The 56,643-nt window shown below is 68.4% G+C and carries 60 protein-coding genes and 1 pseudogene (1 of these 61 only partly in view); 35 read left to right on the forward strand and 26 right to left on the reverse strand.

The window, feature by feature from the left end:
* Positions 1-202: 202 nt before the first annotated feature.
* On the forward strand, positions 203-1,585 hold the full coding sequence (locus OG883_RS45305; protein WP_266554619.1) for a Tat pathway signal protein: 1,383 nt from the start codon (positions 203-205) through the stop codon (positions 1,583-1,585).
* Between the two features lie 66 nt (positions 1,586-1,651).
* Positions 1,652-2,140 (forward strand): TrmO family methyltransferase, encoded by a 489-nt coding sequence (locus OG883_RS45310; protein ID WP_266554620.1) that lies wholly within the window; start codon positions 1,652-1,654, stop codon positions 2,138-2,140.
* 176 nt (positions 2,141-2,316) lie between these two features.
* On the opposite strand, the gene OG883_RS45315 is transcribed toward OG883_RS45310, so the two are convergent.
* Complete coding sequence (locus OG883_RS45315) at positions 2,317-2,820, reverse strand: hypothetical protein (protein WP_266554622.1); 504 nt, start codon at positions 2,818-2,820, stop codon at positions 2,317-2,319.
* A gap of 321 nt (positions 2,821-3,141) precedes the next feature.
* On the opposite strand from OG883_RS45315, the gene OG883_RS45320 reads away from it, so the two are divergent.
* Positions 3,142-4,059: a helix-turn-helix transcriptional regulator gene (locus OG883_RS45320; protein ID WP_266554624.1), complete on the forward strand. Its 918-nt coding sequence runs from the start codon at positions 3,142-3,144 to the stop codon at positions 4,057-4,059.
* Positions 4,056-4,286, forward strand: coding sequence for a DUF397 domain-containing protein (locus OG883_RS45325; protein ID WP_323181091.1), 231 nt, complete (start codon positions 4,056-4,058; stop codon positions 4,284-4,286). Before OG883_RS45320 ends, OG883_RS45325 begins: the two co-directional genes overlap by 4 nt.
* Positions 4,287-4,642: 356 nt before the next feature.
* On the opposite strand, the gene OG883_RS45330 is transcribed toward OG883_RS45325, so the two are convergent.
* Positions 4,643-5,050, reverse strand: a complete 408-nt coding sequence (locus tag OG883_RS45330; RefSeq protein ID WP_266554626.1) for a hypothetical protein — start codon at positions 5,048-5,050, stop codon at positions 4,643-4,645.
* A gap of 780 nt (positions 5,051-5,830) precedes the next feature.
* Between OG883_RS45330 and OG883_RS45335 the strand changes: the two genes are divergently transcribed.
* From OG883_RS45335 to OG883_RS45370, 8 genes and pseudogenes are all read left to right on the forward strand, one after another.
* Positions 5,831-5,983 carry a hypothetical protein gene (locus tag OG883_RS45335; protein WP_266554628.1) on the forward strand — a complete coding sequence of 51 codons (153 nt, stop codon included), beginning with the start codon at positions 5,831-5,833 and terminating at the stop codon, positions 5,981-5,983.
* A 166-nt stretch (positions 5,984-6,149) separates the two neighbouring features.
* Positions 6,150-6,554, forward strand: coding sequence for a hypothetical protein (locus OG883_RS45340; RefSeq protein WP_266554630.1), 405 nt, complete (start codon positions 6,150-6,152; stop codon positions 6,552-6,554).
* A complete protein-coding gene (locus OG883_RS45345) occupies positions 6,541-8,355 on the forward strand; it encodes a caspase family protein (protein ID WP_266554632.1) in 1,815 nt (604 codons plus the stop codon). The genes OG883_RS45340 and OG883_RS45345 overlap by 14 nt, the downstream gene beginning before the upstream one ends.
* A 540-nt stretch (positions 8,356-8,895) precedes the next feature.
* On the forward strand, positions 8,896-9,432 hold the full coding sequence (locus OG883_RS45350; protein WP_266554634.1) for a hypothetical protein: 537 nt from the start codon (positions 8,896-8,898) through the stop codon (positions 9,430-9,432).
* Positions 9,433-9,836: 404 nt separating this feature from the next.
* The gene (locus tag OG883_RS45355) at positions 9,837-10,967 is read left to right on the forward strand and encodes a helix-turn-helix transcriptional regulator (protein WP_266554636.1); all 1,131 of its coding nucleotides are present in this window, start codon (positions 9,837-9,839) and stop codon (positions 10,965-10,967) included.
* A gap of 452 nt (positions 10,968-11,419) precedes the next feature.
* On the forward strand, positions 11,420-11,986 hold the full coding sequence (locus tag OG883_RS45360; protein WP_266554638.1) for a hypothetical protein: 567 nt from the start codon (positions 11,420-11,422) through the stop codon (positions 11,984-11,986).
* Between the two features lie 155 nt (positions 11,987-12,141).
* A pseudogene (locus OG883_RS45365) lies at positions 12,142-12,234 on the forward strand (repressor LexA); the annotation flags it as partial.
* A 26-nt stretch (positions 12,235-12,260) separates the two neighbouring features.
* The gene (locus OG883_RS45370) at positions 12,261-12,431 is read left to right on the forward strand and encodes an STAS domain-containing protein (protein WP_266554640.1); all 171 of its coding nucleotides are present in this window, start codon (positions 12,261-12,263) and stop codon (positions 12,429-12,431) included.
* A 451-nt stretch (positions 12,432-12,882) separates the two neighbouring features.
* Here OG883_RS45370 and OG883_RS45375 read toward each other — a convergent pair whose 3' ends face one another.
* From OG883_RS45375 to OG883_RS45450, 16 genes are all read right to left on the reverse strand, one after another.
* Positions 12,883-13,332, reverse strand: coding sequence for a hypothetical protein (locus OG883_RS45375; protein WP_266554642.1), 450 nt, complete (start codon positions 13,330-13,332; stop codon positions 12,883-12,885).
* A 29-nt stretch (positions 13,333-13,361) separates the two neighbouring features.
* A complete protein-coding gene (locus tag OG883_RS45380; protein ID WP_266554644.1) occupies positions 13,362-13,574 on the reverse strand; it encodes a helix-turn-helix domain-containing protein in 213 nt (70 codons plus the stop codon).
* 531 nt (positions 13,575-14,105) lie between these two features.
* Positions 14,106-14,675: a GNAT family N-acetyltransferase gene (locus tag OG883_RS45385; RefSeq protein ID WP_266554646.1), complete on the reverse strand. Its 570-nt coding sequence runs from the start codon at positions 14,673-14,675 to the stop codon at positions 14,106-14,108.
* On the reverse strand, positions 14,656-15,255 hold the full coding sequence (locus OG883_RS45390; protein ID WP_323181092.1) for a transposase: 600 nt from the start codon (positions 15,253-15,255) through the stop codon (positions 14,656-14,658). The genes OG883_RS45385 and OG883_RS45390 overlap by 20 nt, the downstream gene beginning before the upstream one ends.
* Positions 15,210-15,755 carry a winged helix-turn-helix domain-containing protein gene (locus tag OG883_RS45395; protein WP_266554648.1) on the reverse strand — a complete coding sequence of 182 codons (546 nt, stop codon included), beginning with the start codon at positions 15,753-15,755 and terminating at the stop codon, positions 15,210-15,212. Before OG883_RS45395 ends, OG883_RS45390 begins: the two co-directional genes overlap by 46 nt.
* A gap of 150 nt (positions 15,756-15,905) precedes the next feature.
* A complete protein-coding gene (gene mihF / locus OG883_RS45400) occupies positions 15,906-16,223 on the reverse strand; it encodes an integration host factor, actinobacterial type (protein WP_266554650.1) in 318 nt (105 codons plus the stop codon).
* 583 nt (positions 16,224-16,806) lie between these two features.
* Positions 16,807-17,100, reverse strand: a complete 294-nt coding sequence (locus tag OG883_RS45405) for a hypothetical protein (RefSeq protein ID WP_266554652.1) — start codon at positions 17,098-17,100, stop codon at positions 16,807-16,809.
* Positions 17,101-17,189: 89 nt separating this feature from the next.
* Entirely contained in the window at positions 17,190-17,780 is a 591-nt protein-coding gene (locus OG883_RS45410) for a hypothetical protein (protein WP_266554654.1), read from the reverse strand.
* A complete protein-coding gene (locus OG883_RS45415; RefSeq protein ID WP_266554656.1) occupies positions 17,773-18,180 on the reverse strand; it encodes a hypothetical protein in 408 nt (135 codons plus the stop codon). The genes OG883_RS45410 and OG883_RS45415 overlap by 8 nt, the downstream gene beginning before the upstream one ends.
* Positions 18,164-20,035: a type IV secretory system conjugative DNA transfer family protein gene (locus OG883_RS45420; protein ID WP_266554658.1), complete on the reverse strand. Its 1,872-nt coding sequence runs from the start codon at positions 20,033-20,035 to the stop codon at positions 18,164-18,166. The genes OG883_RS45415 and OG883_RS45420 overlap by 17 nt, the downstream gene beginning before the upstream one ends.
* A gap of 157 nt (positions 20,036-20,192) precedes the next feature.
* Entirely contained in the window at positions 20,193-21,551 is a 1,359-nt protein-coding gene (locus tag OG883_RS45425) for an ATP/GTP-binding protein (protein WP_266554660.1), read from the reverse strand.
* Positions 21,552-21,557: 6 nt separating this feature from the next.
* A complete protein-coding gene (locus OG883_RS45430) occupies positions 21,558-23,048 on the reverse strand; it encodes an SCO6880 family protein (RefSeq protein ID WP_266554662.1) in 1,491 nt (496 codons plus the stop codon).
* Positions 23,049-23,093: 45 nt separating this feature from the next.
* Entirely contained in the window at positions 23,094-24,359 is a 1,266-nt protein-coding gene (locus OG883_RS45435) for a hypothetical protein (RefSeq protein ID WP_266554664.1), read from the reverse strand.
* A gap of 2 nt (positions 24,360-24,361) precedes the next feature.
* Positions 24,362-24,766, reverse strand: a complete 405-nt coding sequence (locus tag OG883_RS45440) for a hypothetical protein (RefSeq protein ID WP_266554666.1) — start codon at positions 24,764-24,766, stop codon at positions 24,362-24,364.
* Positions 24,756-25,553 (reverse strand): hypothetical protein, encoded by a 798-nt coding sequence (locus tag OG883_RS45445; RefSeq protein WP_266554668.1) that lies wholly within the window; start codon positions 25,551-25,553, stop codon positions 24,756-24,758. Before OG883_RS45445 ends, OG883_RS45440 begins: the two co-directional genes overlap by 11 nt.
* Positions 25,553-25,876 (reverse strand): hypothetical protein, encoded by a 324-nt coding sequence (locus OG883_RS45450; RefSeq protein ID WP_266554670.1) that lies wholly within the window; start codon positions 25,874-25,876, stop codon positions 25,553-25,555. Before OG883_RS45450 ends, OG883_RS45445 begins: the two co-directional genes overlap by 1 nt.
* A gap of 363 nt (positions 25,877-26,239) precedes the next feature.
* Here OG883_RS45450 and OG883_RS45455 point away from each other — a divergent pair, with 363 nt between their 5' ends.
* The 3 genes from OG883_RS45455 (at position 26,240) to OG883_RS45465 (ending at position 28,420) form a co-directional block, all read left to right on the forward strand.
* Positions 26,240-27,331, forward strand: a complete 1,092-nt coding sequence (locus OG883_RS45455) for a M23 family metallopeptidase (protein WP_266554672.1) — start codon at positions 26,240-26,242, stop codon at positions 27,329-27,331.
* A gap of 48 nt (positions 27,332-27,379) precedes the next feature.
* Complete coding sequence (locus OG883_RS45460; RefSeq protein ID WP_266554674.1) at positions 27,380-28,090, forward strand: hypothetical protein; 711 nt, start codon at positions 27,380-27,382, stop codon at positions 28,088-28,090.
* 123 nt (positions 28,091-28,213) lie between these two features.
* On the forward strand, positions 28,214-28,420 hold the full coding sequence (locus OG883_RS45465; protein WP_266554676.1) for a hypothetical protein: 207 nt from the start codon (positions 28,214-28,216) through the stop codon (positions 28,418-28,420).
* A gap of 260 nt (positions 28,421-28,680) precedes the next feature.
* Here the strand turns inward: OG883_RS45465 and OG883_RS45470 are convergent, their stop codons facing one another.
* Positions 28,681-29,130 (reverse strand): RNase adapter RapZ, encoded by a 450-nt coding sequence (locus OG883_RS45470; RefSeq protein ID WP_266554678.1) that lies wholly within the window; start codon positions 29,128-29,130, stop codon positions 28,681-28,683.
* Positions 29,131-29,641: 511 nt separating this feature from the next.
* Between OG883_RS45470 and OG883_RS45475 the strand changes: the two genes are divergently transcribed.
* The 3 genes from OG883_RS45475 to OG883_RS45485 are packed head-to-tail and all read left to right on the forward strand — an operon-like array spanning position 29,642 to position 32,877.
* The gene (locus OG883_RS45475; RefSeq protein WP_266554680.1) at positions 29,642-30,007 is read left to right on the forward strand and encodes a hypothetical protein; all 366 of its coding nucleotides are present in this window, start codon (positions 29,642-29,644) and stop codon (positions 30,005-30,007) included.
* Positions 30,004-31,674, forward strand: coding sequence for a hypothetical protein (locus OG883_RS45480; RefSeq protein WP_266554682.1), 1,671 nt, complete (start codon positions 30,004-30,006; stop codon positions 31,672-31,674). The genes OG883_RS45475 and OG883_RS45480 overlap by 4 nt, the downstream gene beginning before the upstream one ends.
* Positions 31,675-31,704: 30 nt before the next feature.
* Positions 31,705-32,877, forward strand: coding sequence for a hypothetical protein (locus OG883_RS45485; protein WP_266554684.1), 1,173 nt, complete (start codon positions 31,705-31,707; stop codon positions 32,875-32,877).
* A gap of 53 nt (positions 32,878-32,930) precedes the next feature.
* On the opposite strand, the gene OG883_RS45490 is transcribed toward OG883_RS45485, so the two are convergent.
* On the reverse strand, positions 32,931-34,970 hold the full coding sequence (locus OG883_RS45490; protein WP_266554686.1) for a hypothetical protein: 2,040 nt from the start codon (positions 34,968-34,970) through the stop codon (positions 32,931-32,933).
* A 609-nt stretch (positions 34,971-35,579) separates the two neighbouring features.
* On the opposite strand from OG883_RS45490, the gene OG883_RS45495 reads away from it, so the two are divergent.
* Both OG883_RS45495 and OG883_RS45500 read left to right on the forward strand, forming a co-directional pair.
* Positions 35,580-37,229, forward strand: a complete 1,650-nt coding sequence (locus tag OG883_RS45495; protein ID WP_266554688.1) for a hypothetical protein — start codon at positions 35,580-35,582, stop codon at positions 37,227-37,229.
* A gap of 2 nt (positions 37,230-37,231) precedes the next feature.
* Positions 37,232-37,858, forward strand: coding sequence for a transcriptional regulator (locus tag OG883_RS45500; protein WP_266554690.1), 627 nt, complete (start codon positions 37,232-37,234; stop codon positions 37,856-37,858).
* A gap of 10 nt (positions 37,859-37,868) precedes the next feature.
* Here the strand turns inward: OG883_RS45500 and OG883_RS45505 are convergent, their stop codons facing one another.
* Entirely contained in the window at positions 37,869-38,243 is a 375-nt protein-coding gene (locus OG883_RS45505) for a hypothetical protein (protein WP_266554692.1), read from the reverse strand.
* 480 nt (positions 38,244-38,723) lie between these two features.
* Positions 38,724-39,008 (reverse strand): helix-turn-helix domain-containing protein, encoded by a 285-nt coding sequence (locus OG883_RS45510; RefSeq protein ID WP_266554693.1) that lies wholly within the window; start codon positions 39,006-39,008, stop codon positions 38,724-38,726.
* A 129-nt stretch (positions 39,009-39,137) separates the two neighbouring features.
* On the opposite strand from OG883_RS45510, the gene OG883_RS45515 reads away from it, so the two are divergent.
* The 14 genes from OG883_RS45515 to OG883_RS45580 all read left to right on the forward strand — a co-directional run bounded on the left by OG883_RS45515 (position 39,138) and on the right by OG883_RS45580 (position 51,206).
* A complete protein-coding gene (locus OG883_RS45515) occupies positions 39,138-39,551 on the forward strand; it encodes a hypothetical protein (protein ID WP_266554695.1) in 414 nt (137 codons plus the stop codon).
* 136 nt (positions 39,552-39,687) lie between these two features.
* A complete protein-coding gene (locus tag OG883_RS45520; protein WP_266554699.1) occupies positions 39,688-40,395 on the forward strand; it encodes a hypothetical protein in 708 nt (235 codons plus the stop codon).
* A gap of 57 nt (positions 40,396-40,452) precedes the next feature.
* Positions 40,453-41,667, forward strand: coding sequence for a recombinase family protein (locus OG883_RS45525; protein WP_266554701.1), 1,215 nt, complete (start codon positions 40,453-40,455; stop codon positions 41,665-41,667).
* Positions 41,664-42,071, forward strand: a complete 408-nt coding sequence (locus tag OG883_RS45530) for a hypothetical protein (RefSeq protein WP_266554703.1) — start codon at positions 41,664-41,666, stop codon at positions 42,069-42,071. The genes OG883_RS45525 and OG883_RS45530 overlap by 4 nt, the downstream gene beginning before the upstream one ends.
* Before the next feature lie 669 nt (positions 42,072-42,740).
* The gene (locus OG883_RS45535; protein ID WP_266554705.1) at positions 42,741-43,448 is read left to right on the forward strand and encodes a hypothetical protein; all 708 of its coding nucleotides are present in this window, start codon (positions 42,741-42,743) and stop codon (positions 43,446-43,448) included.
* A gap of 409 nt (positions 43,449-43,857) precedes the next feature.
* Positions 43,858-44,505, forward strand: coding sequence for a hypothetical protein (locus OG883_RS45540; protein ID WP_266554707.1), 648 nt, complete (start codon positions 43,858-43,860; stop codon positions 44,503-44,505).
* 153 nt (positions 44,506-44,658) lie between these two features.
* Positions 44,659-45,048, forward strand: coding sequence for a hypothetical protein (locus tag OG883_RS45545; protein WP_266554709.1), 390 nt, complete (start codon positions 44,659-44,661; stop codon positions 45,046-45,048).
* A gap of 262 nt (positions 45,049-45,310) precedes the next feature.
* Positions 45,311-46,120 (forward strand): hypothetical protein, encoded by an 810-nt coding sequence (locus OG883_RS45550; RefSeq protein ID WP_266554711.1) that lies wholly within the window; start codon positions 45,311-45,313, stop codon positions 46,118-46,120.
* Positions 46,121-46,383: 263 nt separating this feature from the next.
* Entirely contained in the window at positions 46,384-47,604 is a 1,221-nt protein-coding gene (locus OG883_RS45555) for a hypothetical protein (protein ID WP_266554713.1), read from the forward strand.
* A 243-nt stretch (positions 47,605-47,847) separates the two neighbouring features.
* Positions 47,848-48,990: a hypothetical protein gene (locus tag OG883_RS45560; RefSeq protein ID WP_266554715.1), complete on the forward strand. Its 1,143-nt coding sequence runs from the start codon at positions 47,848-47,850 to the stop codon at positions 48,988-48,990.
* A 231-nt stretch (positions 48,991-49,221) separates the two neighbouring features.
* Positions 49,222-49,548 (forward strand): hypothetical protein, encoded by a 327-nt coding sequence (locus tag OG883_RS45565; protein ID WP_266554717.1) that lies wholly within the window; start codon positions 49,222-49,224, stop codon positions 49,546-49,548.
* 83 nt (positions 49,549-49,631) lie between these two features.
* Positions 49,632-49,958: a hypothetical protein gene (locus OG883_RS45570; RefSeq protein WP_266554719.1), complete on the forward strand. Its 327-nt coding sequence runs from the start codon at positions 49,632-49,634 to the stop codon at positions 49,956-49,958.
* 204 nt (positions 49,959-50,162) lie between these two features.
* Positions 50,163-50,435 carry a hypothetical protein gene (locus tag OG883_RS45575; protein ID WP_266554721.1) on the forward strand — a complete coding sequence of 91 codons (273 nt, stop codon included), beginning with the start codon at positions 50,163-50,165 and terminating at the stop codon, positions 50,433-50,435.
* Between the two features lie 351 nt (positions 50,436-50,786).
* Positions 50,787-51,206 (forward strand): hypothetical protein, encoded by a 420-nt coding sequence (locus OG883_RS45580; RefSeq protein WP_266554723.1) that lies wholly within the window; start codon positions 50,787-50,789, stop codon positions 51,204-51,206.
* Positions 51,207-51,426: 220 nt separating this feature from the next.
* Here OG883_RS45580 and OG883_RS45585 read toward each other — a convergent pair whose 3' ends face one another.
* From OG883_RS45585 to ltrA, 4 genes are all read right to left on the reverse strand, one after another.
* Entirely contained in the window at positions 51,427-52,032 is a 606-nt protein-coding gene (locus OG883_RS45585; RefSeq protein ID WP_266554725.1) for a hypothetical protein, read from the reverse strand.
* Positions 52,029-52,673 (reverse strand): DUF6233 domain-containing protein, encoded by a 645-nt coding sequence (locus tag OG883_RS45590; protein WP_266554727.1) that lies wholly within the window; start codon positions 52,671-52,673, stop codon positions 52,029-52,031. Before OG883_RS45590 ends, OG883_RS45585 begins: the two co-directional genes overlap by 4 nt.
* Before the next feature lie 3 nt (positions 52,674-52,676).
* Positions 52,677-53,051: a hypothetical protein gene (locus OG883_RS45595; protein WP_266554729.1), complete on the reverse strand. Its 375-nt coding sequence runs from the start codon at positions 53,049-53,051 to the stop codon at positions 52,677-52,679.
* Between the two features lie 176 nt (positions 53,052-53,227).
* A complete protein-coding gene (ltrA, locus tag OG883_RS45600; RefSeq protein WP_266554731.1) occupies positions 53,228-54,988 on the reverse strand; it encodes a group II intron reverse transcriptase/maturase in 1,761 nt (586 codons plus the stop codon).
* A 786-nt stretch (positions 54,989-55,774) separates the two neighbouring features.
* Here ltrA and OG883_RS45605 point away from each other — a divergent pair.
* On the forward strand, positions 55,775-56,643 hold the 5' portion of the coding sequence (locus tag OG883_RS45605) for a Fic family protein (RefSeq protein WP_266554733.1). It continues 508 nt past the right edge of the window; only the first 869 of its 1,377 coding nucleotides appear in the window; it begins with the start codon at positions 55,775-55,777; the stop codon falls past the right edge of the window.

Here is a 56,643-nt window from a genome sequence, read left to right on the forward strand (position 1 = left end):
CCTTCTCTCGACTGACCGATGAACTGTTTTCGGACATAGACCGAGCTCGTACGCGTGAGGTGACCAGAAGCCCTGCACTGGCAGGGGGTTGCGGGAATATCGTCTTCACGAGAGAACCGCGTCCGAGGCCTGGGCGGTATGCCGATCGGCCCGCGGATCCAATGCACGTGATGCAAGATCGTTTCGGGGACAGGGGCCCTCCGTGGGGCGCACACGCAACCGTCGGCTGGAAGCCGTCATCCAGGAACTGAGGCTGCCTCAAGCACGCCTGGTGGCCCGATTTCGAGCCGTCGCGGCGGAGAACGGTGCTCACGAGCTGGACACGACGAACCAGTCGTCCATCGCCCGCTGGATCGCCGGCACGCGCCCGAGCGGCCGAGCGCCGTCTATCTTGGCCGAGACGCTCTCGCGAGGCCTTGGCCGCACCGTCACTCTCGCTGACATCGGGCTTGCCGCAGACGAGGGTGCCGAGCCGCAGCCGCCGGAGTGGAGCGTCGACACGCTGACGACGCTGGTGAACCTCGGGGGCACTGACATGGACATGGACCGTCGACGAGCACTGGTGAGCTCGGCCTACTCCGTCGCGGGCCTGGCCCTGCCATCCGAGACGTGGTGGAAGGAAGCAGCCGAGCGCGCACGCGCCCGCAAAGCGGTGTCGACGCACACCGTCACCACCCAAGACGTCGAGAGCGTCCGCGGAATGGCCGTCTTCTTCTCTCGCCGCGACCAGCAGCGCGGCGGCCGCGGCGCCGGCCGTACAGCGCTCGTTGCCTACCTGCGCACCGAGATCGCCGACTACCTCAACAGCCGATTCCCCTCCGAGGAACTTCGGCGCGCCATGACCTCCGCGGCAGGCGAACTCGCGTACCTCGCCGGATGGACGGCATTCGACGCCGGGGAGCACCCCATCGCGCTCCGCTGGTTCACCGTCGCCACGCAGCTGGCTGAGGAAGCCAAGGACGCCCCCCTGGCCGGCCACGTCCTGCGGGCGATGGCCCACCAGGCCGTGGACCTCAAGCAGCCCGGGCAAGCCGTTCGCCTGGCTACCGATTCCATCGCGGGAAAGCGGTACTCCAACGCGAGCTGGCGCGAGAAGGCGCTGATCGGCGTGGTCCACGCCCGCAGCCTTGCCGCCGACAACCGCCGGACAGAGGCCGTGGCTGCTCTCGCCCAGGCCGAGAGGGATCTCAGCAAGGCGGGAGAGGGGGACGGGCCCGGCCGCGTCTGGTTCTTCGGCGAAGCCAGCCTCGCCCACGAGACCGCGGCCACTCTGCGGGACCTCGGAGATTTGAAGGGGGCGCAGCAGCAGTTCCGTCACAGTGTCCGAACCCGACGGGCTCAGTTCGCCCGGACCCACTCGGTAACCCTGGGCTACTTGGGCGACGTTCAGGTGCAACAGGGCCAGCTCGAGGCCGCGTGCGACACCTGGGGCCAGGCGCTCGACGCCATGACCGGAGTGCAGTCGGGCCGGGCCCGGGAGACGGTCGTCCAGATGCGTCGGGCGCTCAGCCCGTTCCGTGGCCGAGGAGGCAGTCCGGCCGCCGAGCTCGACGCCAAAGCGCGCGCAGTGCTCGGCGTAGGCTGACGCGGCTAGGACGACGACCGTGGTAGCCGGCCAGGCTGCCATCCAGATCGGAACGAAGGGGCCATCTTGTTCGACGAGTCCATCGAAGTACCGGTCATCGGTCGGGTCGTTGGAGGCCACGCCGGACGCATCGACGACTACAAGGGGGGCGTCGTGTCGATCATCCGATTGAACCCGGACTTCCCCCACGAGACCCTTCAAGGCCTCGAAGAATTCTCCCACCTCCAGGTCGTCTGGCACTTCCACGAGGGATCGCCCAACGACGTGGCTCTGCATGCTCGAAGCCCTCGGGACAATCCGGCGTGGCCGGCCACCGGCACCTTCGTGCACCACAACCACCGGCGCCCCGCCCGCATCGCGATCTCCTACCCGAGGCTGCTCCGGGTGAACGGGCTTGACCTGCACGTCGAGGACCTCGACGCCGATGACGGGACCCCCATCATCGACCTGGTCGCCTGTTTTAGGGAGTTCCTGCCCCGCGGACCGGTCACGCAGCCGACATGGCCCGGCGAAATGCTCACGAACTACTGGACGGACTCCAAAGAGCGGCCCTAGCGGGACAGCCACCAGCGCACGCGAGCCCGACACTGGCTGAACACGAGCACCGCCTCCGCACCGCCTACCAGCGAGGCGCTCTGCCTGCGCCCCGGCGAGCGCGTCCAGGACGCCGATCTCAGATTGGGTGAGGTGCGTACTACCCGTTGGCGGGTGCGCAACACCGCGAGGCGTGCTCATGGATCTTCCCAAATCGTAGGCATGGCATGGGACTTGCGGGAGTCGCGGCCCTCTGGGCGGACGAGTATCAGCAGGGCGGGCCTCCCGCCGATCCACTGGACGACGGCCTCGTACTGGTCGTCCGAGGGGCTGATCACGTCTCGGTTCATGACCGCGATGCCGTCGACGAAGCCGAGCTGCAGCAGGCGGCACGCCTCGAGCCAGTCGGGCCGGTCGTTCGGGTCGCTGGTTCCGTAAGAGTCGGTTACGTAGTAGCCGACCGCGCCCTCTGCGTCCTCGACGCACTGGCGCAGGATGCTCAGGTCCTCGTCGGCGTTGCCGTCCTTGCCGTTCAACGCGTAGGTGACGTAACGCGTCTGACGCCGGTTCTCTGGGTCCGGCAGGGTGTCCCGCCATTCTCGGTTGTTGGAGACCCGCAACCGCTGCAGGTACAGGCTGCGGTTCGCCGCCGGCCTGAGCGTTGGCTGCCATTGGCGCTGACGCTGGTTGTCGAGGTCCATCCACGTCGTGTCCTGACGGAGCTGGGGTGATAACGCTCGCACTCGCATCGCAGGGTCTCCGTCGTTGGGGGGCGTGGCTCCGCCCTGACGGGACACGGACGAGCCATTCCGGCCGGGCCTGGGGCCCCCGACCGCGTTCACGCAGCAAGGTGTGACGCAGCGTGATGCCTTGGGTGTGACTTGATGTGCAGTCACACCCTCTGCCGCACTTAGCTTGCTCCTTTTGGCGGTCAACTCGCAACAGCGATGGCAGAATTGCCTGAAAGAGCGAACATGCATCCGGCGTCGTCGGATGAGTCGGCGTCGTGCAACACTGCGTCTATGACTCAGAATCGTGCGTCGACGACTCGTGAACGCGCGTCGTCGAAGACCGCCAAGCGCGCCACACCGACCGTCATGCGCCGTCGAGTTGGCGCCCAGATCCGTCGGTGGCGCGAGCCCATGCGGTCGGGGGAAGCCGCGAAGCTCATGCCAGGCTGGGACACCACGAAGCTGAGTCGCATTGAGCGCGGCCTGTATCGGATCTCGGGTGACGAGGTACGAGACTTCTGCGCCAAGCTCGGCGTCGACGACGCGGAGGGGATCAATGAGGTGGCGAAAGTTGCCGAGGAGCCAGCCGGAGGTGATCACGGCTGGTGGAAGGCTTACGAGAGCCGCGTGAGTCAGCCGCTCGTCGACTTCGTCCAGCTCGAAGCACGGGCCAGCAAGATCAGCACGCACCATCCCGTCGTCGTGCCCGGTCTGCTCCAAACGCCTGGCTACGTACGCGAGATCATTGGCGGTATGCCGGTCTCCGTCAGCCCCGAGCGGGCTGAGCTGCTGGTCTCGATCAGGCTCTCGCGTCAGGAAGTGCTGACGCGGAAGGACAACCCGGTCAAGCTGCACGCGCTCGTTCCTGAGTCGGCATTTCACGCGCACTTCGAGGCAGGCCCCGGCATCATGCGCGACCAGTTGCGCAAGCTGATTGATGCCTCGAACCAGCCGAACGTGGACCTTCAGGTGATCCCGCTCAACGCGCACCCGGCCTACGGCTCCAATGGGGCCACCACGACTCTGAACTTCGGGCACCCGTGGGTGCCTGTCGTCAGCGTCGACAACCCGATGGGCGGCACTCACAGCGAAGATCCTGAAGAAATCGCCTACATGGAGAGCGTCTTCGCGCTCGCTGCCGAAATCGCACTTCCCGTGGACGAATCACGGGATCTCATCACCACGTATCTGGAAGGACAGTCCAAGTGACACCCAAGACCCTCATGGCCACCGACCTGCCTGGCGCCGCCTGGCGCAAGTCGTCGTACAGCGGCGCTCAGGAAGGCCAGTGCGTCGAGGTCGCCAACGTCGTTGAGTCGCACCAGGGCATCGCCGTCCGTGACTCGAAGGACCCCAACGGCCCGGCGCTGCTGATCAACCCGGCCTCGTTCACCGAGTTCATCGGCGACGTCGCCAATGGACGCTTCAACGTCTGATCTCACCTACGACGAACGGCCCGGTTCCCCCCACGGCAGATGCGGGGGGCGCCGGGCCGTTCTCGTACAGCCGTACCCATGGGTCGTCGAAGCTTACCTGCGACGACCTCGCAGCGTCGGGTCCGCCCCACTCGAAAGGCGGTCTGCCTTCCGGCTGAATGTCGTTGTCACTAGCGCGTCAATGGGTTCCGTCGTCGCGCGGCTCAACACGAAATTGTCCGCAATCGCCATTTCCCCGAGCCGATCCCACTCTCCCAAGTCGGGGGCTACCAGATCGACACGATCCTCGGCAGCACCCAGGTGCTTGTCCCGAGCGAGGGCGGAGGGGGAGCTCGATGTCATGGCAGGGCACTCGCTCAGTATCCGAGTTCGTCCTGAATGCGCAGGACATCCAGGATGTGGAGCAACTGCCCATCGGCGGAGCGTGCCATCAACATCACTTCACGCGGCGCCGAGTCCCCATAGTCGGCCGTGGTGGTCTCTTCACGGAGCTCGGCCTCGAAGATGGCGCACTGAGCACAGCCTTTCAAGTGGATCAGGTACCGGGCCGGTGCTCTCACGGTGGTCCCGCGATCGTGGAGGAGGAGCGCGGGCTCTCCGCTGGCGTGGGCCCCTCTGCCATCGCGGACTCGGTAGACGAGATGCGGCTGTCCGAAGTGGCGGGCGTCCATGAGGGAGCCGATGACGTGGACGACGTCGTCGGGTTGGAAGTGGGACGTCTCGATGATCCGCTCGTGGACGGCACCGATGAGTGGCTCAGTCATGAGGGTGGAAGGTAGAGCCGGGGCAACGTGCGAGGGAGAGGGGTAGACCGTCCTATGGGACGAGTAGCTGCGCGGCGCAGGAAGGTGGTTCGCATACCGGCGGTTGCGTGCCGTCCTCTGCCCTGGCAGCGACACCCCGGGCGTTGCGCAGCGTCACGAGTCAGCCAACTCGTGGACTCTCTGAGTGGTCGTGCGGCGGGGCAGTCCGGGCACTAGGACGTCGAGGTCGGCGCCGCCGGTCGGTCCGGTCGGCGGACCCGCCCCGTGCACAGTCGCCAACGTCCGGACGTCCGCCCTGCGCTGGTTGCGAGCGTGAGTGTAATGGTTGAGGGGCCGTCCGGCGGGACCGAAGAGACGGGACGTGTTCCGGGGCCTGATGCATTCCCGGCGGGAGCTCCCGTCAACGGAGACGGCGCATTGCGGGCATGCGTGGACTCGTTCAGCGTGGGCCTCCCGATGCCCACCACGCTCGCGGCCCCGTGCTGCTTCGGAGGTATTTGTGCCTGCCGTCCTCGCTGACGTCCCACTCCTGTCCTGCCCGTCTCGGAGGAGCTCCGCAGGGCAGGCCGGCGCGCGATGACCGTGGCATCACCGGAGGCGAGCGCGGATGACGGGAAGGGGCGACGGCCGAGGGGCCGCTGGCGCAGATCCCCGCGCTCTAGGCGTGAGGCGGGATTTCTGCGCAGGCTCGGGGAAGGGCTCGCCCTGCCTGTCGGGAGGGCAGCCGGTCTAGTCGTTGCCGACGTCGTCTATTTCTACAGGGACCACGCGAACGGACAGATGACCAAGGGCGAGACCTACGACGTCCTGGAGGAACACGTCCGGCACTTCGTGATGCGTCAGAACGCCGCCATCGTGCGCCGAGCCACCCGCAACGACCATGTAGGTTCCACGTTTCGATGCGCAATGTTGGTGGCGGATGCGCAACAGTGAATACGCAAATCCGGGGTTTGGTGCGCAACGGCTTAGGTTCGTAACTGTCAGTTGTCGATCTTTCCCGGGAGGCCAACTCGGGCTGCAGGGCCCTCTGTACGGTTAGTTGCGATGAACCCCGCCCCTCTTGCTGTCTCCCTTCGCTAAGCTTCCAACAGGGGGTGCCATGGCGTGCGTACAGATCCGCGTCATTGTCGACACGGGACCGGAAACGGATGAGCGGGAGCGCGTGGAGGGCACAGCTCAGCTGCGCAAACTGCTACTCCAACAGGGCGTCGAGGAGGTGCGGCTGCAGCGGGACGGGGACCAACCGCCGGGCGCCAAAGCCGGGGACGGCATTGTTCTGGGTGCCATGTTGGTGACTCTCGCGCCGCACGCCTTCAGCGCGGTGGTGTCCGTCATCCAGGCATGGTCGGCGCGGGCATCTGGCCGGAGCGTGGAGATCGTCGAGGGCGAGCGCTCGCTGACCGCTTCCGGCCTGTCCGAACAGGAACAGCGGGAGTTGATCGACGACTTCCGTCGCAGGACGGCCGCGCCGCGGAATGGGGAAACGACCCATGGGAGTCCGTGAGGGGCTGATCGTCGCTACCTCGACCTACGCCGACCCACAGCTCAACCGGCTCAGCGCCCCCGGCCATGACGCCCAGGCCCTCAGTGACGTCCTTTCGGCGCCGGGCATCGGTAACTACACGGTCCACACGGCTCTGGACCAGCCCACGCACGTCATCCGCCGCAAGGTGCAGGAGTTCCTCGTCCGCCGCAGGACCGACGATCAGCTGCTCATCTACTTCTCCTGCCACGGCATCAAGGACGACGACGGCCACCTGTACTTCGCCGGCACCGACACCGGCCACGACCCGGACCTGCTGGAATCCAGCGCGGTTTCCGCAGCCTTCCTCAGCGGCCAGCTCAACGGCTGCGTAGCCCGCAGCATCGTGGTCCTACTGGACTGCTGCTACAGCGGGGCATTCGACCCAGGGGCCAAGAGCGACGCCTCGGTCAACCTCCGCGAGCGATTCCACGGCACTGGGACCGCCGTCATCACCGCGACCAACGCCCTCCAGTACGCCTGGGAAGGGGACCATTTCGCCGAGACCGGGCAGGGACAGCTGTCTGCCTTTACCTCTGCGATCGTCAGCGGCCTGCGCACGGGCGACGCCGACCTCGATGGCGACGGCTGGGTGTCCGTCGAAGACCTGTACTTGCACGTGAATGACCGCCTCCTGACGGACGGCGCCAGGCAGACGCCTCATCGCTGGCTGTTGGGCGGGGAAGGCAGTTTGACGATCGCCCGGAGCCCCGGCATCGGCACGGCCGCGCCGGGTGGGCACGGGCAGCAGAGCGCCCTCGTAACAAAGGCCGGGGAATCCGCGATGCAGGCAGGGTCGCCGCAGATCGCGGCCCGAATGCCCGAGCCGCTGCCCTCTGCACCCACACTCAGCGGGCGAGGAAGCACACGGCCGGTGGCCGCATCACCTCCACCGGCCCTGAACTCCGTCGCCCCACGCAGGTTCAAGGTCGGACAGTGGGCACAGTGCGTGGCGTTCAGTCCGGACGGTACTCACCTGGCCACCGGATCCCGCCACTCGATCCGGATCTGGGCTCTACGAGACCCCAACACCACGAACCTTCTGTGGCGGCGGGACTTTGGTGGCCGGCTGGACACGGTGTTCTCAGTGGCGTTCAGTCCTGACGGCGCTCGCGTGGCCGGCGCCGGCGTCTATGGCACCCCAGTGGTCTGGGATGCCGCCACCGGCGAACGACTGCTCATGCTCCACGGCACTGATCAAGTGGTCAGGGTGGCGTTCAGTCCGGACGGCGCCCGCGTGGCTGGCGCCTGCAGGGACGGCGTCGGAGCGATCTGGGATGCCGCCACCGGCCAACGATTACTCACTCTCTCTTCGCGTGCTGGCGACCCGCTGTACTGCGTGTCGTTCAGCCCGGACGGCACCCGCCTGGCCACCGCCCAACGCAAGACTGTGGCGGTCTGGGATGCCACCACCGGGAAACCGCTGTTGTTTCTCGACCACGACTCCAATGTGGTGGCGTTCAGCCCGGACGGCAGCCGGCTGGTCACCACTCATTGCGAGACCGTGACGGTCTGGGGTACCGCCACCGGCGACCAGTTGTTTCAGATCCATCTCCAGGAGAAGGTGCCGATCGTGGCGTTCAGCCCGGACGGCACCCGTCTGGCTACTGCCCACCGCAAGACTGCGGCGGTCTGGGATGCCACCACCGGCAATAAACTGTTCGAAGTCCATCACGACGACACCGTGCTAACCGTGGCGTTCAGCCCGGACGGCAGCCGCCTGGCGACAGGCAGTGAGGACAAGACCGCAGCGGTTTGGGACATCAGCTCCAGCGGCCGGTAGGAAAAGGGGAGCTGACCTTGGCCGCGCCTGCGGCAAGCTGTGCTCGCGATAGCAGTAGCGTACGCGTCCCAGGTAGCGGTGTTCCGCGACCCAATATTGAGCTGCCGCACCCATGGCTCAGTTCGCACCGCCCCCAGGCCCGCTCCCAGCAGCCGCGGATCACGCAGCCCGGGGCGCAGTGTGGCAAAGACATCGCTGGAAGCCAGGTCCCGCAGTGTGCCAGCCGACCGCCTCTAGTCAGCAGTCGGGGCACGCTTCGCCCGGCCGGCCGGTCCGCCGACGGCGAGCCACAAAGCCGACCTGTCACTATTTGTGACCGGCACAGCGCATGCAGAACACCGATTGCGCACGATGGACCGACGCGTGCTGTGCTCATCACTCGTGGATTTCAATCTCTGCAGGAGCCAGTGCGCATCGAGTCGCGAATCCTACAGACCACCAGATCCCCCAGGCCGCGAGCACCGCCGCATGAGACCGCTTGTCGTGAACTGCCCTTGGGGCGGACGCTCGTGGAGCCGGGGCCACTTATAGGTTGTCGGCATGGCCGGCGCTCCCTCACGCAGATCCTCCTTCCGAACCGCCGAGTACTGGGCGGCGATCGAGGTCATCGCGGACGACCTGATCAACCACACCGCGCCTCACACTCCGCGCCCCTCCGGGGACGCGCGTGGCACCCTCCAGAGGTTGTCGAGCCGCGGTTTCGGCCCCGTGAGCCTCTTCGACCTGTGCGCCCTGCTGGTCCTGGCGGCGCCCCGCTCACCAGCGGTGCTCTCCGGCCCTGGTGACCGAACTCCGGCGATTCCGCCGCCCGAGCCGACGCCGACCGCACCGGCTGCCGCACCGATCGCGGAACTCAAGAGAGGCCCTGTGACAGTGGCGGCGCACCCGACCGAGCGCCACATCCAGCACCTGCGGGAACTCGAAGAAGCCGTGGCCGAGGCCCTGTTGGTCAGCCCGGAACACCCCAGAGCACGCGGCGCTGTACGCCGCGCGCTCATGGCCGGAGGCCGTACCGTCCAGGACGCGACCGCGGTCTATGGGATCGTCTGCGAGCTGTTCGAGCGCCCGGCCTCCTGAGACCCGCGCGCGGGAGCACCCGGCCGCGGTTCGCATTGCCCGAACGTCTTCAGTCGGCCGTGGGGCGCGACGAAATCCGTTGGAGTACCCCGCTTTCCGCGCCGGAGTTGCCATGGCCGGAGTGCTCTCTTGTGTGAAAGTCCTACACTCCCGTGCTGTGGCCGACAGGACGACGGAGAAGCCGGAGGAGCCGCCTGACCTGCGAAGGAGCCATGCGCGGACTGTTCACGGGCGGTGCGGCAGCAGCAAGCCGTGGGTCGGCCAAGGATGTGACAAAGCATGGTTAGGCTTCGCTATGCAAGCGTTCTTTACGCTGAGACCGTACGGGGCAGCAGAACTGTCAGTAACAGCGCCGGTGGAACACCCGTTCCGGGTGAGCAGCTAGTCGAAGTCAGGAGCCGAGCATGGTGATCGCCACCCTCGGGGAGGTAGTCGCGGTCTACCGGGCCCGGGCCGCTCTCGATCCCTCGCACGTGGCCGAGCGGGCCGGCATCTCCATAGCTCAATACCTCGCACTCGAGCAGGGCACCGCCTGGCCGGGCACCGAAGCGGTCGAGGCCGTCATCGACGCCCTGCAGATCCCAGACAGTCACCGCGCATGCCTGGCCGCGACCGGCGCTCCTCTCGACAAGTACCTGCAGCGCATGCTGCACGGCTACGACATCCCGGCCCTCATTGTGGACAGCACCTGGCGGACCGTGGAGGCGAACGCCTTCGCCCGCACGCTGCTGCCCGACTCGGCCCTGCCGGGCTGGAACCTGATGCGCTGGGTCCTGCTGGACGATGATGCGCGAAGACGACTAGCCAACTGGGACGACGTCGCCCGGTGCTTTTCCGGCGCCCTCCGCGACGCCATCACCGCAGCGCCGCACAACGCCGAACTGCTCGCCATCCGCGAGGACGCTACACAGCTAGGACAGACTGCAGGTCCCTCCTCACGGAACTGCCCCGACGCGCAGGTATTCGTCTGGCGCACGGACAGCGGCGCATACCCGATCTCCGCCTGCCTGGTCACCTCACCCAGCGGCCGCCCAGACCTGCAACAGGTCACATTCGTGCCGCGAAGCACCCAGCCGGTACCCGTGCTCATGGCCGCCCAGGCAAGCCCCGCCCCCTGGTACGGACCCCTGCTCACCGATCTGCTCTCCTGCGGGCTGTGCGGACTGCTCCTGACCGGCGGCGGCCGGCCGACCACCTACGGCTGCGCCACGGGGTGTCTGCCCGAACTCTCCGCTGACGACCTGGAGCTCCGCATCGCGAAAGAGGTACTCACACGCGCCTTCCCCGCCCAAGCCTGTCGCGAGCTCGGCATCGCACAGGAGATCCTCATGGCCGACGGGATCGAGCTGGAGCTGAACGTCCCCGTCTCGCCCCAACACGCGCTGGATCAGTGGCAGCGCTCGATGACCAACACCCAGCGCCGGGGCATCCTCACCTCGACGCTGAGGTCAGCCACGGTCAACCCCGCACCGGGAACCGACGGATCACCCGGTATCGACCTCGCCTACAACTGGCGCGAGCTGACCCATCCCTGACCGCAGGAGCGGATCGCCCGCCACCGACCTTCGGTTGCCGGGGCAACCGTCCGTCACGGCGGGGTCATCCAAACCCCTGTCGGCCGCCCCGGCACGAGACATCGTCTCAGCTCGGCTCCGGGCGCCGGAGCCGAAGCCCGCAACCGACCTCCGGCAGAGCGTCGCCGCTGCCGTGCCGGTGATCACGTGCACCCCCCGTCCCGCGCGACGGGACAGGCAGCCAGATACTCGGGGCTCGAAGACCCCCTGGCGGGACGCGGCCGTTCCAGGTCCGTCTGCCCGGTCCGACGGCACCTAGCGTCCACTCCTGAGGAACTCGCCGTCACCGTCAGGAGAAACAGATGGGCCGCAGGAAGCCGACTCGCACTCGCCGCCCCCGCCAGGACAGGACCTCCACGCGGGCCCGCGAACATACGCCAGGCGACCTGTTCCCGCCCGGGACCATCGTTCAGATGCTCACCGACTCGACCGCGCGGGCCCACACCGCGGCCCTGTCCGAGGGCATGGCCCACCAGCCCTCCCTCACGGCCCTACGGGCCGGCCGCATCGTCGCCATGGCCCACACCCGCCCGCTGTACAGGGGCGAAGACGCTGAGAAGGGCATAGCGGACCTGTCCCTGCTGGCCGCGGCAGCGGCCGCCGACTGCATCGTGCTCAGCTGGGAGACCTGCGACGTCAAGGTCGCCTGCGGCATCCCTCTCGACGCTCCCGAGGAGGCCCTGAACATCCTCATCGCAGGCGAAGACGGTCAGTACATGCACGTCGAGTTCCCCTACACCCCGCACCCCATCGCCACCCGCAACCGCACCGGCCTCCAGGGCTTCCGCCCGCAGTGGCTCACCCCCATACAGAGCACGAACAATCCGCTCCTCAGTCCCATCCAACGGGCCGTAGAGCAGTCCTTTGCCCAACGGGCAGCCATCGCCCCCTCCGGGCTGGACACGACCATGGTGTGGATGGAGGGACTCGGCTACACCGTCAACCTGATCGACTCCCGGCCTCCCGCCGAAGCCAAGTAGGGACGAGCTCCGTGCACCAGCGGAGCCGTCCCGGCCCTTCAGTACTGAACTGGGCAGCGGACCAGGCCTTTCAGCCACCCGATCCGCATCGAATGCCTGTGCGCATTGTCTGTGCTCCGGATACGGTTCCGGTAGAGATCTTGAAGGGGGCCCGCATGGACGAGGTCAGGAGCACCAACCTCCCCGGTCGTCCTCCGGGCATCCGGGCCGACGCGGAAGGCCTGACCCAGCGGCAGCGGCGTGTCATCGGGTCGTACTGGTTCACTGCGGCGCCATGAGATTCTGCGACTGTGCCGGCCTGTCCGCTCTGCTGGCCGCCGCCCGCACGGCGAAGACCCACGGGAGCGAGCTGCGGCTGTGCGCGGTCCCGCACACGCTGGCGAGGCTGCTGCGGCTCTCCCACACCGGCAGCGCCTTCACCATCGAGCAGTCGGACGTACGGTGAAACCATGGCCGGGCGGATACGCCGCTGCGCGTACATCCACTGCTCGAAGCCTCTGCCAGCGGGCGCCCGCAGCGGCAAGCGGTTCTGCGACCGCACGTGCAAGGCAGCCGATCGAAGGTGGCGCCGCCACCAGGCCGAAGCCTTCGCAATCGGACTGGCGTTCCTCTGGGGCGAGGAGCCCGAGCAAGTCGTGCGCTGCCCGGTCTGCGGCCACCGCTTCGCGCTGGGCCACGGACACCGCAGGGACCAGATCTACGATCGGGACTCCTGTCGGCAGGCCGCCTTCCGGGACCGCCGCCGGGCCGAAAGGGTACGCGAAGCCGTTACGCGCGACACGGCCCAAAGCGCCTCTACAAGCCGCTGACCAGCCCGGATGACACCTTCCACGCCTCCCTCGTGACGGAGGCCATGAAGACGACGATCCTACTTCCGGCCGGTCGGCCCGGAACCGTCAAGCCCGTGACCTGCACGTTTGGACACCAGCGGTGGGGACGTCCCCGGCGGCGCCGACCGGCGCGGGTTCACCACCGGGCGCTGCTCGGACACCTTCCAGCCGGCGTACCCGGTCGTGGATGCGCTCCAGTCCGCCGGACCCCAGTCCCTGGCCGTGCAAGTAGTACAACCCCAGGTCGCCGTCGAGAGCACGGAGCAGTTCGTCCACGCTGCGGATCTGCTCCGACCACAGGGCCCGCAGCACCTGGTGGCCTTGCTCGTCGTGCCCGAGGACGTCGGCCAGCTCCAAGGCGTCGGCGCCGAGGTAGGCACAGCTCTCGCAGGACTCGGTCGGCAGCTCGGCCTTCGCCTCCTGCAGAAGGCGGTGGTACTCCTCTGGGTGCGCGGAGGTCAGGCGCCGGACCGCGATCTCCTCCGCCTGGAAGTAGCTCGGCTTCCACGTCGCCATGCCTCCACCGTACGCCCGTACCCCGCAGGTCAGGGCTCGGTGCGGCGCGGGGCTCCGCCCCGGGAGCGGAAGGTGACTCCGGCGTCTTGGAGCAGGCGGTGCACGCCGCCGTACGAACGGCCCGTCTCCTCCGCCAGCGCCCGGATGCTCGCGCCGGAGTCGTACTTCTTCTTCAGGTCCTGCGCGAGCTTGTCGCGGTCCGGTCCAGGGGTGAGCCGGCGGGCCTGAGTCTTGTTCGGCATGAGCGGATTCCTCTCGGGAGGCTGCTGTGCTGCCATGATCGCGTGAGAGCGGTGGCTGCGGCTACCGGTTCGCGGAAGGCTGGGACGAGAAGAGGGGGCGGCTGGTGACGGTCACGGACCGGGCCCAGACCTGTTCACCCGAACCGTCGACGAGCACCCGGTGCCGTTCGTACGGCCCGCGGACACCGACCGACCTGGGTGACGGCGGGACAGGCGCAAGCGGGCGGCCGACGACGGCGGTGAGGTTCCGCCGTGGTTCCGGGTCGGTCCTGGAGCGCCGGTAAGCGGCGCTGGCCCGCAAGGCTGGGGTCGCTCGGGCGGACAGCGTCCTCGGTGGGGGCCGTCAGGTCGGCGGTGACGGTCAGCTCCGTGCCGGGTAGTTCGCTGCGGCTTAGACCTGTGGCACGGGTCAGGTCGGCGGTGGGGATGGGTAGGACGATGACGCCGCGCATCCAGTCGGGCAAAACTAGAGAGCTTCAAGGGCGGGGGTTACAGCCGACCCGAGCCGACCATGGGCCGGGGTTGATCGTTTCAGAGAGTCATGGCGAAGCGGCGGCATACATGCACTCGGCTGAACTCGCGTCGCAGTTGTGCCTCGTCCGCGAGCTTCGCGTGCAGGAAGGCGGACATGAGCCGCAGGCCGGGCCGCGGCTTGACGATTACGTGGTCGGGCTCGTCTGCGGCGGTGTAGGCGTGCGCGTAGACGTGGAGGTAGTGGTCGCTTTCCTTGAAACCCATCGCCCGATACCAGCGCAGGGTGTCCGGATCGTCTCGGGTCCAGGCATCGAGCGTGGTTGCCTGCCGATCTCTGGCTTGGATACACGTCTTCTGGAGGAGGGCTCGGCCGAGTCCGCGGTGCTGGTGGTCGGGGTGGACGGCGACGGTGTCGATGGTCGCCAGCGTGCCTGCGACCATGGTGTCCATGATCCCCACGACAGTGTCCGTCTGGTCGACTGCTACCAGTTCCAGGCCGGGCGCCGGGATTGTGGGCTTGGCGCGATCGACGTCGTCGTAGTAGGCGGTGTACAGGAAGGAGAGCACCCGGCAGCGAAGCCAGGAGCGCTCGTCGGCGTGTGTGTATTCACGGATGGTGTAGGTCAACGTCGTGATCCTCAGGGGGTTCGAAGTCCAGGCCGGTTTTCGCGATGAACCCGTCGAGTAGGCCGGGGCGGTACTGCATCCGTTTAAGTCGGTTCTTCACGATCCTGGCGAGCTGTTCGATCGTGCGTTTAGCGAGGTTCGCCAGGCTCCTCTTCATGTGGGACCACACGGCTTCGACCGGGTTCAGTTCCGGTGCGTAGGGCGGCAGTTGATAGACCGTGAGCCACGAGCGGGCTGCAATCAACCGGTGCATGGCCGCGCTGACATGGCTGTTCAAGTTGTCCCACACCAATACGATCGGCGCGCCGAGCTGTTGATGGGCAGCATCGAGCAGGCGCGCATAATCGGCTTCTTTAAACCCCTTCTTCTCGCCTTTGCGCCCGCGGTGGATGTGCGTCCGGTAGATCAGCCGTGGGGAGTGGTCCGGTCGGGTGCACACCAAGCCGGCGATCGAGATGCGTCGGGTCCCCGCGGCGGTTACCTGCACGAGCGGGGTGTGGCCACGACGGCCCCAGGTACGGCCTTTGGGCGGCCTCAGGCCCTGGCCGGCCTCGTCTTCGAAGCACAGCCAGGCCCCCAGGTCCGCCGCCCTCTTTTTATGACGGGCCACTGCTCCTGTTTCCACGCATCGATCTTCTCCTCGTCGCGTTCGGCCGCCCGCCGGGTCGGCACCTGCACACTCCAGCCGATCCGGTGCATCAAATAGCCCACCCCGCCGATGGTGTAGGTGACGTGGAACTTCTGGGCGATCAGCTCGGCGACGCGGGTCAGCGTCCAGCACTGATCCTCATCCCAGCCGTGCACCACCGGTCCCGCCTCCAGCCGTGCCGCCAGCACTTTCAGCTGCTCACGGTCCAGCTTGCACCGGGCGCCACCGGGCCCCTTGGACACCAGCGCCTCCTTGCCGCCTTCGTCGAAGGCACAGCGCCAGCGATTTGCCGACATCCTCGAGACCCGTAACCACCGGGCCACCTCTGCGTTGGTAGCACCAGCGGCGAACATGTCGGCGGCCTCGAACCGAACCCGCTCCCGCTGAGCCCGCTCCACGGCGGTCAGCCCGCCCCCATCGGGATATCTCATGCATCCGGCATAGCCGACATAATGTCAGACGTCACCGGCGCAAACAGGCGCGTAACCCCAGCGCTTGAAGCTCTCTAGATGGGAGACCTCCGGGCCCGCGCGGTGGACGCGGGGCCGCAGTCCGACGGCGTGGGCCGGGCTCGGGCACGTTCACCGCGGGGTGCTGAACAGATCCAGCATGCGGGCGCGCTGGACGGCGCCAAGTCCCTGGACACGACGGCGGTCTGAGATATGGAGGTCTTTCATCAGCTGGCCGGCGCGGATCTTGCCGACGCCGGGCAGGGCTTCCAGCAGGCGCCGCACGTGCGTCTTGCCTATCACTGCGTCGTCTCGACCGAGAACGTCCTTGAGGGTGAGGCGACCGTCCTTGAGCGACGCCAGGACCTCGGCGCGCTCGCGGCGGACGGCCGCCGCCTTCTGAAGCGCCTCAGCGCGCTGTGCGTGCGTGAGCGGCGGCAGCGGAGCCATTCGATGTCGTCCTTCCGTTGGGGGCCGAGGGCCCATCATTACCGAGCCGCATACCCGTCGACCAGTGTGTTTACCGATACCCGCAGGTTAGGAGGGCGCCACCGGCGGAGTGGACGCAACTGATCGGCGTCTGCCGGATCGAGGGCCGGGAGCACGACAACCCGTGTTATCTACCGCCTGTCCCCGCCCGCCACTGCTTGCTCAACTCCTGGGCCTGCTGGCGGAGGGCGTACTGCTTCTCTTCCGGATCGGCCCAACAGGTCGCGAAGATCATGTAAGGGGTTTCGCCGTAGGGCACGGCCCCGGCATCGCGGCCGCGGGCACTGGCCGTGCGCCTGCCGGACGGGCGCACGGCGCTCTCCCAGTCGGTCAACAGGTCGCGGCGCAGGCGGCAGCACGCCTGACCGATGCTGACCCCGGGCGACGGGCGGACACGGGCGCGGTGTACGAGACGGTGGACACCGGGCTGTTCGCCGAGGTGCTGGCTGGGACAACCCGGCATGCCGTGGTTTCGGTGACCCGGCTGCGGTGACCGAGACCCAGGCAACTGGCTGAGTCTTGCCGCTGTGCGCCGCGCCTCGGCTCAGGTGAGAGACGAAGGAACGGTGGCCTTCTGCTCGGGGAAGGTGTCGGTGATCTTTCCCAGGAGGGCGTGGAGACGGTTGGTGTTCATGGCCACCCACTCGCTCATCTCGCGGGTGGTGACGGACTTTCCGTTGGGCAGCATGAGGGCACCGGATGTGCCGGACAGGGCGGCTGCGCGTTCCAGGTGGCTGAGGGCGGCGACGAATTCGGTGATCAGAGGGGTCTCGACCGCGCTGATGTGGAGCACGTGGTCGCAGGCGTGGACGGGCAGGAGAGCGGGAGATGTGGTCATGAGGGTCGTACCTTTCATCATTGGTTGCTCTTCTCTCCGGGCCGGGCCCATCGGCGCCGACCCGGGGACATCAGGAACGCCGGTGTCGGCTATGCGGCCTTGGGTTTGGCCGGTCCACCGTTGCTGCTGGTGGCGCCGGGTGGCCCGGCCTCGATGACCTTCTTGCGGTAGGCGGGGTCGGTGCCCCAGACGGTGCGCGACTTGGTCTGGTGGTAGCCGTTGGTGCACTCGCCGAGCCAGCTTCGGCCGATCCGTTCGATGCCGCGTGACCAGGCGTCATGCCACAGGTAGGGGCCGGCGGCCGCGTCCTCCTCGTTGCCGTAGGCCGATTCCCAGCCGGTCCACAGTGCGGTCAACTCGGCCACCACAGCGCCATGCTCCCACCAGCAGGCATGCGGGAGTTGCTCCGTGGTCAGCTCGTAGACGTCGGCCATCCGGATCACCCACGCGGTGAACTCCGCCCACAGCGCCTCGCGTTCGTCTTCCTTGACCTTGTGCCATGCGATGGGCGCGCCGCGGACGCGCGCGTTGTCGCTGCCGCCGTCCTCACCTGAGCCGGCCTGCTTGGCTCCACGGACGGCGGAGCCATCCTCTAGCTTCGCCAGGCGCGCGGCGAAGCCGGTGAGTTCGCCGTTGATGGACTCCAGCGCATCGAAGAGCGGCCCCAGTGGATCAGGCACGGGGCACCGCCTTTCGTACCCGGCGGCTTCGCGCCGCACGCACGGCGGCGTCCTCAAGTCGGGCCAGGCGCTTGGCGAAGCCGGTGAGTTCTTCGTTGATGGACACCAGGGCATCGAAGAGCGGTCCCAGCGGATCGCCGTCAACACGGTCAGGCTGCGCGGGGCTGGGGGAGCAGGCCTCTTCGAGACGGATTAGGCGGGTGTGGAACTCGCGCTGCTCGCTGTTGAGGGCCTCGAGAACGTCGAAGAGCGGACCGAGTGGATCCTCGCCCTCGTGGTGGGGTTGCGCGGGAGCGGATGAGGAGTTCTCCTCCGGGCGGACGATGCGCCGCGCGAGGCTGACCAGCCCTCCGCGCACGGACCGCAGGACGACCTTGGACCACTCAGCTGCTGGCGGCATGGCTGTTCACCTTCTTCAGGGCATCCTTGGTGGCCTCGCTGATCTCCTTGGCGCGGGGGCCTTCGTGGATCCGCTCGAACTTCACCCTTGTGACCGGGGTACGCCGGTGGACGACCAGGCCCTCGCGTTCCTTGATCTGCCGGATGTCGCCGGGCTCGAGCACCGCCCGGCGCCGGGTGGAGATGCTGATGGAGGCGCGGTCTCCGTCGTCACTGACCGACTCGGTGTCCTCCTCGAACTCGCCGGCGAGCTGGGAGTAGGTCTTCAGCTCCTGCTCGTCCGAGACGCCACCCAAAATGACCTTGATGGTGGCGGCGGCGAACATCTTGCGGACGCCCAACTCCCCCCACCTCTCGTGGGCCTGAGCCAAGTTCTGCAACACCGCGACCATGAAAATGTTCTGCGAGCCGGAGACGGACATCAGGCTGGGGATCTGCGGCAGAGGAGCCACGTTGGCGAGCTCGTCGCCGAGCAGGGCGAGCGGCGGGTCCAACCGCCCGTTGGGCATCCGGGCCGCGATCACCTTGGCGGTGTCGAGGATGGCCCGCGAGAAGGCCGCCAGGATAGGCGCCAGGCTGGAGCCCTCGTCTTCCTCGCCGATGAGGAAGACGGTGCCGCCCTCGGTGAGCCACTTCGTGATGGAGAAGTTCTTCTCGTCGCGGGCGGACTCGCCGAAGATCGCGGCGACCTTCTGGTCGTACAGGGCGAGGATGCTCTGCTCGGCGGTGCGCCAGCTCGCCGACCGCTCCTCGGGCGCTGCGGCGTGCTGGGCGGCCAGGGCACGGGCGAGGTTCTCCTGGCCATGGGCGGCCAGGATGTCCACCGGTTGCCGCTCGGTGGGGGCGGTGGCCCAGCGCAGGATGTCCATGCCGCTCAGCCCGTCGAGCGCGGCTGCGTGCAGCCAGCACGTCATGAGCATCTGGGCGTTCATGACAAAATATCCGCCGTTTTTGGTCCCTTCATCCGATTTCGCGGTGCCGGTGAGGGTTTCGGCGCGCTTGCGGGCAACGGTGAAGTCCTCGCAGCCGTCCGTGAGGGCCCACTGCAGCTGCAGCGGCCAGTTGGACAGGCCCGTCGGGTCGAGCACCATCACGGGCCCGTACTTCTCGCGGCTCTTGGCGGTCGCGTACAGCACGTCGGTCTTGGAGGAGGTGGCCAGCACACTGCCGGGGAAGTCCAGGATCCACGGCATGATCAACTGTGACGTCTTGCCCTCACGGGGAGGGGCGACGATCAGAACGGTCTCCTCGAACGGGATATACAACTTCACGCCGGTCGGGATGGCGGTGCCGCAGAACACGGCGACCTCGGTCACCGGCACGTCGGTCACCTTCGGAGGCGCGCTGGAGCGCCACGGCAGCGCCCGGCCGGGGCTGGCCGCCTTGTCGAGGGAGGGCCGCGGTGTGGCCAGGCTCGGGCGCAGCGCGCCGAGCCGGGACAGGGCCTTGGCCTCGCCCATGGCTTCTTCCAGCTGGCCGGTGGTGGCCAGTCCGTCGGTGCCCTCGTCGCGCGTTGTACGCCAGCGCCGCCACCCGGCCCGGGCTCCCCAGCAGGTGCCGACCGCCGTAGCGAGGAAGGGCGGATAGAAAGCAAACGGCCCGCCCACCCCGGCCCCGGCCGGGTAGGCGTCCTGCGGGTGCAGCGGATCGGAGACCAGGGCGGGGATGGCGGCCGCCGTCTCGTTCCACGACACCATGGCGGGCGAGGCGTGTGCGAGCAGACCGGAGAGGACGGCAGCCACCCAGGTCCAGAGGGTGAGAGCAACTGCGGTGATGCACAGGGCGATCCACCAGGCGTCCTTGTAGACGTGCAGGCGGTTGCCCGAGTGCGGGGTGACGACCTTGGCCACTACCATGCACCCCCACCCGTGGAAATCGGGCCACGGTCGGCCGGCCGACCGGACGTGAGCAGCACCCCGGCGCAGGCGCCGCGGCGGGGACGGCCCGAAGGCCGGGTGGACAGGAGAGCGGCGGGCCGGGACGGCGTGCGATCGGCGAGGTTCAAGGAGGTCATCAGGCTGCGCTCTTTCGCATCGAGATGAGCGGTGCCGCGGTCGCCTGGCTGCCGGAACTGGCCTCGGTCATCTTGCGGTTGGTGTTGGTCAGCTCCGACTCAGTGGCACTGCGGATGTGCTCCACCAGGTGCATCCGGTTGCCCACCTGCCACACGGCCCGCCCCGGAGAGCAGCGGCTTGCGCCGTCGACCAGCGCCTCGCGCGCCCAGTCGGGCAGTTGCAGGTAGTCCGCCGTGATGTCGGCCTCGGCCTTGTCCATGTGGTAGAGCACCCTGGTAGCGGTGAGCTTCAAGATGGCCGCGGCCTCGGGCGCCTCGTCGACCATCAGGTCGCCGAGGTGGTGCAGGATCGCCCAGAACGACAGACCAAGTCGCCGCCCATACCGGACGAATTCCTCAAACAGCCTGGCCACGGGGCGGTGGGAAAGGATGTGCCAGGCCTCTTCGACGATCAGCGTTCGCTTGATGCTGTCCCCGGTCTTGATCCACGCGTAGCGCAGCCACGGGCCGAGCACACTCATCAGCAGCGGCATGGCCTCGCCTTCACGCGGCAACCGCGTGAGGTCGAAGACGATCAGCCGCGCATCCAGGTCGATGCCGGGCGTGGTGGGGCCGTTGAACAACCCGGCCAGATCCCGTGTGGGGCTGCACAGTTGGTCCATCGCCAGGCTGGCCGGCTGGCCCCACTCGACCATGTCCTCGGCGCCGACCTGGCGCCGGCCGAGCATGGCCGGCTCGGGGTTGGTCAGCGCATCGTGAATGTCGGACAGAACCGCGACCCGCTCCTCGGCCACGGCCCGGACCTGCGCGGTCGCGTGGGCGACCGAGAGGGCGAACTCGCTCTCGCTGCTCAGCGGCCCGCCGATGATCTCGACCATCGAGCAGAGGATCTTGAACTGGTACTGCGAGGGAATCCGGGGGTCCAGCGGGTTGAGCCGCACTCCCTCGCCGTCCTCACCGCCGTACACCAGGCGGACTGGGGTGACGCCCAGGGCCCGCGCGATGCTGTCCCACTCGCCGACGCCGTCCTCGCCCTGCGCGTCCAGGATGCAGAACGAGCGGTCCCTGAAGCGCAACTGCCGCAGCACATAGCACTTTTCGAGCGACGATTTACCGAACCCGGACTTGCCCAGCACGAGGGCGTGACCGCTGGGGAGGCGCTCGCGGGCAGAGGGGTCGTAGAGGACGAACGGGTCGTAAATGTAGGCTTTTCCTGAGTAGATCTCCCGGCCGATGATCACGCCCCTCGGATCCGAGGACGGGGCGCCGACCGCGGGGTACAGCCCGGACGCCGTGGCGGTGGTGGTGCGCAGTGCGCGCCGTCTGGTCTGGGACTGGCGGCGTACGAGTTCGAGCATGGCGCCTCAGTCCTTCAACAGTCCGGTGACCATGGGCAAGGTGTTCGTGAACGCGCGGTACTGCTCGGAGTCGCACCACTCCAGCGCCAACTGGCTCTTGACCGCGGCCGCCCGCACCGTGTTGCGGTGCTGGACGAGCAACTCGGGATCGGGCGCGGTGACGGTGACCCACCCGGTCAGGCGCACCCCCGCCGCACCGTTGGCCAGGTCATGCATGGTGGACGCGGACGCCCCCAGCTCACGCTCCTCACGCGGGTCGACGATCTTCCCGGGATGGTTGTCGGCCTGGCCCGCCTCGTTGGTGACGTCCGCCATGGCGTCCTCCAGGGCCTTGTCGGCCGGCAGCAACCGCATCGTCACCCCGACCGTCAAGATCACATCGCTGACGTAAAGCAGCAGCGGAGCCATGAAGTTGACGCCGACAGGCAGAACCGGAAATTGCTTGATCCACGCGGTACTCGTGTACCAGGGATCGGCGCCCTCCCAGCTGCGGGCGGCCATGCGGGTGGGCTCCCGGCCGTCCATCTCGGCGGGCCAGCAGCTCGCGCGGTCCATGCCCCGGGTGTCGTTGATCCAGTGGTCGGGCGCATAGGTGTGGTGGATCAGCGAGGCGAGCGCGGGCTCGTCCAGGTTGCGCACCCATCGCAGCTGCGCGCCGCCCAGCCCCCGGATGAACTGCTCGACCTCCTTGCCCAACACCTCGCCGTACCCGTCGTGCAGGGTCTTGTAGGTCAGGGCCTCGGCACTCAGCTCCTGGGTGTAGGGGATGCCCAGCACCAGGAACAGCCGCCGGTCCTCGGCGTAGACCGAGACCATGTCGACCAACTGGTCGTAGGAGTCGCTCAGCCAGGACGGCGCTGCCGGATCCCGCCGCGCGGCGGCATCGTGCGCGTGGGCGTTGGGGTCGGTGGGCAGCAGCCGCGCCAGCCACTGCACGTACTGGATGCGCCCGCCGCTCTCTGCAGTCTCCTTGAGCAGGTACTCGTAGGCGGAGATCAGCGCTTCCTTGTCCGCGCCGTCGAGCCCGCCGAAGTTCTTGGCGCCCTCGACCTCGATGCAGGTCACGAACATGCCCTCGCTGGGTTGGAGCAGGACGGCGATGTCCCCGTACGCGGTCTTGGCCGTGATCCATTCCAGCGACTCCGGCACGCCCACCGGCTGGGCCACCGGCACTGGCGTGCCGTCCCTGCGGCGCCCGGAGAGCGGGGCTGTCGACTTGTACAGGAGCTTGCCGTCGCGCAGCAGCCGGCGGTGGGAGCGGCGGATCTCGTACCAGCGAAGGAAGGTGCGGCCCTTGTAGGGAACCATCGTGACCCAGATGCACGTCCCGGCCGCACCGAGGCATCCGAGGATCTTCAGGGGGATCCCGGGCAGGGCGGCCAGCAGGCCGACGGCCAGGATGATGCCGCCGAGCAGGACCAGCTGCTCGTCCATTTCGAAGCGCCGCCCCAGCAGACCGCGTGGACGCGGTCGGGGGAAGCTGAAGACGCGGTCCATCGCGACTCCTTTCTCAATGCGTGATGGATGGGGTGAGAGCTGCCGCTAGCTCGCGGGCGGCTGGGGCGGGGGAGCGGGGGCCGGAGGCGGGGGAGCCTGGCCGCCCTGCCTCGGCGGCGGCGGGGGAGCGCCTCCCGGCTTGGATCCGGGCGCGCCCGACCGCGGAGGCGGCGCGGGAGCCGGCCGTCGGGCTCCGCCCGGGACACCGCTGCCTCCGCCGCCGGAGCCGCCGCGGCCGCCACCGCGCGGACTGCCGCCCGCCCCGCCGGGGGCCTTGCCCTTGCCGGAGCCGCCCCCCTGCTGACCGCCGCCCTGCTGACCGCCACCGCCACCGCCACCGCCGTCGCCGGAGGCGTTGTTGGCGCCGTCCTTCGCAGCCTGGATGGTCTGGTCGCGGGCCTGATCGAGGCCTTCCTTGACGGCCATCGCCGCAGCCGCAGGCGGTGCGGCCTTGCTGGCCGCGCCGACGGCGCCGCCGCCCGCACCGCCGGACGGGTTCTTGGACGCGGCCTGCGTCTTCATGTCGTCCTGCTTGGCCTTTACGGATTTGGCACGCTGGCCGGCCTCGTCCTTGATCTGGGACATGGCCTGCATCTCGTCACCGACGATGGGCAGCCACTTCGCGATCTGGAAGGGCATGAACAGGGCGATGAACAGCAGGGCCATGAAGGTGATGCAGGTACCGATGGCCTGCGGCAAGGTGATGCGGTCGCCGCTGTCGGCGACGCCGTCCAGGAGGGCGCCCGCCAGGGCGAGGGCGAGGTAGATTCCCAGCTTGCTCGCGATGATCCCGCCCATGATCCCGACCCATTTACGGGTATGGCCCCACAAGTCCTTATCGACGAGACCGGAGAAGACCAGTGGGCCGAAGATGAGCCCGAGCAGGATCAGCGCGTTGCGCACGACCAGCATGACCCAGAGGCCGAACACCGCCGTCAGGACCATCAAGGAGATCGGGATGGCGATGACCACCCCGACCCCGGGCAACAGAACGGAAATGGCAGCCAGAGCGGTGAAGATGACCATTCCACCGACGAATACCTCGGCGATGTAGTCACCGAGAATCGCCTCTGCCGCACTGTCGATGAAATCAACTGTGGTCGCCACAGCAGCCGGCATGAATCCCGCCACCACCACGGACATCAGCAGGTAGCCGACGTTCTCCATGGCGGCCTGTCCCAAGGGCACACCCCGGACCGCTCGCTTCACCACCGATATCAGCCACTGAACCATGGTGAAGACAACCGAGAGGGCGAAGATGAGACCGTACAGGCGAATAAACCCTGGGTTTCCCCAGTCGATTTCCATCATGACTAGTCCCCCTTGCCCTTCTTGACCGGCCCGAGCTTCTTGCCGTTCTTCGGCGCGGCAGGCTTCTTGCCGGTGAGCTCCTCGCCGAAGGCGCCGAACATGCCCTTGGTTCCGGACCGGAGCTTCTGTTCCAGGTAGCCGAGCGGGTCACTGGCGAAGTCGATGGCCTCGCTCACACCCTCAACAACGGAATCGGCACCCGACTTGTCGTACAGCCACTTGGCGCCCTCCTCCGCCTTCTTGCAGACCGTCTTTCCGCCCGGCGCATTGCACGGATTGAGCCAGCCGGGAACGCCAACACCCGCGTGAGCCTGGGGGGCTGCTGGTCCGGCCACAACAATGGAGGCGGCGAACACGGCGGCGACGAGCCCTTGCGCCATGCGCCGCCGCACGAAATCAGCCTGCATAGCGGGGCGCCCCGAATTCCTTGTTGGCCAGGCGCATGTCTTCGGTCGACGACGCCGACTGGTCAGGCGCGACCAGCGGGGTGGGGCCGTCCGCCAGGTCGATCGTCGCGACCTTCCAGTCTCCGTCCCACTGAAGGATCAGCGTGTAGGTCGACCACGTGCCCGAGACGGGCATCTTCGACTGCTCAGTGGGGACCCCGACGACCTCGCTCATCCAGACCTTGACCGTCGCCGTGTCCTCAGAGAAGGAGCGCACGCTGGTGCCGAGCGACGCGGCGCGCATCACCATGTCCGGAGCCGTCTGCTCGGTCACCCCTAGCGACGCCAACAGCCCCTTGGCCATCTGGTCGTCCTGCGCCTGCTGGCTGCTCAGCGCAGTGGACGTCATCACCGTCTTGAGCACCTGGTGACGCAGCGCCTGGTCAGTGAAGTACCCCGGCGAGGAGCGAGCGACCTGGTAGTTGACCGCGGCCGCCGCAGCACCGTCCTTGGTGCGCGGATACCCCACGGGGACACCGCCCTTGACGGACTTCGCCTTGGCGCCGGGCCCGCTGCCGCCGGCCTGAGAGGTGGGCGTGGAGTCGGCAGGAGCCTCTGGTCTCCCCTGGTCGCTTCCGCCACCACCGCCGCCGAACAGGGTCAGCGCCACCCCGAGCACGAGGACGACGCCGAAGATGATCGCGCCGATCTTCACCCTGCGCCACGGGGATTCCATCCCGGTCCCGGGAGTCTCCGACGCCTTGGCCGTCAGACTCCGCGTGCCGGTCTGCTTCTGGTTCCCGGCCATCAGATTCCAAACCCGTAGACGATGCCGAAGAGCGTTGACATGGAGGCGACTGCGAACAGGCCAAGAAGGGAGCTGCCGACCATCGTCTGCCCCTTCTTTGTCTCCATCGAGTTGTGCTGCTGATTTCCGACACGGATATGAACAGCGCCGACGATGGCGCTCCCGAGCAGGAAGAGAACGGCACCGGCCATGACCACGCCGACGATGATCTTCGCCTTGGTCCCGATGGCGCCAAATACCGCCCAGTCGGGCTTAATCCCGTTTGTGATGGTGCCGATGCCGCCGTCTGCAGCGAGCTGCACCACTTGCTGTGTTACCTGCACGAATCCCTCCCAGGCTGCGAAAGCCTGCCCCAGCCCGTGTGGCGGACCTGGACAATCGGTCGTCGACAGCGAGAAATTCGAGCGTCACGCCGAATAATCCCCAGCCGAATATAGGGAGGCGGCTAAAACACCTCCCCCGCAGATGCGTTGGCGCATCCGCAATTCAATGCCTTAGAATTCAGCGCGAGTTGTCGATTCCCTGCTGCTTTCACTCGGCGCAGACGCTAGCCGCGCAGTGCGCGGCTATGTAGTGGCGCATTCGCAGCCCTGGGACGCCCGGCTAAACGGGCTCACCCCATGGCACGGGAATTGCGGTTTCCGTCCCTCGTGGCGGGATGCGCATCGACGACTGGGGATCGAGATATGAGCACAGCCATACGCGTTGCCGGGGGTGGGATCGCGGCGATGTGCATTGGAGCGCTCTGCCTGCCGTTGATGCTGGGCGGAGGCAAGCCGGACGACGGACCGGACTGGGAGGACTCCTGCACACCCAGCAGCTCGGCCGTGCAGGTGGCCAGTAAGGAACAGGAGATACCGGCCGCAGAGGCCGGCGGACAGGTCACGGTGCCCCTGAACCCTCAGGGCAAGCAGCAGAGCGTCAACTGGACGGAGGAGCAGAAGCGCAACGCGAGCGTGATCACTAACGTCGCGCGCAGCCGCGGCCTCCCGCCCCGCGCGGCGGTCATCGGTGTCGCCACCGCGATCCAGGAGTCGATGCTCAAGAACATCCGGCACGGAGACCGCGACTCCCAGGGCCTCTTCCAGCAGCGCCCCTCACAGGGCTGGGGCACTGTCGCGCAGGTCACCGACCCGATCCACGCGAGCAACTCCTTCTTCGAGCGCCTGGCCAAGGTTGGCAAATGGCAGACCAAGCCGCTCACCCAGGCCGCCCAGAACGTCCAGCGCTCCGGTTTCCCCGACGCGTACGCGAAGTGGGAGAAGACAGCCGGTGAGCTCGTGGTCAAGAGCTGGGGCAAGAAGGCCGTGCTCTCCACCACCTCCGGGTGCGACGCCGTCGAGAACGCCGCCAACTCCACCGGCGCCAAGGGTGGGTGGGGGCTGCCCGTGGAGAACTCCCGCGTCACCACCCCCTACAAGGCCGGCGGTGGCATGTGGTCCTCCGGCAGCCACACCGGCATCGACTTCCCCGTCGCCACCGGCACCAAGGTCCAGGCCGTCGGCACCGGCGCCGTCGTCGAAGCCGGATGGGGCGGCGCGTACGGCAACAACGTCGTCATCAAGATGAGTGACGGCAAATACACCCAGTACGGACATCTCTCGAAAGTCACCGTCAGCAAGGGCCAAACCGTCAAGGCCCGCCAGCAGATCGGCATCTCCGGTGCCACCGGCAACACGTCCGGCCCGCACCTGCACTTCGAAGCCCGCACAGGCCCCGCGTACGGATCCGACATAGACCCCGTCGCCTATCTCCGCAGCCACGGACTCTCGCTCTGACCACCTGAAGGAGGAGTGCCCGCGACACCATGCCGCGGGCCGCACACCATGAACACCAGCACGCGCTACCAGGTCCACATCAGCCGCGACGGCCAGCTCCACATCGACAACGAGCCGCAGGTCGTCCCCGCCGGAGTCGACCCCTCCCAGGTCGTCGTCCAAGTCCTCCACATCGAGGCCGCCGGCAGCGGCCTGCCAGTCCTCGTCCAGGTCCGGGACGAGCGCAGCAACGCCCACTTCGACATGCAGGTCATGCCCGACGGCACCACCCAGGCCGCAGGAACCCCGCCCGCGGTTCCCCAGCCGGCGCCAGCCGAGACGGGCCAGCAGAAGGGCAGCCTCTTCGACCGGCTCGCCGCTGCCCAGGCCGTCGGCCGCGCCCACGACTTCGACACGGCCATCGCGGCCGCCGACGACATCCTGCAGCAGCTCACCGCCGAACAGGGCGACACGGCCTCCGGGACCCTCGAGGCCGCCCAGTTCCGGACCGACCTTGCCTACCTGAGCGGCGAGTACGCCTTCGCCACCGCCTCATGGATATGGCTCGCCCTCGCCTGGTTCGACCGCCTGGGGCCGGGCAAGCGGCGCACCCAGGTGGCGGCCCAGAACGCCGCCCAGGCCTGGATGCACCTACCCCCGCACGAGGCCGGCCCACTGGCCTCCGACCTCGTCAACATGCTCTTGGAAGTGGCCGCCCCTGAGCGCACCGCAACCATGCGCGCCCAGATCGCCGAGCGGCTCGGACAACTCAACAACTAAGGGAAAGTCAAGGCCCGTCGGGCCTTGACAACCTAGCAACATCATCAGACTGCTACAGTCTTCTGTCGCGAGCACAACAACCCCAACGTGCGCAAGAGCTTCGACGGCAGAGGAGGCAGGACCATGCGGCGCCTGACGGTGTTCTTCCAGGGTGTCTTCGCTCTCGGCTTCGTCATCATGATGCTGGTGAGCGGCCTGATGCTCCTCGCTCACGATGGCCTCAGCGTCGAGCTGACCCAGTCTCTCGGGCTGCTCGCCCTGTTCCTCGGGTTGCTCCTGGTCACCGAGCGCCTTTCAACCGGGCGCTGGTCCAGGTGGTCGCGCCGCTGAGACCGCCCCAGGGCGACGCTCCAGGCTTCAGGCCAGGCCAACCGTCAACCTCGGCGCGCGACAACTGCACCAAACTGGCCGGTACGTAGGCACGCGCGAAGCCCCGTTCGCCGGGCGGGGCTTCGCCATTGCGGCAGTTCTGTTTCAGGACGCCCGTCTCGAGTCGGCGGCGAGGGGGAACCCGGCCTCTGTCCTGACCTCCCGATCGTGGCGCTCTGTGTGTGACCGCAGGCGGGAGGCGGACCGAGGCGAGTTCATGGTCAGTGGGTGCGGCTGCCGAGAGATTCGAGGATGGGCTGATCGATGTGCCGGTGCTCGGTCTCGACGCCGTAGCCGACGGCGCGTAGCCGTACGGCGAGTTCCTCGGCGACGACGACCGACCGGTGCCGGCCGCCGCCGCACAGGACATGGATGTCGACGCGGTGCTGGCCGGGCAGAGCCAGGAGCGCCAACGCCCGGGTGAAGCTGCGTTCGATGAGCCGGCCTGCGCCAGGGGTGGCCAGGACGTAGTCGCGTACGTGGGGATCGAGGCCGTTGGCGTGCAGCATCCGCGCCCGGACGGCGGGATCCTCTGGGGGGCTGCGCAGCGGGCGGGCATCGACGCGGAGTGCGTTGCCGCGCGGAGCGTCCTGGTGGCCGTCACCATAGCTGGTGATGACGGTCCGGATCAGGGCAGGAACGGGCTGGGTGCGCAAGTCAGCGGGAGGCATGGGCAGAGTCTCGGGGCCATGCATGGGTGAGGGGAAGAAGAAACGCGATGTTGCATGTTGCCTCTTCATCGCTGCTGGTCAGCGAGCACCTGTCCAGGCAACCAGGCTGAGCAACTCTGCGACAGCCTCTGGCGGGTCGACGGCCCGTCCCTTGCTGGACGGTGGTGCCGGAACAAAAAGAGAGACCAGCCATACCTGCCCGTGAAGGCGCAAGATTCCGAATGCTCAACTCGTCGGATGAGCTTGTGAGATGGCTGGTCTCGCATCTAGTTAAGCACACCTTCCGTGCCGGCCGTCAAACCACAGGCCCGCAACCCCCTCGCGATCCGCCCCTGCCGACGCCATTCCGTACGCCTGGCGAGCCCGATTCCCGCCGGATGGGACGCAGAACGAAGATTCCGCGCCCATCGCACTCACCCCTTGGACCGCAGCCCGTTTTCGGCTTGTTGACCGGTGGATCACGACGCAGCCTGCCAGGAGTCCACTGTCCTCGTCCGAAACGGAGCCGACCATGGCCGAGCCCGGCAACACCACGGTCACCTGGGCCGAACGCATGGAGCTCCTCAAGGACTCGGCGCAGCAGCGGGTCCTGAACGCGCCGATGCCCATCGCGGCGATGGAGCAACTCCTCGCGGATGGGAAGGCTGACGCTCTCGGGCGGTTCGAGGGCAGCCCGGTGCGCTACATGGACCGTTGGTGGGGGGCAAACGAACTGGGCTGGGTGGCTCTCGACGAATCCGCCTCCGCCCAACTCGACCTCCATGCCGAGCGCTACCGGGCCGCGACCGCGGCCACCGCACCCGCAGTCGCACCTCCCGCGGTGGACGCCGAGCTCGCCGAAGTGCCGCCTGCCCGGCCCGAAGCGGGGGCCGCGTGAACAACGATCAGTATGGGGCGCCGCAGCACGAGCTAAATGTCCTCAGCAGCCTGCTGCGCGACAGCTCCGCGGTAAACCAACTCGTCGACTGGAACCGTCCGGACCCCCAGTACTGGCTCACGCCCGACCACTTCAAGAGCGAATGGATCGGCGCCGCTTACACGGCACTTCTGTCCGGCGGACTCAATGACATCGAGCAGCGCTTGCGGGCCTTTCCCAACGCCGATCCCGCGACGGTCACAGCGGATGCCGTCATGGCCAGAATGGCGGTCCCCTACCAACAGCGTGCTGCGGTGGGCGACCCCAGCGCGCAGGCGGCACTGGACGACTCGGCGTACTGGGCGGCCGTCCACAACGCCGTCCGCGAAATGGCACAGCCCAGCTGGCCGGCCAACACGGAGCACGCACGGCACGACGCCTACGTCACCACCCTCGCAGCTCAGCACCCCTCCACTGTCGAGAACGTCCCCTTCGAGTTGTCCCGCGGACGTGGCAACGACAGCGACGCGCTGATGAAGGAACTGGCGGTCATCGGAGCTGTCCTCAACAACCCGGACCGAGCTCAGCAGTTCTGGTACACCCCGTCGTCTCCCGACGCATCGCCCTACTGGCTCCAACCCCAGGATTTCGGCGACCCCTCGACTGCCGAGATCTGGGATGCGCTGGTCACCGGGCCCGACCCCGCGATCGCACTTCCCGCAGCCAGAGACCCCCAGCTCACGCCGGAGCAGCGAGCCACGGCGATGATCCAGCACATCACCACGCGGCTGGTCTACAACGACTACCACCGCTCCACCGGCGACCCGGCGGCCAAGGCACGCATAGACGCTAATGCCAACCAGATCATCGCGACCTACCTCGCTCGCGCGAGCACTCCGGACTACAGCCCCAACCCCGACAACGCCGCCGAGTACGCGGTCACCTTCATCCTCGAGCCGAGCATTCCCGCCGCCGTCGAGGACCTGGCAGGACGCGTCCGCGACTACGGACTGTCCGATGCCTCCCTGGGCCGGGTCGCGCTCGAACTCAGCACCAACGAATACGCCCTGGACCAACTCGCCGAGCGCCTCGATGCTGCGCCCCGCACCCTCGCCGGCTACAGCACACCCGACCAGACCGCCGAGCCCGCACCCGAACAGAGCGAGGGACCGAGCTACACCTCCCAGCTAACCGAGCGCCGCGTGCTGATCTCGCTCATGCAGAATCCAGGCCAGCTGCACAGGGACGGCCCCACCCGGTCCCTGGCCGAACAGGACTTCACACAACCCGAGCACCGGTACCTCTTCAAGGCCATCCAGTCACTGCCACCGAATGCCGCCCAGGACCCCTGGCTCCTGACCAAGCAGGCGCACCAACTAGCCCGATTTGACGGCGCCCCACCACTGAAATTTCAGGAGCTCAACAGCATCGACTACGCCGCCCGCACGCTCCGAGTGCCCGAGGCCGACCAGGGGGCTGGCCACCTTGTCACCATGACGGTCCGCCGCACCGCACGCGACGCCAGCACCGCCGTCCAAGCGGCCGCACAGAAGACGCTCGACCCCCGCGCGCTCATCGACCAGAGCCGCCAGCAGTTCCAGCAAGCAACCCGCGAGGCGCTCCGCTACCACGAGCAGTCCGTCCCGGAGCCCACCCCTTGCGGCGCGCAACAGGCGAACGTCGCGTGATCGGGGCGGCCACACCCAAGGGAGCCCCCCGTGGCTGCTGACGAGCCTGATGGGCGGCGGCCGGGCGGTGACGCCGCCCGGCCGCCCGGAGACAACGTCCAGAACGCCATCGAGTGGTTCACCACGGACCGCTCTCGCACCCGCCAGACCATCGAGTATCCCGACGGCCCGGTGGCGCCAGGGCAACTCCTCGACTCAGCCCGCTTCGACGTACAGGTCAACCGTCTCCTGGACGGCGAACCAGCCGAACAGGCCCAGAGCCTCGTGCGCGCCCAGGCCGAGTGGCTCATCCGGTGGATGCCGCGCGACCACACCCCGCTGTCCCTCGACAGCGCGCAACAGGCCGGCCGGGCCTGGGGAATCCTGATCACCTCCGACACCGAGGCCCTGCCGGACCAGGACGTGCTGACCGAGGTTGCCGCGCGGACCGGGATCTCCTGGCGCGCCGCGGACGCGATCCGCAGCCAGGCCCAAAGCACCAGTGCCGCCTACAACCGAGCCGACCTCCTCTTCCCGTACGACAACGCCACGGAGGAAGTCCTCATCGGCGACTGGAACCGGCTCGCCGCCTGCGGCCCCGAACTCGCGGAGGCCGCCGAGCGGGCCCAGGACGTCCTGGAACTGCTCACCGCCCGGGTCACCGGCGCCGAAGACCACGACTGGATGGTCGCCGCGGCGCAGCACGCCGCGCAGGTCTACGCCAGCGTCATCCGCGCGCAGCCGCTCCTGGCCTCCGTCTCCGCGGTGATCCCCAGCCGGGACCAACCCGACGCCGAAGGCGACCAGGCCCGCCTCGTCGAGCTCGACCAGCAAGGCCACCTCACCGCCGCCGCCACCGCGGCCGCCCGGGCGCGGGCCGTGCAGGAATGGGCGAACCCAGATAGCGCGGCCGCACCGGACCGGACCAGAACAGTAGAAGCTGCTGCTCCCGGGACGCGCACTCTGCTCCACCTGAACGAGACGCTTGCCGCGCTCGATCCGGTCCACGGCCCGTCCGCCTTCACCGCACTGGACCCGCAGCGTGTCGCCCAGGTCGTCGAGGCGATCGGCCAGCTGTCGACCAAGATGAGCACGGTCCTGCGCACGGCCAGCACGCTGCCCGCGACGACAGGAGAGCGGCCCACCCCGCAACGCCCTCAGCACCAGCATCCGCCCAACCCTGGCCAGAGCCCCGGCGGCAGCACACCCAGGGCCGCGCCCTGAGCGGCTGAACGACCCACCAGGTCCGTGCAGCAGTGGCGGGTGGCGGTGCGCTCCTATCCGACTGCCTGGCCCGCGAGCAGATTCGCCACTACCAGCGCCAGGCGGTTGCCGGCGGCTGCGGCCGGGCCGGAGGGGCGTGACAGCTGGTGCAGGTCGATCCGCAGGTCGGTGAGCTCGGGCAAGTCCGGGAAGACGGTGAGGGTGGCGATGCCCTCGGTGCGAAGGGCGTCGCGGACGGCGGCGAGCTGGTGCTGCTCGTGGTCGAGGTCGTCGTCGATGTGCGCGATCGTCAGCGCGATGGGGATGGTGCCGAGACCGCGGAGATGGGCCCGCAGAAACCGCGCCGCCTCGGCCGGGTCGGCGGGCTGGATGTTCTCTTCGAGCAGGTGCCGCCAGGGGGTGAGGGAGGCGCTGCGGGTGCGGGCGTCGGCGGCTGCCCACCGTGGGTGGTGTTCCTGCCATGCCCGCTCGTCCCACCGGTCGATGGCGAGCTCGGCGGACTCGCTCAGGACTTTCTGGACGACGGTGTTGTCCTCGGTGGTGCCCGGGGGCGGTCCGGGCATCTGGAGGTTGCGGTTGTGCGCGATCCACACGGCGGCCACGCCGGCCCAGGTGTGGGGGTGGCGGCGGGATCCTTCGGGGGTGAGGAAGACCAGGAATTGCTCGCGCCAGGTGCCCAGGAGCTGTTCGTCGACGTCCTCGGGCAGGGCGAGCGTGTCGTCCTCGCTGTCGTCTTCGTCCTCGCCCTCGGGGTTTTGGACGAAGTCGTCCCACCAGGCGTTCGTGTCCTCGGGGTTGGTGGCGTCGTAGACGTCTGGGTTGCCGTCCGAGGAACGGTCCCAGAAGTAGAGCTCGAACATCTCGTCCAGGAAGTGGAGCAGCCGGGAGTGTTCGTCGCCGACTCTGGCGCGGGCGGCGAGGTAGCAGGTGTTGAGCCAGTCCCACATCTGTACCCAGTCCGGTCGCCGGTCGAGGACCTCGGTGGTCCCCCACACCTCGCGGTCGAGGTCGGTCAGGACGACGGCCGCGTCCGCGTGGTCGACCAGGTGCCGCAACTGGAAGGTGGATCCGGCGTCGATGACCACCGTGTCGTAGGCGCGGGCAGCCTTGTCGAGCAGGACGCGGGCGCGCTCCTCGCCGGGAGGCAGGATCATGCCGCGCAGCGTGCCGGGGGAGGGAAGGCCGGGCAGCAGGTCGTACCACTCCCCGGGGCGCGGTGCCGCTTCGCCGAGGAGCCTGTGGAGACCGTTGGGGGTGTCGGCGCCGAGCAGTGCGACGCGCGCGCCGGTGCGGGCCAGGGCGCCGGACAGGGTGAGCGCGGCGGTGGTGCAGCCGAGTCCCGCCTGGCCGGCGGAGGTCGTCACCGCGACGATGCCGTGTGCGGGACCACCCGCCGGGCCGACAGCTCGCGCGGCGATGCGGCGGGGCTTGGGTCCATCCAGTTGTCCTAGCTCGGGCGCGGACCAGGTCCAGTCCGGCATCCGGCCGGTGTAGAGACCGGCACGGCGCAGGGCCCGGCTCCACAGGGCCGCTTCCGCGGTCTGCAGGGTGCGGGCGAGCTCGTCCCAGGCCTGCTGTTCGCCGGGCTGCGGGGTCCGCGCGGACCACAGCGGTTCCATGCCTGCGGACTGGATGTGGGCCTCGGCCTGTTTCAGGGCGGTGGGCCGGGCGCGCAGCGTGAGGTGGGCGGGGTGGCCGGGGCGGGCCAGCAGCAACGTATCGGTGCGGCTGGGGTGCGGGCGGGCCCGCAGTCCTGCGACGCCGGCGATCCCGTCTGGGGTGCGGACCGGCAGGATGCGGCCCAGCAGTCGCGTCAGATGGTCGGGGTGTGGCCAGAGCACGAGCGTGTCGACGTCCGGGGAGACACCCCGCAGCCCGAAGAAGGTGCCTGCGGTGTCGTCGGAGGAGACCTGCGGGTGGGGTCGGGCAAGCGCGCGTACGACGGCGGCTTCGAGGAGCTGCTGCGCGGGGTCGGTGGCGTCGGGTACGAGTCCGAAGTACAGACCCCGGGCCTGGTAGAAGGCGTGGGCTGCCTGGCGTGGTTCGCCGGTGTACTGCTGGCGTAGCAGGATGTTGTTGCTGTCCCTGGACATAGGGCATCCGTTCCGCGGCACGACTCCCCGGACCGGCGCGCCGGCAGACGCAGTGATGGCCGTGCAACTGACGTGACGATTCGTCTCTTCCCGCCGCTGATGCACCTGTGGGTCCGGGCCACCTGGTGCGGACGGAGGCAGCAGTCTCTGCCCGGGGGACACCATAGCGCTCGCCTCGGAGCGGTCGTGCCGTTTCGGCCGACCGGCACCCGCCGTGCGACGCGACGGCTTCGGCCCGGGCCTTCGTGGTGGTGAGGTCTTGGCATGCGGCCCACACAGGGCGTGTTCGCATGTCCTCCGCGGGAGCGGCGGGCGGGCTCCAGGCCGCGCGGGGCGGAGTTGGAGTGGAGCAGGCCGTGGTGTCCTCCCCCTCTTCATCAGCGACGCCCCGATGAGGGAGCAGCCGAAGGCGCCGGGTGGAACCCGGACATGGTGGGGGCCGCTGCACAAGCACGAGCGGGTGAACTGCGTCGTCGACACCGCCTGCGGGCCCTCCGCTCGTTGTGCCCTCGCGGTGAGCTACCAGGCAAAGCGCTGCCACACGGCCAAAGAATTGCCTTCAGTGCAAGTGAGTTGCGTTGAAGGCAACTCACTCGGTAGGGTGGCCGCATGCCGAAGACCCTGGAGACACCAAAGAGCACTCTGGAGATCCTGCGAGGATCCGTAGAGGCCCTGCTCACCGTCGCCGGCCAGAAGCAGAACCAACTGGCCGACGGCATTGGCCTGCCCAACTACGCCGTCAGTCGCCGCCAGTCGGGCCGTTCGCCGTGGGGCTTCGACGAAGCTGACGCGATCGCCCTGCACTTCGGCATTCCGACGCTCACGCTCCTCGCCGGAGCGGAGACCGCCTGCGAGGCCTACGCGAGCAGTCGGGGAAGCACGGTGACGGAGCTCGTCGCCGCCCCCAAGGGGACGCCGAGGACGGCCGGTGCGGGGCCAGCCGCCCCCGCACCGGCCTCAACCGAGTCGAAGAGCGGCGATCCCGCGTCCCACGCAGACGACGACGTCACCGAGCTGCCTACCCCGGCTGCCTGCGTGCTGTGCGGGCGCCCGGCCGCGACCGCGCTCGAAGGGTTTCCGCAGCATGTCTCCGCCGACGACTGCGAAGCAGCCAAGAGGGCCGCCCAGGCGCAGACACCGACGACCGAAGTCCAGGCGGAACCCGCGAGGCACGATCCCGCCCCCTCCCCGACCGGCACCACGCAGGAGCCCCCGCGGTCGCGCCCCTTCCGAGCAGGGCAGGTGGCCCGGCCGCGACAGGAGCGCAGTGACACCAAGGACGCGGGCGTGGCATTCCTGCGGAACAACATCGAACACGCCCTGCAGGAGCACAACGGCGACCTCGAGGCGGCACAGGCCTTCCTGATCCGCAAGGCCATCCCCCACGCGATGGACCTGCTCGACATCACCCGCAAGGGCGGCCGCTACGACGTGGTGCAATTCCCGTGGCTGCCGGAGATCCTCAACAAGCCGACCAAGGACAAGCCCGATCAGATCTGGGAAGCCCGCCCCAAGTGGAGCCGCGCATGGGACAGCCTGCCGCCCGGCATCCACACCGTCGACGAACTGGACATCAACGGCGCCTACCTGAGTGCCCTCAAGACGCACCTTCCGCTCGGTGAACTCGTCCACAGCGAAGGCCACATCGACACCATCAAAGAGAAGAGGTCCGGCTTCCATCTGGTCACACCGGGGGAGTGGAGGCACGCGCATCTGCCCAACCCGCTGGGCGAACGCGAGGAGGATGGCCGGCTGTGGATCGGGGAACCCACCTTGCGCCAGCTGAACCGGGCGGCCTCCGAGAAGTACGGCCGACTGTGTGCTCCTCCGGAGATCCACGAGTCCTGGACGAGTGGAAGCACCGAACACCTCCTGGAGTACGTGCGCGTCGCTCTCACCGAGGTGCGGGCCGAGGCGATCGCCAAGGACGACATCGTGGCCCGGGAGTACGTCAAGGCGATGTACTCGAAACTGGTGTCAACCATGGGTGACTCGAACTTCAACCGAGACCTGCACCGACCGGACTGGATGCACATCATCCGCTCAGCCGCGTTCTCCAACCTCTGGGAGAAAGCGTTCAAGGCGCACGCCGCCGGTCTGCACGTCGTTAGGGTCAGTGGCACCGACGAGCTCCACGTAATCGGCGACTGGCGCGCAGCCGTCGGGGCAGGGGGCCGTCGCATCTTCCCCGAAGGACGAGGCGTGACAGAGGTCAAACTCAAGAACCAGCGGACGATCACGATCGACTCGGAGGCGTAGCGGTGCCCGGAAGGCATATCAACTTCAGCCAGTACGGCGCGACCGGCGTGCGCAGCAGCATCGCTGCTGCGCACGTCCTGGACACCCTCGCGGGCGGCATCACCTCCCCTGTGACCACGCGCCGCGGCCTCACCGCGCGTCTGCGCTACATGACCCGCTCCGCCCACGCCCGCAGCGTCATGGTCAGCGAAGGCCTCGACCCGAGCCCCACGACCCTCTCGAAGTGGCTGGACGGAACTCAGGAGCCCAAGCCGGCCAACCTTGACCTGATTGACCAGACGTACCGGCGGATGCGCCGCCACAACGTGGCCCGCTACCTCCTCCAGCGGCTCCATGCCGGCGGCGGCACCCGGGTGGAGATCCACCCGGCCGACGACTCGTCCGTCCAGGAGCGATACCGGCGCCCCGACAAGAGGATGCGCAAATTCACTCTCAGGCGCTGGGAGCGCATCGTCGCCGCATGGGCCGACGGAGCCTGGGAGAAGGGCAACGAGGAGCCGCTGCACGACATCTGGTGCCAGATGCTCAGTGATGAGCTTGGCTCGGACTGGGGCGCCTACGAGTACTGCAAGTCACTCGGATTCAACGCTGACACCCGGTCGGCCGCCACCGAAAGCCGCAACCGGTAGGCGCTACCTCCTAACCGCCGAAGGATCCCGCGCCATGCTCCTCACCCGCATCAGCGCCCACTGGACTGCCCGGCAGCTCGACACCCAGATACCGGACCAGTTGGGGGGCGCGCTCGCCGACCTCGGCCTCAGCGACCCGATGCCGGACACTGTCCGCCATGCCTTCGTCCGGCCCCAATGGCACTTCCGCCTGGTCTACCGCGCCACGGCGGTGATCCTCGAGTGTGCGGCCGCGCACCGGGAGCACGCGAAAAGCGGCACCGTAGACCTTGAACCTCTCCTCCACGTCAGCCGCCGGGCGTGCGACGACATCAATCGAGCGCACTGGATGCGCGGCACGATCCCCTTCGACCGGCGCCACCGCATCAACGCCGTACGCGCCCACACTCGCCGCGTCGTCAACCGAGTCCAGTGGGCTGAGAGAAGTCTGGACGCCCGACCCAGCCGCCAACCTGCCCGTCCACGCCCGCCGTTGGCTCACCATCGCCGACCGATACGTGGACTGCCGGATCGGCGCGCTCCTCGACGATGTCGAGTGGTCGGCGCCGCGCCGTACGTAGGTGCCCGCCTCTTCCCCGGCCTACGCGAACCTCGCCAGGACGCCGGACAAACTCAACTGAAATCGGAGGAAGCTCTCTACAGGAGCGGATTCACGCTGGGCAAAGCAGTCGCCCCTGAACATCGCGCGTACCTTCCGAGCAGCGAGGGCGGGTTCGATACTGAGTTTGAGACGAGGCGGTCGAGGTCGATGACCCGCTTCACCTGATACGCCCGTTCGGCATCAGCACCCATACCGCGATGCGGTACATCAACGCGGCTCACCCCTCGCGCACCACAAAGGTGGCCCGGCCCCCGGTAGGCCGCGCTACGAATGAGGTTCCGGATCTGCCGGCAGAATGACCAGACCGCGGAACAGTTCCGCCACATCCACTTCCAGGGCGTCGGCCAGGGCAAAGATCTTGTCCAGCGAGATGTTGTTCTTCCCGTTCTCGACGTTCACGTAGAAGGCCCGGTCCACCCCCGCCTCCGCGGCAACGCTGGCCTGCGTGCGTTTGGCCCTGGTGCGGAGTTGCCGTAGCCGCAGCCCGAACGCCCGACGGCGGGCCACAACGTCGGGAGTGGAAGCGGAGGCGGTTGACGCATTCGGCATGACCACACCGTATCCGAGCTCCCAAATGTTGCATATATTCAACACATTGATGTAGAGTATATGCAACATTTGTTAGTCGCTCCGCGCATGGCTGCCAGGAGCGAGAGACAAGGACCAGGAGAACTGACCATGGAAATCAGCGAGCTCACCTCCGCCGCTTCGGAAGCCCTCCAATACCGTGAATCCACAGGCAAGGCCGTCACCTCTGTCACGGTCGAGCCGAGCAGGGACACCTCCGGCTGGATCAGCTACGAGGGCACCGCCCTCGTTACCCACCACGACGGCGAGACCCAGACCCTCAACATCCGCGACACCAGGCTCTCCGCCGCCCTGGAGCAGCACGCGAACGACGAAGCCGAACTTGGGTCCGTGCCAACCGTGGTCATCCCGATCCCGCTCCCCGCGGTCACCCCGAACAGCCGGGTCCGCTGTGAGGAGCACCCCGGAGTGCACATCGAGACCGTCGCGTGCCGGTGGCCGCACAACGTCCACGCCGACGGGACGGAGCCACAGGTGGGCCACCCCTACCGCGCTACCGACTAACCACCCACGCTGCGCACCGTCAGGGCCGAGGGCGACAGCCTTCCACCCTCGGCCCTGACGGTGCGCACGACCGCCCCAGCCCATCCGCTACCTGGCACCCGCATCCGGGCGCACCCGTCGACAAGGAGTAAGACCCATGTCCCAGCCCGCAATTCTGGATTTCACCGCTGGCTCTCTCGCCCGTCACCTGGCCCGCCACGACATGCCCGGCCAGCGCTCGAAGACCGCCATTACCCAGCTCCGTCGGCGTCGCGCCGCACTAAACCCGGCCCTCGCTCCGGTCCCGCCGGTCAAGGAGCGGGCCAAGGCCCGGTTCCTCGCCGACGCGGTCGCCGAGATCGTCCGGCGCGGCGGAGAGACCCACATCGAGGGGGAGAACCGTGCGACGCCGTTACTCGTCGTGGAGCGCACGGACGAAATCGCCCTGATCCGCGCGTCCGGGTGGCGTTGGTACGGCAAGCGCGTCAAGCCGCGGTACGTCGACCTGGCGTACCTGTACGGGAAGGACGACGCCAGCCCGTGGGCCGTTCGCGTATCGGGCACCGTCACGTCCGTGGCCGAGGGCCTGACCTGGCTCACGCCCGCCGCCGTGGTGAAGGCCGAAGCCGCGGGGCGGCGCGTGCGCAGGCAGGGGGACGTCTATGCGATCGAGACCACCGCCCGGCGGGACGGCCGCGGCGTTCTGCCCGAGGCTCATGAATGGCGTCCCGCAACCCGCCGCATGGTCCACCGGCCCGCCGACGGACGCAGGCACCGGCCGCTGACGCTTCCCTGGCCGGTCGAGTTCGTCACGCAGCGCACCATCGCCATGGGGCGCAGCAACGGATGGGCCGAGGGCGACTGATCAAGACCCGCTCTCCCCAACGACCGCCCGGCCGAACTCGCAACCCACAGGAATGTCATGCGCTCATCATTCGGACCACCCCTCGATCTCACTGACCTGCCGAACTTCAGTCAGACGGACATGCGTCCCCGCCGCCCGGTATTCGTCGGTCGTGTCTCCACTAAGGACAACCAGAACCCCGCCTCGTCCCTCCCGCGGCAAGTGGCCCTCGCCTCCGAACGCCTGGAGGTGGGCGAGAAGTTTGCCGCGTACTTCTGGGACGTGGAATCCGGAATGCTTCCCCCGGAGCTACGAGGCCTCGGGTCGCAGGAGATGTACGACGCGCTCGCCGTTCCTATCCCTCGGGACGGCGGACTCCAGGACCTGGTGGACCGAGCCGAGCAACTGAGCGTCACACACGTCCTGGCGGAGCGGTCCGACCGTGTGGCACGCGCCATGCTGACCAGCCTCACCGTGGAGCACGAGCTGGAGCGAATCGGGGTGGAGGTGGTGTACGCCAATGAGCCGGTCGGCGGCACCGAGTCTGGGAGGCTGCGCACCCGCCGGTACAGCCAGGTCGACGCGGAGATCTACAGGACGACGCTGATGGAGATGTCGATGGGCGGGCAGATCCAGCACGCCATCAACGGCTGGAATCACGGCTACCCGCCCTACCCCTACACCACGGTGATCGACCTGAACGCCCCGGTGCGGGAGAAGGGACGGTTCGGCGCGGAGCGGCCGAAGCGGAAGCTTGTTCCGCATGCCGACCCCCGCCGGTTCGACGCAGCCTGGGAACTGTGCCGCCTGCGACGGGAGGAGCATCTGAAGGCCGCGGACATCATCACGATCCTGTCTTCGGATCCCGACCGGTACCCGATCGAGGGCCGGTGGACGCACAGCCTGGTAGAGGGTCTGATCGCGAACCCCAAGTTGACCGGATACCAGGTGTACAACCGGAAGTCGCCCCGCACCGGCCGAGACGGATACTCCAAACTGAACCCGGTCTCGAAGTGGGTGTGGTCGCCAGAGATCGTGCACAAGCCGGTGGTCAGCTTGCAGGAGTGGAAGCAGGCCCAGGAGGTCACCGCAGGACTCCGCGCAGGGTCGGAGGAAGGCCCACTGCTGCGCATCCGCGCTGCGGCCCGTCAGCTGGGGCTCACCGTCACTGCGGTCCGCAGCAGCGGAACACACACGCTGTACCGGATCGGAGGTCGGCAGGTGGCCTTGCCTACCCCCATCCCGGACATGGTCGTGCAGCAGGTAATCGACGACATGGGGAGTGCCACGTGAGCGAGACCATCGAATGCCGGGCCAGCAGGCGCGGGAGGGCCTGGGTGGTGAACATCCCCGAGCACGGGGTGTATGGGCACGGGCGGACGCTGAAAGCGGCGCGCGAAAACACTAGGCAGGGGCTCGAACTCGTCGGCGTGGCCGCAGAGATCACGATCATCCCGATGACGCCGGAGCTGGAGAAGTTGCGGTCCGTCGAGGACGCCTACACGGCAGCCCTGAACGAAGCGGTAGCTGCCCTTGCTCTGCGGCGGACAACGTTGCGTGACATCGCCCTGGCGACAAGAGTGCCGACCACGCGAGTGAAGCAGCTCCTTGCCGAGAGCGCGAAGGACTCGACTCCTCCTGCAGATTCCCACTGCGGCCCGTCGGCGCCGGCCGCGCAGGGGTCGCTGACAACCTAGCCGTGCCGGGCGGCGTCAGTACCGTCCGGCACCTGGTCTCACCGTTGGCCATCGATAAAAGGAGCGTGTAGGCCGCGTACTTCTACCTGAGCTGCACCAACCCGATGACAGGGTGGCACCTGTAGCAAGCGGTACGCGGAGACGCGGTACATCCCACGGCAGCCGCGCGAAGACCGGCCCCGGAACATGGAGTAGCAAGTCCCGCGCGGCGTAAAGCCGGTGGAGGTCACCACGGTTGCCAGTCCGCGCCGAAGTTGCCGCTCGATCTGCGGCTTGGTGCTCCGGCGGCTGGCGGGGTCCGTGACGTTGGCGGTTCGTGCCTGCTGCCAACACGACATGAGGCAACACAGCGTATGTCCACAGAGCTTCGTTACATATTCCGGCTGGGTAAGAACCAGCGTGAGCGCGACCGGGTCACCCTCGGATACCCGGAACTGAAGCCCTACCCCAAGCGCCCCGACTCCTGCGACTAGCCAGCACAAGCAGGTCAGACGCCTCTCCCATCGTGCCCCGCCGCGGCCGCGTCCGGCTCAGTCCCGGGGCGGGCCGCCCGACGTTGCGGCAGTCCTCCGCCGGTTGCGGTCCTAACCGGGCGCTCGCCCAATGTGCCGCTCACCGGGACCCACAGACGCCCGGGACCACCGAGCCGGATGCGAGAGGCACACCACCATGACCAAGCGCCGGAAATACACCCGCGAGCTGATCACAGCCCGCGACCACGCTTACCAGGCTCACCGCCAGCACCACGGTGATGCGCAGGATCGCCCGCCCATGCTGCGCGTGATGGCCGGATTCGCCGACGGCATCCCCGTCGCCTACGAGCCGCGGAGCCAGGGGGACCCGCTTCCGTGGGTCGAGTACAACGGCGACACCGGCACCGCCGAATTCCGCTACACCGGGCGCGAGTGCTGGACCGCGCCCGTGGAGAAGAGCAACGAGATCGTCGTCCGGCAGATCATCGCCCGGTCCGTGTACCGGCGACTTGCCGCCGAAGGCATCGCCTGCGGAGGCTGGGGCGACAGCGCGGGAACCTACGCGCGCTACACCTTCGCCGACGACTCCGAGGTCACATGGTCGGGCACCGACCGCTACGGAGCGGAGGTCTCCAACCACCACCCGATCGGAGAGCACGGATCCCTCGGCGCGCACTGGATGCAGCAAGAGGAGCCCCCGTACGCCGAAGAGACCCCCGACTTCGCCACGGGCAACTACGCCGCCGACTCGGCCGCACTGGTCGCCTGGATGGTTTCCCTCGCCGAACGACACGGCCGCCGCCACCAGGAGTATGCCGCTGCGGGGGACACGGAGGCCGCTCTCTCCTGGCAGAAGTCCACCGGCGGCTTCATCTTCACGGAGACCACGAGCTCAGCCCGCTGACCCCGCACCACGAGCGCTCCCTGTCCCGCCCCGGGGCAGGGAGCGGCGTCGCGTTCGTGGCCGACACACTCACTCGTACGTGACGGCCAGTGGACAGCGCCAGTTCCCCGGCGTCGAGCGCGGCGCCAACCACCTGCCGCCCCCGGCCGCCGCGCCCTCTTCCCCGTCCCGCCCCGCCACCCGGCGGAATAGGGCCCCAGACCCTCCTGGGCTGCGGCCCCGCCTCCCCCTGACCGCGCACTCTGCTCATACACGGCTCGCCCCGGCCCGAGGCCGGAGGCGGGCCGTTCCCGTGACCAGCGGAGTCGCGGAACCCGCACTCCCGCCATTGCGCCGCTTACACCCCTCCATCTCAGGCTCTGCCCGTGGCCAGTCAACAGAACCGGCCCCTGAACCGAGAGGCACCCCCATGGGATGGACCACCTACCGGCGAGAGAAGAACGCCGAGACCGACGTGGAACACTTCGGGGCCAAACTCAACCCCCGCTTCAAGATCATCGCGCACGGGACCGTCGCAGGCGTCTTCTATGCCGCCATCCGCGAAGAGACCACCAGCGAGGTCACCGCGTACGTGGCCCTGACCCATTGGTCCCGCGACCCCCTCTTTAACTTCGGCTACAAGGACATGAGCGAGACCTGCCTGCCGGGCGACCACAGGGCGCCCAAGTCCGTGCTGAACGCGCTGACTCCGACCACGCATGAGGACGCGCTCACCTGGCGGGCGCACTGCCGGGACTACCACGCCCAACGCGACTTGCTGCGGGAGCACTTGAAGCCGGGCGTCCGGGTCCGCCTCACCCACACCCTGACCTTCACCGACGGCACTCGCAGCGACACCTTCACGTACACCCGCCGCGGCCGGAGCACTCACGGCCTCCTGACCATCGGCAGAAGCCACTACCGAATCCCGAACTGGCGTGACAGCGTCACCGCACTCATCACGCCAGACCACCGGGAGACCCTCACTCCCGTCGGCCGGCGGCAGGCCACCAACCAGCCTGCAACCCAGACCCATGCCGCCGAGCCGCAACCACAGAACGCCGCCGCAGCCGCCTGATATCCCGGCCCTCACCCGCAGCGCACGGCCCCGCCCTCAAGGGCGGGGCCGTGCGCGTTTCTGTAGAGCATCTTGCGCGGCTAACAGCCGCACCCGCCATGGTCACGGCGACATCCAACAACCAGCCAACCCACCAAGGGGAGATGAGCGACCGTGAACCGTGACCTGGTCCAGAAGGTCCTGCGCACCATCAAGCAGCGCACGAACCTGCTCGTAATCGACGAGGTGCTGCTTGGCACCAACCGGCTCGAAGCGCGCGTACCTCTGCACGGGGTCACGCTGAACGTACCCGGCATCGTGGTCTACCTCTCGGGCTACGCCATCGAGCGCGTCAGTGGCAACGACGAAGACCGGGAGCCGGAGTTCGAAGCGTCCACGGACAGCGAGTCCGGCACCGTCTGGGAGATCGCGGACCGTCTGCTGGGCCTGACTCCCACCGACACCGACGAACTGTTCGGCTTCCCCAGCAGCAGGGCCGTGTTCGCCGCGTTCGAGCAACTCGCCGCTGGCGCGGAAAAGGTCAACTGGTCGGCCATCCGCTAGGCCCGCGCCGCCCCGGCAGCTCCCCCAAGGCCCGCCCCCATTCGGGGGCGGGCCTCGCCGTACGCCCACTCCACGCCACCGCATCGACCCACCTGCGTCCCCGCGCCGTGCGGGCCCCCTCGCCTCCGGTGCCCGGCCGCGGCGGGTTGCGGGGCTAACCCACGCCTCGCCCACGGTCCATCCCGCAGCCCCGCCTCACCACGGAGCCGCACCCGCCGTCCGACTCACCGACCGGCAGGTTCTCAACTAGGGAAGGACCCGCGTGTTCACCCCCAACGACCTTCACCAGACACTCACCGCCAGCGGCACCTTCAACGGCCTCTACACCGCGCTCATGGCCGCCCAGCCATCCCTTTCCATGCGCACGCACGCCGACCAGGCCACCGGCCTGGTGTTCTTCGAGCAGGACCGCCGCGTCCGCAACAGCCCGATCAGCGGCACCATCACCTTCAACCTCGACGCCGGCGCGATCCTCCTGTGCGCCGACGGCTACACCGGCCCTCGCTGGCACACTGCGCTGGAACGCCTCGCCACCACGACGGCCGCATGGTCCTGGCAGCCTGCCCCTGACCACAAGCCGGGCACGCTCGAGGGCGTATTGCACCTCGGGGGGAGCATCACCGCCGAGACCCGCATCGGCCGCTCCCACCACCACAGCGACGCCGCCGATGCCGCCCTTGCCCTGATCCCCGCAGACCGTGCCGCGAGTGGGCCCGCCTGGGCCCTGGCCGTCGCCGTCCTGGGCGCCTTGGTCACCGACGATCCCGCGTACCGCTCCCCGGTCCTGCCTGCCCCCGACCCGGACACCCTCACCGGCCCCGTGACCGACTATCCGGCCGCCATCACCATTGTCGCGGCGGCCCTTGAGCTCCTGGACGAGAACGGGGACTTCGGCACGGCCCGCGGCCACGATCCGATCTGGCCAACCGACGCAGAAGGCGCGGCTGTCCGAGCCCTGCGCGACTTCCGGGATGCCCTCATCAACACCATCCCCGACCAGCAGCCCGAACCCGAGCCCGGCTCCGACGACCGTGGCGGATGCTGCGACTGCCCGCACGAGATGGAGGCTTAGCCCCGCCGTCCCACCCTGAACTGTGTGAGCCCTCGCCCCGCACCCCGGCGTGAGGGCTCACATCGTTGTGGCCCAGTAGCGACCTGCCGTTCTGACCACCCCGGCTGCTTCCGACCAGCGCCCCCGGCCCCGCCTTTCCGCGTGGTGTCCGGGGGCGCCGCCGTGCCACCACAACGCGCGCGTTGCGCCGCTATCCCTCCGCGCCGCGATCGTCCACACACGTCCCCGGCAGCCGCCGCACCGCACCGGAAGGAATCCACCTCATGTCCGCCCAGCCCGCCTCCACGATCACCGTGCACCTCACCCCCGGACAGTGTGCCGCCTACCTCACCGACTGGGAACACCGCAGCGAGACCGACGACACCGACCAAGCCGCTCTGTACGACCAGATTGCGTCCGCCAAGCTGTCGACGCTCACTGACGCCGAGGGCAAGCGCCGTCGCCGCCACGTGCTCACGCTCACCCGCGCGCAGGCGTGCGACCTCCTGACGAACATCGCCTACGCGATGGAGCTGAAAACGAGTGATGCCGACGACGGCGACACTGACGCGACGAACCGGATCAAGCACCACGGCGCTGCCCACACCGTCGTCCGGGCCGCTGGAGCCGAGACCATCACGGAGTTAAACGCCCGCACCGGCGAGACCCGTGGGCAGGCACCCGCCGGCCAGGAGCTGCCCGCCCGCGCCGCCGGCGACCGGGAGGACTCCGGAATGCGTGACGTGATCCGCCAGTCCGAGGCCCGCGTCGTTGCCGACCAGGAGGAAGCCGACGCGAAGCGCCACGACGTACGCCTTGCGGAGATCACCGCAGGTGTCCGTCCCCATGCGGACACCGCCGCTCGCCGCGTGCGCGCATGGACCGACACCATGAGGCACCGCATCGCGTACGGACTCGGCGTCTACCGGGGCGAGCCCGCTTCGGTCGCCGTCGCCGACGCCCGCGCGCTCGCCGAGCACACCGCCACCGCCGCGCAGCGCGAGCAGCTGCGCACCGCCGTCACCACCTTCCTCACCCATGCCGATGGCGAACCGCGCACCCTGGCCTCCAGCCACGGCACCCGCCCGCCGCTGCTCACCTACGACGTCCTGGTCCTCCTGGACCGGTCGGAGGACTCCGCAGACGAAGGGGACGGTGAGGGGGACGGTTTGACGTGCCCCAATGGGAACCGCCCGCCGGAGTGCATCGAGATTGACCCGTGCGAGGCATGCGCCCAGGACGCGGACGCCGAGGCCGAGGAGATCGAAGCCTCCATGGGCCTGCGCAACCAGACCGATGACGGTGACCGCCCAGATCCGAGGGACGTCTACGAAGTCACCGTGTTCCGCACCGAGATGATCACCTTCACCCTGTCCGCCGCCTCCGCTCAAGACGCGGAGGAGCGCTACCTCATGGACGGCGAGGAGATCGGCAGCGAGACCGTGAAGATGCGCGTCGACTCCACTAACCGCCAGGAGGACCCGGAACCGCTCCGACCTACCTGAGCTACGCCCCACGGCCCCCGGCACGCCACCAGCGCACGCCGGGGGCCGCCCACTGTCCGGCTCGCTCCGGGTCAAGGGTGCGCGCCCCGCACCACCAAGGGGGTGTGCCGCCCCGCATTCACGCAGCGCCAACGCGCCAACGGCACCTGCCGCTCCACGTCAACGGGTCGCTCCCTTGCGCCCCTTGGCCCGCTGCGCTCCACGGTTTCGGCCACCGACCACGCCAACCCATGGAGCCCCGTCATGCCGCACACCACCGCAGGCCCCGCACCCATAGCCGTTCCGGCCCCCATCCTTGAAGCCCGCGCCCACCAGGCCGAGCGACTCCGCACCCAACTCGCCGACTTCTGGGGCAAGCCGCTACGCGGAATCCCCTGCGGCATGGACCTCCTGCGGACCATGTTCATCACGGTCACCGCACAGGACCTCACCCACGACGCAGCTCTCCACTACCTCGCCCTGTGCGACAACAACGCCGCCGCGTACCGCACCAGCGACGTATGGGTCGCCCCCCACAGCATGGGCCAGCGCATCACCGAACACCCGTTCCTGACCACCGACAGCATCACAGTCGGCAACCTTGAAGACATCGCCCGCGCCCGCGACGGACTCGTCTACTTCCCCACCCCGATCCACCTCGACGGCTTGCACCCTCTCTCCGGCCTGGCCTGGCACATGGAAGGCACCGGCGACGACCTCACCGTGGACTTCGAGACCATCACCGACACGCGCCTGATCCCCACCAGCCTGCCACCCCTGCTGGCCGCCACCACCAAACTGCCCCTCAGCCCGTACTGCCCCAACGGCCTGGCCACCCTGCACGGCGACGTCCTCAACGGCTACAGCAATCCCGACCTGTTCGGTGCCCCCGGGCCTGCCACCATCCTGGCGCTGCTGCTCGCCTTCTGGGACCTGTGCCGCCCCACCGACGCCCCCGACGACCCCGACAGCCCGGAGGCGGTCGACGCAGCGGACGAGGACATCGTGAACGTCCCCCAGCACACCAACACCGGCACCAAGAACACCGGCCGAAACCGGAAGAACAAGAACAACCGGCGCCCGGCACGCAAGCGCCCCATCCGCATCATCCGCGAATCCGCCCACACTCCGACTGCCGCCACCGGCCAGCCCCGGCCGACCGACGGCACCGCCGATGCCTCCGGGTCGAACTGGAAGGACGACACCCTGCGCTGGGAGGTCTCGCAGAAGTACCAGAACCGCTGCCCGAACCCGCACCAGCACCGCGCCATCATCGAAGCAGGCGGCGAATGTAAACCCGTCCGCGTCCCCGTCAAGGCGCACGTCAACGGGCCCAGGGGGCGTGATGTCGACCCCCGCCGAACCGTTCGGATCGTGCCCGACCGCCACACCGGAACCCGTCCGTAGCCCCCGGAGCCCGGCCCTCGTCACCCGCGTGGTGCCGGGGGCTGCTCCATGCCCGCCCAGCGGTAGCCGGAGCCCGGCCTCCTCGCCCTGCCCGTGTGGCCGCGCCTGGCGCCACCTCCCCGGTGCCCCGGCCGCCTACTTGTGGTGCTAACCCGCCGGGCCCTGACGGTGACCCCACCCGGTGGCGGCGCCAGCGCCGCCACCGTCATCGAAAGGATCAGGAGCAGGTGGATGACTGACACCCCCATGACCGCCGACGAGGCCCTCACACAAGCCGACCCCTTCACCGTTTTCGGCTTTGCCCCCGACAGGTACGCGGAGATCCTCTTCTACCGGTGCCGCGAATGCGGAGCCAGGGGACCGGTCGGCAGGGCCTCACTGGACGGCGACTTCCGCGACCTGCCCGAACCCGAGCAGGCCGCGCACACCTGGCCGACCGACCACTGCAACGCCGAAGGCCATGAGCACTCCGACCGCATCACGCTGTCCCGCGCTCCCGGCCGCACGACCACCGTGCGCCGCATGAGCAAGGCGACCCGGCCCGCCCTGATCACGTGAGCTGCGTGCCTCAACGCCCGCTGCCGCCCTTCGCTGCTCCGCCGCCAACCACAGCCCGTGAAGGAAGAAGGAAGCCCGACATCATGAACACCGACCCGAGGACCGTCGGCGAACTCGTCCGTGAAACCCACGTCACCACCCCCACGACGACACTCACCGTGAACACCGTCCTCCTGCACCCCGACACCTCCAGCTACGACACCACGATCTACGACGACTCCACCGGCCAGCAGCACCACGGAATGCGGCTCGGCGACACGTGGATCATCGGCTGGGGCCAGCAGATGGGAACGGAGGCAGCTGCCCTGAGCCTTCACGACGAAGCAGTCGACGCTGCACGCTCCAAGGAACCGCGCCCCGCACGCAACACCAACGGTGACTTCATCGACGACGAGGGACAACCCATGTGACCGCACTCTCGGCCCCGCCCCCGGCATCTGCGCAGGGGTGCGGGGCCGCAGCTTGTCCAACAGCCGCTCGCTGCCACATGGTTGCCGGTCTTGCCGGCCGCCGGGCCATGGTGCGGCACCGGCCCGGGGAGGCGGTGGCATCAACTCCCGCACACCTTACCCTCACCCGCCGACCAATCACCGCACCGACTTGGAGCCCACAGAGTGAAGATTCGCATCGGCACGCCCGAAGTCACGTTCACCGTACCCGGCACGATCAGCCGCCCCAGGCTGCTCGCCACCGGCTGGGACAGCGAGCACACCATGCGCGCCCAGGAGTTCGAGGCCGAGGTGCGCCCGTACCCCGTCGAGGACGCGCCCGGCACGGTCCGCTGGGAGGTCGAGACGCTCACTATCCGGGGGCGCAGGGTCGTCGACCGCCGCACGGACGCGCCGGGCCCTTTTCCACCCCGTGCAGTTCCCCGACGGCGTGCCTGACTGGGTACGTGACCTGGCCGAGCAGGTCCTCCCCGCACAGCCACCTCCCGACGTCGCCCGCCGCGTCTTCTTCATTCCCGACTAGCAGCGAGAGCACCCATGGCCACCCTGGCGCGGCGCCCGCGCATTGCCGCGCTTGGTTGCGTTTGTTGCTGCCGACCGGTCCATGGTGTGGGGCGCCGCTCCAGGAGAGCGGTACCCACCCTCGCTCTCTCGGGCCGCTGGCCGCTTCACACTCCGCTGGCGACCGGCGTCCAGGGCTTTCCCCCCTGGCGCGGCAGTGCGCCTCGCCCTACACGACCCGCACCGGCTCAAGCACCAACTCATTGACGATCACACGGAGCGCTGACCATGACACGCAAGGACCTGACCGAGCCGGACGACTCAGCATTCATGATCGCGGCGGAACTGTGGCACTACTCCGTGAGTCGCGACCGGCTGAGCGTAAGGCGGCTGTACTGCGCGAGCCAGAACTACTCCGTTTGCCTGGACCTGATGGAAGACGCCCGCATGACGTCCGACGGCACCCAGTACGTCCTCGCTCATCGGCCCGTCACTGAGTACGGCACCGGCTACGGTTCCGGCTTCTCCAAGGGTTTCGAGCTCTACACCCTTTCCAACCACTTCGGAAACCTTGCTGCTGCGATCCGGCGCGGCGACGTGACCGTGGACCACGAGACGCTCGGGCAGTTCGGCGTCACCCTGGACATGGTCGATGCCGCAGAGGCCGCTGCCGCTGCGTCCGACGCTGAGCAGACCAAGAACGCCTGAACCACGACCCCGGCCCGGGGGAGCGGTGACTACTACCCACCTCGTTTCCCGGACCGCTTCCGCTGGCCCCGTCCTAGCCTTTCGGCCCCCGTCACCCGCCCGCGCGTGGTGTCGGGGGCCGCCCCATGCCCCCCCGATAGCGCCCGGCCCGCCGCCCGCATCGCCGAACTCCTGCGCACCTGGCGCCCCTGACCGCTGCCCCTCGCCAGACTCCACGGCATCAGACGTTCCGAACACCGCTGTTGGAGTCCTCCGTGATGGCGGCTGGGTTCCAGTGGTAGCGGCGCCAGTAGTCCATCGGCCATCCGTCCTCGATGAGGCAGATCTTGACCTGGACGGAGACCGCGCCGTCGGGGTCGGTCCATCGCCGGAAGGCCTTGGCCTCGCGCCATTCGCCGCCCACTTTGACGTGCAGCCGGACGGGCTGATGGTCCGGCGCAAAGTGCTCGATGAGCGGAAGGATCATCGCGTCGCCCTGAGGCGGTCCGTGCAGCACACGTTCAGCGTCACCAGGGCGGGCCGGGTATTCGACGGGACTTGTGCCGAAGGATCGGGTGATCATGGCGTGCGGGTCGGCCCAGACCCAGGTGTGGGTGCGCCAGCGGCCCAGACGGCCGTCCGGCAGCAGCGGCCGGATGTCAACGCGGAACGCTGTCCTTCCGTCCACATAGTCGCGCCGCTCAGAGGCCAGCCCCCTCCAGCGCTGCCCGCCGAGGCCCAGTCGGACTTCGACGAGCTGGTCGTACAGCACCGCGGCGACGGGCCTCGTCGGCAGATCCTCGGGGACGATCTCGACCGCGTCGCGCTCGATGGTCCGGTCGATCACGCTCTCCTCCCGCCTGCCGAACGTCGGCGGCTGTCGCCGGCGCGCTGAGCGTCGTCCTGGGGACCCGGCGATGCACCGGGGCGGAGCCGCGCGAGCGTCTTGCCGGCGTCGCACAGGGTGCACACGGCGGCCCCTGGCTGGGCGGCGGCCTGGAGCGCCTGCGCGGTGGTGAGATCGTAGGGGCCTGAGTGGATGGGGCAGTCCGCGGTGTGGAGGCGGGTGCGGCGCGGCCCGGTGGCGTCGTAGGCGTACCGCTCCCGCTCCACGCCCCAAAGCGTCGCGTTGTCGGCTGCGTTCAGGGTTGGTGGCGCTGGCAGATGGCGGCCGGTGCGGGCGCGGATGATCGCGTCCCGGTGTCGGGTGAGCGGGACTCCTCGGTAGGAGACGCCGTCGATCGGCCTCACATGCGACGACGGGGCGTCGAACTCGGTGTCCGCAGGCTCGGATACATCTCTGGCACCGAGCTGGGTGACAGCCCACAGGGCCACTGAGACGTGATACATCCACGCGCCGGTGGAGCTCTGCCATCGGTGGTGGAGGCGGCCGGTGAGCCCCTGGCCGTCGTGGAGCAGGATCCGGATTGGCGGCGTCGGAGTCTGTGCCGGCGGCTCTCCGTCGGCCAGGCCCTCGACGTCGTCCATGACCTACGCCGCCTTGTCTGGACTGCCTGCCCCGGACTGAGGCTCGGCCAGGCGCTTGAGGGCCATGCGCGCGTCGACCCGCTCGCCGGGCGCCAACGTGCTCCACCAGGCGTATGTGACGATCGCGGCCGAAAGCCGGATCATGCGGCGCCGCAGTCGACGCTCCAGCAAGATCTGTTCGGGCTTGTAGCCGGGGGAGTCAGCGAAGGTAATGGTCTGGGTGACCGAGCCCATCAGCTGTCGCTCGTAAGTCCGGCCCGAGCTTGGCTCGACGGACCAGGGCAGAGAGCGGCACAGCTGCTCGTACTGGGCGCGGACGCGGTGCAGCTGGAGCTGCAGGGCCTGCAGGCGGTCGGGGAAGTGGTAGGTGGTGCTCACCCGCCTAATGATACGCGTGTTCGAATTCGGTCTGCCAGAAGCACGGCGCGACCTTCAGTGACTGTGGTCGGGTAGCCGGAGACCATTGCTGATCCCCGGCCCCCTCAGAACCGGACGTGCGAGCTTTCCCCGCATCCGGCTCAAGCAAGCCCCATGGGCTTCGCAGGTCAGCAGGGTTATGTGGCCCGTTTGCCGTCGCCAGCGTGATGCTGACGGTGGCACTCGGAGTGCACGAGGCGAAGGTTGTTCCGCTCGTCCGTGCCGCCGTCTCGCCGGTAGGTGAAGTGATGCTTGTGGAGCATCTTCTTCGAGGCCGCGAACCAGTTGATCCACTCACGTGGGCTGTCCGGTTCGTATTCGGCTCCAGCGATCAGCGCCTGCTTGCAGAGAGGACAGAGCCCCTGCTGCCGGACCGCCAGGAGAAGACTCGTCTTGTCCATCGGCGGTGGCGCTTTCCTGCGGCGGCGATCCCGCCAGTACTCGGTCAGATCAGGATCGTCCGGGGACGCTCCGCCTTTGACGAGCTGGTGGCGGACGATGCCGGTCCAGGCGAACTTGATGAGGAAGGCGCCGCTGTCGCGGTCGCCGAACACCCACCGGTCTCGCCGGGACGGGTGGAACCTGCCGAAGTACCGGTCCACGACCCAGTGACTCGACTTGTTGCGGTGACGCCGCCTGGCCCATTTGAAGGTCAGCCGCCACATGTAGTGATCCAGCGACGAGAACGTCGTCGTGGACGCCACCGCCCGGTAGTAGGCCGCCCAACCGCGAACGATCGGGATCAGCCTGCGCAACACAGCCTCGGCATTGGCCCCATGCAGGGCCTTCACCTCGGTCCCTAGTCGCGCCCGGAGCCTCGCGCAAGCCGCTGTGCTCGGCTTGATGATCAGCTTTCCGCCCGTGCGGCGGACGGTGAAACCGAGGAAGTCGAACCCCTTATCGAGGTGGACGACCTGGGTCTTCTCCTCGTTGAAGCGAAGACCTCTCGGTTCCAGCCAGTCCTCCAGCCGGGCCCTGACCTGGTGCACCTGTTCCTCGTCGTGACAGAGCACGACGAAGTCGTCGGCATACCTCACCAGCACCGGAGTGCCCGGCATGGCGCCGGGCTCGCGCCCGGCCCGCACCGTGTAGTGGCACCCTGCGGCCTGTTCCAGTCCGTGCAGAGCAACGTTCAGCAACAGCGGGCTGATCACACCGCCTTGAGGAGTTCCCTCCTCGGTCGGTGCGAACCGGCCGCGGTCGATCACGCCCGCCTTCAGCCAGCCGCGGATCAGGTCCCTGGCGGGGAACTGGCCGAGCATGGTCATCAGGTGGGTGTGGTCGATGCGGTCGAACGCCGCCGACAGGTCCGCGTCCAGGACCCACAGACGTTTCGGGTTCTTGCCCTTCACCGTCCAGAAGATCGCGGATATCGCGTCCTGGCAGCTGCGGCCGGGCCGGAAGCCATAGGACCTCGGCTCGAACCGCGCTTCCCACTCGGGTTCCAGCGCGTTCTTCACGCGGGCCTGGAGGACCCGGTCACGGATGACCGGGATGCCGAGCGGTCGCTGCTTCCCGTTGCTCTTCGGGATGAACACTCGCTTGACCGGCCTGACCTTCCACGGATTCGACGACCGATGTATCTCGGCCGCCAAGATGCCTCTCGCCTTCGGCGTGAGGGCCCGTTCCCCGTCGATGCCAGCGGTCATGCGACCACTGCTCTGCTGCGTCACCCGCTTCACGCTGATCAGCGTGTTGCTGCGGCTTCGCAGCATGAGCTTCTGCAAGTTGCGGACCTTCTTGAGGTCCCCGTCCTGCGTTGCCTTGAAGATCCTCTGCCTCAGCCGCCGTACGTTCTCCTCGCAGATGGCCCAGTCGATGCCGTGCCAGTCGAGTAAGTCGTCCTCGGGTCCGTTCACCGCAGACGAGGGCGTCACAACAGGTGTCGTGATCTCCACGCTCGCCTCCGGTGTCTAACTTGTCCCTTGGTTCCGGCTTCCTTGCAGTGGTGACTTCAAAGGCTCACCTGATCCACGTGGGCGCCCTTTCGGGCCGGACCACCGGGGCCCGTATCCGGCGAGTTATGCGAGAGCGGGTGAAGGTCCCAATCTCCCGGTTTCCTCTGGCCTTTCGGCCCGCCGGCCTTCGCTTCTTGGATCTTCCTTCTCCCGCCGGGGACTTCAGCCTTCCTTGCGGTCGACCTACCAAGCCAAGGCTTGGACCCCGTCGGGGTTTCCACGTTCCGCACCAGTAAGACGCGACTGGGGTGGGCGCCCCCTCTACCCCGGGACCAGCGGTGTCCTCCCTCCGGGCTCAGTTACCCGAAGGTCACTTGGCGCCTTCCAGCACCGGGTCCTGTGACCGCCGCCAACACGCCATCGACGCGGTCTCAAAGTCACGAGGCATCATCAAGGGTTCACTTGCGTTCGCCCGTCCAGCCTTCCCCTCACCTGTTGCACCCCGATGGCCGAGGTGCCCTTGGGCTTGAACGCTCCGCTTCACACCCCGCCGTTACCAGCGACGCATGGGAGCGCGGGAACGGGCCCTGGACACTGGCCCGAAGTCCAGCCTCCTCAACTTCCCTTCATACAGCTGTCCTTGCTTACTTGGAGCGACCTCGTGTCGCACACTGAGTGCTTCGGTTGGCGGATGAGCGCTTGAGTTGGCGGGGCTGTGCGTCAGAGTTGGCGGACCCAGTGCCCGCGGTAATCCGCTTGAACGGGTGTCGGGTAGACATGCAGGCTATGGCGGTGATTCCTGAGCTGGCCCCTGGCTATCTGAGCTGGGACGAGGCGGACCCCGACCGTCATCCCTTCGACAACGCGTCTGCAACGCAGGTGGTGCACTCGCTCGGGCCGGCCCGGCGAGTGCCACGCCGCCCCGACGTCCCCTGCGCCGACCCGGCGATGAGTGCCTGGAGCTGGGGCGAGGCCAACCTCTGGGCCGACGCCATGTCGCATGCCCTCGTCCAACGCTACGGCCGCTGGGCCGTGGGCTGGCGCTGGGCGCACGACGAAGGGGACTTCGACGGAGGGCCGGTCGGAAACTGGTGTTGCCCGCGGGACTCGATCACCGCCCCGGACGAGACCCTCGCCCGTGTCGTCGCCGCGCTGTGCGAGTGGCGCGGGTGGCTGGAGACTCTGGCCGGATGGTTCGAGGCGTACCCGCTGGAGCTGGCGGCCGTCGAGGATCAGCGGATCTTGTGGGAGCGCGCCGCCCGGAACCTGATCCTGCAGGTGGTCGACCGCACCGGGTGCGGTAGCGGCTGGCACGGGCACTGCCGTCAAGTGCTCACCTGGTTCCTCAGCCGCTGGCAAGTCGCACCCGACGTCGCGGAGGATCTGGTCGGCGAGGCGATCGGCGGGCGGTTCCGGAGCTGGACCGGCCCCGACACAGTGCTGGTCGACAACGTCGCGGAGCGGCTCGCGCTGTCGCTGCGGCCGGACGACGGCACACGGTCCGCCGAGCCCGTACCGGACCACCTGGAGCGCTGGCTTGCGGTGCGCGAGGCCGTGCCGTGGCAGGAGGGCACGGACGGCGGCGCGGACGGGCCGGTGACCCCCTCGTGCGACGGCGCGGCGGAGGACATCCGCTTGTTCGACGGCGCCGTGGA

Source organism: Streptomyces sp. NBC_01142 (assembly GCF_026341125.1).
Classification (GTDB): domain Bacteria; phylum Actinomycetota; class Actinomycetes; order Streptomycetales; family Streptomycetaceae; genus Streptomyces.

Excerpts from the sequence above, each read along its gene's own strand:
- OG883_RS45420 (WP_266554658.1), bottom strand. The coding sequence starts at position 20,035 with ATGGTAGTGGCCAAGGTCGTCACCCCGCACTCGGGCAACCGCCTGCAC.
- OG883_RS45555 (WP_266554713.1), top strand. The coding sequence starts at position 46,384 with ATGTCCGCCCAGCCCGCCTCCACGATCACCGTGCACCTCACCCCCGGA.
- OG883_RS45570 (WP_266554719.1), top strand. The coding sequence starts at position 49,632 with ATGAACACCGACCCGAGGACCGTCGGCGAACTCGTCCGTGAAACCCAC.
- OG883_RS45330 (WP_266554626.1), bottom strand. The coding sequence starts at position 5,050 with ATGACTGAGCCACTCATCGGTGCCGTCCACGAGCGGATCATCGAGACG.
- OG883_RS45465 (WP_266554676.1), top strand. The coding sequence starts at position 28,214 with ATGCGGCGCCTGACGGTGTTCTTCCAGGGTGTCTTCGCTCTCGGCTTC.
- OG883_RS45335 (WP_266554628.1), top strand. The coding sequence starts at position 5,831 with ATGACCAAGGGCGAGACCTACGACGTCCTGGAGGAACACGTCCGGCAC.
- OG883_RS45520 (WP_266554699.1), top strand. The coding sequence starts at position 39,688 with ATGTCCCAGCCCGCAATTCTGGATTTCACCGCTGGCTCTCTCGCCCGT.
- OG883_RS45405 (WP_266554652.1), bottom strand. The coding sequence starts at position 17,100 with ATGACCACATCTCCCGCTCTCCTGCCCGTCCACGCCTGCGACCACGTG.
- OG883_RS45315 (WP_266554622.1), bottom strand. The coding sequence starts at position 2,820 with ATGGACCTCGACAACCAGCGTCAGCGCCAATGGCAGCCAACGCTCAGG.
- OG883_RS45455 (WP_266554672.1), top strand. The coding sequence starts at position 26,240 with ATGAGCACAGCCATACGCGTTGCCGGGGGTGGGATCGCGGCGATGTGC.
- OG883_RS45560 (WP_266554715.1), top strand. The coding sequence starts at position 47,848 with ATGCCGCACACCACCGCAGGCCCCGCACCCATAGCCGTTCCGGCCCCC.
- OG883_RS45510 (WP_266554693.1), bottom strand. The coding sequence starts at position 39,008 with ATGCCGAATGCGTCAACCGCCTCCGCTTCCACTCCCGACGTTGTGGCC.
- OG883_RS45445 (WP_266554668.1), bottom strand. The coding sequence starts at position 25,553 with ATGGCCGGGAACCAGAAGCAGACCGGCACGCGGAGTCTGACGGCCAAG.
- OG883_RS45590 (WP_266554727.1), bottom strand. The coding sequence starts at position 52,673 with ATGGACGACGTCGAGGGCCTGGCCGACGGAGAGCCGCCGGCACAGACT.
- OG883_RS45370 (WP_266554640.1), top strand. The coding sequence starts at position 12,261 with ATGAGATTCTGCGACTGTGCCGGCCTGTCCGCTCTGCTGGCCGCCGCC.
- OG883_RS45540 (WP_266554707.1), top strand. The coding sequence starts at position 43,858 with ATGGGATGGACCACCTACCGGCGAGAGAAGAACGCCGAGACCGACGTG.
- OG883_RS45425 (WP_266554660.1), bottom strand. The coding sequence starts at position 21,551 with ATGCTCGAACTCGTACGCCGCCAGTCCCAGACCAGACGGCGCGCACTG.
- OG883_RS45525 (WP_266554701.1), top strand. The coding sequence starts at position 40,453 with ATGCGCTCATCATTCGGACCACCCCTCGATCTCACTGACCTGCCGAAC.
- OG883_RS45355 (WP_266554636.1), top strand. The coding sequence starts at position 9,837 with ATGGTGATCGCCACCCTCGGGGAGGTAGTCGCGGTCTACCGGGCCCGG.
- OG883_RS45320 (WP_266554624.1), top strand. The coding sequence starts at position 3,142 with ATGACTCAGAATCGTGCGTCGACGACTCGTGAACGCGCGTCGTCGAAG.
- OG883_RS45380 (WP_266554644.1), bottom strand. The coding sequence starts at position 13,574 with ATGCCGAACAAGACTCAGGCCCGCCGGCTCACCCCTGGACCGGACCGC.
- OG883_RS45395 (WP_266554648.1), bottom strand. The coding sequence starts at position 15,755 with ATGAGATATCCCGATGGGGGCGGGCTGACCGCCGTGGAGCGGGCTCAG.
- OG883_RS45470 (WP_266554678.1), bottom strand. The coding sequence starts at position 29,130 with ATGCCTCCCGCTGACTTGCGCACCCAGCCCGTTCCTGCCCTGATCCGG.
- OG883_RS45580 (WP_266554723.1), top strand. The coding sequence starts at position 50,787 with ATGACACGCAAGGACCTGACCGAGCCGGACGACTCAGCATTCATGATC.
- OG883_RS45535 (WP_266554705.1), top strand. The coding sequence starts at position 42,741 with ATGACCAAGCGCCGGAAATACACCCGCGAGCTGATCACAGCCCGCGAC.
- OG883_RS45350 (WP_266554634.1), top strand. The coding sequence starts at position 8,896 with ATGGCCGGCGCTCCCTCACGCAGATCCTCCTTCCGAACCGCCGAGTAC.
- OG883_RS45490 (WP_266554686.1), bottom strand. The coding sequence starts at position 34,970 with ATGTCCAGGGACAGCAACAACATCCTGCTACGCCAGCAGTACACCGGC.
- OG883_RS45565 (WP_266554717.1), top strand. The coding sequence starts at position 49,222 with ATGACTGACACCCCCATGACCGCCGACGAGGCCCTCACACAAGCCGAC.
- OG883_RS45375 (WP_266554642.1), bottom strand. The coding sequence starts at position 13,332 with ATGGCGACGTGGAAGCCGAGCTACTTCCAGGCGGAGGAGATCGCGGTC.
- OG883_RS45440 (WP_266554666.1), bottom strand. The coding sequence starts at position 24,766 with ATGCAGGCTGATTTCGTGCGGCGGCGCATGGCGCAAGGGCTCGTCGCC.
- OG883_RS45475 (WP_266554680.1), top strand. The coding sequence starts at position 29,642 with ATGGCCGAGCCCGGCAACACCACGGTCACCTGGGCCGAACGCATGGAG.
- OG883_RS45435 (WP_266554664.1), bottom strand. The coding sequence starts at position 24,359 with ATGATGGAAATCGACTGGGGAAACCCAGGGTTTATTCGCCTGTACGGT.
- OG883_RS45360 (WP_266554638.1), top strand. The coding sequence starts at position 11,420 with ATGCTCACCGACTCGACCGCGCGGGCCCACACCGCGGCCCTGTCCGAG.
- mihF (WP_266554650.1), bottom strand. The coding sequence starts at position 16,223 with ATGGCTCCGCTGCCGCCGCTCACGCACGCACAGCGCGCTGAGGCGCTT.
- OG883_RS45340 (WP_266554630.1), top strand. The coding sequence starts at position 6,150 with ATGGCGTGCGTACAGATCCGCGTCATTGTCGACACGGGACCGGAAACG.
- OG883_RS45460 (WP_266554674.1), top strand. The coding sequence starts at position 27,380 with ATGAACACCAGCACGCGCTACCAGGTCCACATCAGCCGCGACGGCCAG.
- OG883_RS45515 (WP_266554695.1), top strand. The coding sequence starts at position 39,138 with ATGGAAATCAGCGAGCTCACCTCCGCCGCTTCGGAAGCCCTCCAATAC.
- OG883_RS45415 (WP_266554656.1), bottom strand. The coding sequence starts at position 18,180 with ATGCCGCCAGCAGCTGAGTGGTCCAAGGTCGTCCTGCGGTCCGTGCGC.
- OG883_RS45345 (WP_266554632.1), top strand. The coding sequence starts at position 6,541 with ATGGGAGTCCGTGAGGGGCTGATCGTCGCTACCTCGACCTACGCCGAC.
- OG883_RS45430 (WP_266554662.1), bottom strand. The coding sequence starts at position 23,048 with ATGGACCGCGTCTTCAGCTTCCCCCGACCGCGTCCACGCGGTCTGCTG.
- OG883_RS45495 (WP_266554688.1), top strand. The coding sequence starts at position 35,580 with ATGCCGAAGACCCTGGAGACACCAAAGAGCACTCTGGAGATCCTGCGA.